Here is a 53,182-nt window from a genome sequence, read left to right as displayed (position 1 = left end):
TCGCTGAAGGAGAGTCTGTGCCGACAGCGGTTCGACTTCGCCCATGAATGCGGCCACCTCATCATGCACCGAGGCCTCCAGACGGGTGATCGCGCCACCGAGGATCAGGCGCACCGGTTCGCCAGCGCCTTTCTGTTTCCGCGCGGGGCGGTCCTGCGCGAGTTTCCCAGGGGCCGATCCCTGAACTGGCGCGCCCTGTTCGACCTCAAGCTCAGATGGAAGATGTCGGTCCGCGCGATCGTGCGGCGCGGCTACGACCTCGGGCTGCTCAACGCGGCCCAGTACCGCACGGCCAATATTCATCTGGTCAAGACCGGCCAAGCCAAGGTCGAGACCTATGACGCAGACGGAAGCCTTCCGGTCGAGCAACCGGAATTGCTCCCCTCCGCGCTCGCGGCTCTGGACGATGCGATCACCGGCGGCGCGGCGCGCGTCGGCCGCGAGATCGGTCTAACGGCCTCGATGCTGGAGTTGATCACCGGGTCGAGCTTCCCTGAACCGGATCCGTCCCTCGACGATCCGAAGGTGGTTCGTCTCCGACCAGTCTAAGGCGGCAGGGTGAGGAACCGGCCGACCTGTGAGCAATGCCGCTGGGTCTTGCTGGCGCCAATGCCTAACGCTTCTGCGAGGTACGCTAGGCTTCCTTCTGGCGCGGCGTCGCCGGCTTCAACCTGAGGAAAACGCAGCTGCCCGGCCCGGCTTCGCCCCAGCTGACGAGCTCTGGCGAGATCGAATAGGACGCGGTCCCGGGCCGGACCTGAGATGACCGCCTTCGCCAACGAACGCGGTCAGAGGGTCCGCACCGTCTCCGCCAGCTTCGAGAACGGGATGATATCCGCTGCATCGTCCAGCACCGGGAAACGACTGACGACGTAGTGTCGGATTTCCTTGAGCCCGAGGCGGGTCTTGAGAAGCTGCTCCCGGCCGATCTCTTTGCGGATCGCCCGGCGATAGCTTCGGATCATCGTCTTGTTGATCCGGGCGTAGCGCGCCGGATCGCTTTCGATCAGCCGGGTGTCGATGAAGGTGTTCTTGCACTGGAAATTGTGGATAACGCCCGCTTTGGTCGTCACCACGTCGAACTCGCTTCGATCGACGCGGGTAATGCAGGTGACCGTGAACCCGGCCGCTTTTAAGACTTCGCAGACCTTCTTTTCGAAGATGAAGCCCGAACGTATCTGGAAACGCTTCTGCGGGCTCAGCGCGACGGTTTTGTAATCATTGAGGAAGCGGGTAAGCAGATTGACGTTGGAGACCAGCTGATCATCGATCTGCACGAAGGGCTGATAACTGTTGATCGCCTCGGAATAAGTCTCGCCCTCGTGGATCAAGAGCGCGCGCCGCCGCTCAGGGGACAGTTCGCCCGGGGCTTCCAGGGCGCGTAGAAAAGCTTCCGCAGGGACCGAGACCACATACTCCTCCGGCCCGGTCAGCAGGGGTGAGACCAGGCGCTGGATTTCCCCGAAGCTCGTGTCGGCCAGGCCGAACTCGGCGAAGGCGGACTCGAGATACTCGATCTGCATCCGCACTTCCGCCTTGCAGAGAAGGCGACGGGGCGCGGGCACATTCGCGCTCGACACGACGGTCTTGGCGCCGAATTCGATCATGTCCAGGAGAGACACCCGTTCGCTGTCGAACCCCCCTTCGTCGAGCAGATCGACCTCGCGGTTCGCGAGGACGCCGACTCCGTCGCTGGTCACCGAATAGTCGTCGAACAGCCGGCTCATCATCGCCATCTGGGCGAGGTTGGTCATCGGCCCCCCGGCGAACTCCATCAGGGTCACCAGCGGAAAGAGATCGTGGAGGGTGCGAGCCACGGTCTGGCCCCGACAGGCCTTCGGCATGATGTAGAAAAACGCGACCATGCGCCGCCGTCTGGTCTGGAAGTAGCCTGCCGCTTCGGCCACCGTGCCCAGGACCAGCGGATAGCCGTGGGCGAGGCAGGCCGAGGACAGGGAAGCCGCCAGGTCCAGGACCTCGAGGACGCGATCCTCGACGCCGCCGTCGTAAAGGGCGCTGATCTCCCGGCGTATCCAGTCGCGTCCGCCGGTGACGGCGAGCGCGAGCGGCATGCCGACCAGTCGATCGTGAAGGGTTTCGTCGTCGAAAGGCTCGGTCGCGAGGTTGAACAGTTCTTCGGCGCCCTGAAGCACGCGATGCCAGGCGATCGGCGTTTGGACCGGATCGAAAGGCGCCAGTCCGTCGGCCAGTCCCTGATTGGTTCTGGTGATCTCGACGTCGAGCGCGTCGATCAAGTCCTGGCCCGTGAGCGTTCCGGTGAACATGCCTTCTCCAGGTCAGCGCCATGGCGGACCGGACACCGGGGACAGGAAGTTCCCGGTGTCTGCTCGACGCTTGTCGGCGCAAAAGCGGCGAGCCGAAAGAGCGACATGCCCCGAGTCACGCCAGCGTCCAGAAGATGATCGAATAGCGCAGCGCCGTCATAGGCGCGATCGAATGCCCCTGTGACACCGGGTCGTTTCGCGGCGCGAAGGTGATCGGTCTAGGGTGTCCGTCTTCGCCGCAGCCTCAGGACCGCCGCCCATGACCCGTCCTTCCCGCCGCGCCCTGCTGGTCGGCCTGTCCGTCACCGCCGCAGCCGGCCCGGCCCTTGCCGCGCCTCAGAAACGGATGACCGCCTACAAGACTCCCTGGTGCGGCTGTTGCGGCGGCTGGATCGCGCACATGCGCCAGGAGGGCTGGACCGTCGAGGTCGTCGAGCGCGAGGACCTCGCCCCGATCCGGGCCCAGCATGGCGTTCCGGATCGGCTGGCCTCCTGCCACACCGCGGTGGTCGGCGCCTACGCCATCGAGGGCCATGTCCCGGCCGGCGACGTCGATCGATTGCTGGCGGAACGCCCGGCCGCCCGGGCGCTGAGCGCGCCCGGCATGCCGGCGGGTTCGCCGGGCATGGAGGCCGCCGGACGGGAGCCCTATACGACCGTCCTGATCCTCAACGACGGTTCAACCCGCGTGTTCGGCCGACACAACGGCGCCTGACGCGGACGCAGGACCCGCCGCCGCCTCTCCCGCGGCCCGGCGCACGCCCGGGGGATTGAGCCAGGTCTGGACCGGGCGGTCGAAACCGTATCGGAACACGGCCGCCGCTACGAAGGCGCCGGCGAAGCCGATCGACCACAGCGCCCAGCGAAGGCTGGCCGACAAGGCGTCCTGACCCAAAGCGTCGAGGAACCCGAACCAGACGATGCGGCTCACCTCATTGGTCAGAAACATCGAGAACGACATCAGGGCCAGGTGTTCGACCAAGCGTGACGGCCGGAGCACCGGCATGGCGCCGGCGCCCCAGATGATCACGGTCATCAGGCCCAGCGACAGCAGGCTGAAGGCGCCGAAGGCCTGAAGGACGACCAGGGCGACGCCGGCTCCAACGCCGATCGCCCCGGCCCGGCGGGGCGAGACATAGACCCGCGAGCCGTAGAAGGCCGCCGCGACCCCGAGCAGGAACAGCGGCAGGGCGCGCAGGATGCCGTAGCGCATCGGCAGCCGATAGATCGGATCGCCGAGCCAGACCGAGGCCGCGACATCGGCGACGACGACGAGGACGGCCGCGCCGATCAGCACGACGACCGGCGGCCAGCGCCAAAGGGCGCGGCAGATCCATGGCAGGAGGAGGTAGCAGCCGATCAGGGCCGAGAGCGTCCAGGTCGGGGCGTTCCAGCCCTGACCGCCCGGTACGCCCCAGGCCTGGACCAGCAGGACCTGGGCCGGCAGCTGCGACCAGTCGAACCAGCGCGGATTGCTGGGCGTGACGCCGGCCAGGGCGGCGCCGCCGACGATGACGACGAGGATGAGGCTGACGACGAGGTGGGCCGGAATGACGCGCAACAGACGCTGGCGCGCATAGGCCCGCAGCGAGGCCTGTCCGGACGCGAGGCGGTCGCCGTAGATGCGGGCGAGGACATAGCCGGAGTCGATGATGAAGAAGTCGGTGAGCAGATAGCCGCGGTCGAACACCGGATGCAGCTGCGGCAGCGGGACCGGGGAGGCCTCGCGGAAATGGTAGAGGATGATCAGCGCCCCGACGATGAAGCGGAGCGCATCCAGCCAGCCGCCGCGGGCTATGCGCGGCGGGATCGGGTTCCTCAGCTCGTCATCGGCGCGGACCATGCCGGACCCTAGCCCCGGAACGGGCAAGGAATGGTTATCGCCCGAGCCACGGCGGCCCGCCCGGGGAGAGCATCACCACCCCGGCTACGAGGGCGATCGCCAGGCCGACGGCGGTGACACGGCGAGGCCAGCCGCGCCGGGCGCTGACGAGACAGGCGGCGCCGAGCAGGATCAGGGTCGCGCCGTAGCCGAGAGGAAGCGGCAGCTTGAACGCGCCGAGCATCTCCAGGCCGAAGAAGAGCGCCCCGCCGACGGCCAGGACCAGACTGGTCAGGGCCGCGACGAGGTCGAGCACCGGCCGGGGCGGCTCCGGCCGCCTGGGCCGCCCGGCGCGGCGTTTGCTGTAGGGCCGTTCGGACCAGCCGGGGCTGCGTCCACGAACCGTCAGTCTCTTTCCACCCATGGCCCGCCCTCCTCAGCCGGACGCCGATCCCGTCAACGGTGACCGTCCTCGACGTCTCCGCAGGGTTCGGTCTCGATCTGGACGGTGCTGTGATGGATCGCGAACCGCGCCTCCAGGAGGGCGGCGACGGCCTGCCGCACCGGTTCGCCCTTTGCGCCCGCAACGAGAACCACATGGACGGTGCAACTCGGCTGGTCCGCGCCCGAGACCCAGACGTGAAGGTCGTGAAGGCTGTCGACGCCGTCGATCGCCTCGATCGCCCCGCGTACCTCCGCCAGAACCACGCCGCGCGGCGCGCCTTCCAGCAGAATGTGTGTGGTGTCGCGCAGCAGAATCCAGGTGCGCGGCAGGACCCACAGGCCGATGCCGATGGCCACGATCGGATCGACCCAGCGCCAGTCGGTCAGGGTGATGACGATCGCCGCGACGATCACGCCCAGCGAGCCGAGCATGTCGGCCCAGACCTCCAGATAGGCGCCCTTGATATTGAGGCTCTTGTCCTTCCCCGCCGCCAGCACGCGCATGGCGATCAGGTTCACCACCAGGCCGATCGAGGCCACGGCCAGCATGCCGATGGAGCCCACCGGCTCCGGATCGAAGATCCGCTTGATCCCCTCATAGAGGACGTAGCCGGCGACCAGGAACAGCAGCACGGCGTTGAAGGCCGCCGCCAGGATCTCGAAGCGGCGGTAGCCGAAGGTCCGCTTGTCGTCCGCCGCCCTCTGCCCGATCTTGATGGCCAGCAGGGCGATGGCCAGGGCGGCCGCGTCGGTGAACATGTGCGCGGCGTCGGACAACAGCGCCAGGCTGTTGAAATAGAGCCCGCCGGCGATCTCGGCGACGAGGAAGGTCCCGGTCAAGCCCAGGGCGATCGTCAGCTGACGCGAGTTGGCGCCCGCCGTGTGATCGTGTTTGTCGCCGTCCTTATGGGGGTGTGCCGCCATGGCCTTGCGTCCTCGTCTGTTGAGAAATGTTGAAACGCGATCCGGTCCTAACGCGCGTCGCCGGGGGTCGGCTGAGGCCAGCGTAGGACCTCGACCCCTTCCAGGGTGACCGGACCCAGGTGTTCGAGATCGGCGAGGGTCTCCAGGAACGCCCGAAGTCTGGAGTCGTGGTCGAGCAGTTCGACGATGAGGGACTGGTCGTCGTCGAGGACGTGACGGCGATGCAGGTGGGGGGAGTGGCCGAAGCCGACGAGGGCCCGCAGCACGGTCGCGCCGGCCAAGCCGGCGGACCGGGCCCGTTCGGCCACGATTTCGAAGACCTTGCGGTCGCCGAAATAGGCGCCCTCGTCGGTGTAGATGCGCATCAATTTGATGGGGTCGGACATGATCGCCTCCTAAAGGGAGGTCCCCGCCGCCGGTCAGCGGCGGGGACCGGGACTATTCCGCCGGAACCGGCTCGCCGGCTGGCGGCTCGGTGGGCTTGGGACGCCGTCCCTCGGTCAGGCCGAGGACCAGCCGGCTCATGGCCGGCAGGACGAGCAGCGTCAGCAGGGTCGCCGTGACCAGGCCGCCGATGACGACCATGGCCAGGGGCTTTTGCACTTCGGCGCCGGTGCCATGGGCCAGGGCCATGGGCACGAAGCCGATGGCCGGGACCAGGCCGGTCATGATGACCGGCCGCACCCGCTCCATGCAGCCCTCGATGATGGAGCGGGAAAGCTCCATCCCGTCATCGAGCCGTTGCCGGATCGACGACATGACGACGAGGCCGTTCAGGACCGCGACCCCGGCGAGGCAGATGAAGCCCACCGCCGCCGACACCGAGAACGAAATCCCGGTCAGGGCCAGGGCGAAGACCCCGCCGGCGAGGCCCAACGGCACGGTCAGGAAGACCGCCACCGCCCGCCCGAATGTCCCCACGGCGAGGAGGAGCACCGCGAAGATGGCCAGGAAGCAGATCGGGACCACCAGAGACAGACGGTCGGAGGCCGCCTTGAGGTTCTGGAACTGGCCACCCCATTCGATCCACGAGCCCGCCGGCAGGGCGACCGTCTCCACCTTGGGCATAGCCTCCCGGACGAACGACCCTACGTCGCGGCCGCGGACGTTGGCCTGGACCACGACACGACGCTTGCCGTTCTCGCGGCTGATCTGGTTCAGCCCCTCGGCGAAGCGGAACGACGCCACCTGCCGCAACGGGACGGAAGCCCGGGTGCGCCCCTCCGCTTCCGGCAACATCACAGGGATGGCGCCGAGGGCGTCGAGGTCGTGTCGGCTGGCGTTGGGCACGCGGACCACCACGTCGAAGCGGCGGTCGCCTTCGAACAGCTGTCCGGCTTCCCGCCCGCCCATGGCGGCGGCCACGGTGTCCGCAACCTCCTCCACGGTCAGGCCGAACCGCGCGATGGCGGCTCGGTCGAAGGTGACGTCCAGCGACGGCGCGCCGTCGGTCTGTTCGACCTTGACGTCGGCCGCCCCCGGGGTGGCGTTCAGCTGGGCCGCGATCCGGTTGGCCGTGGCCATCAGCTTGTCGAGATCGTCGCCATAGATCTTGATGGCCACGTCGCCGCGGACGCCGGCGATCAGTTCGTTGAACCGCAGCTCGATCGGCTGGCTGAGCTCATAGCCCTGACCGACCTGGGTCGCGGCCGCAGCCTCGACGCGTTCGATCACGTCTTCCTTGGTGTTCACCCCGTCCGGCCACTGGTCCTGAGGCTTGAGGATGATGAAGCCGTCGGAGATGTTGGGCGGCATGGGGTCGGTAGCCACCTCTGCGGTGCCGGTCTTGGAGAACATGACCTCCACCTCCGGCAGGGCCGCGATGGCGGTCTCGACGCCGCGCTGCATGCGGATGGACTGCTCCACCGCCGTGGACGGCACCCGCTGGGAGGCCATGGCGAGGTTGCGCTCGTCCAGGGTCGGGATGAACTCCTGGCCGAGCAGGGTGAAGACGACGCCGGCCACGGCGAACAGGGCCAGGCCGCCGCCCACGAAGGGCCAGGGCCGGGCCACGGCCTGACGCAGCACCGGTTCGTATTTCGCCTTGATCCAGCGAATGACGAAGACGTCCTTCTCTGAGACCTTGTTGCGCATCACCAGGGCGACCATGGCCGGGATGAAGGTGATGGACAGGATGAAGGCCGCGATCAGGGCCAGCATCAGGGTGATGGCCATGGGCGAGAAGGTCTTGCCCTCGACCCCCTGGAAGGTCAGCAACGGCGCGAAGACCAGCAGGATGATGGCCTGGCCGTAGACGGTCGGCTTGATCATCTCCTGGGTGGCGATGGTGGTTTCCTCGAGCCGCTCGCGAAGGGTGAGCAGACGGCCTTCGTGATGCTGGCGTTCGGACAGGCGTCTCAGGCAGTTCTCGATGATGATCACCGAGCCGTCGACGATCAGCCCGAAGTCGAGCGCCCCCAGGCTCATCAGATTGCCCGACACCCCCATGAAGTTCATGCCGATGGCGGTCATGAAGAAGGAGATCGGGATGATCGCCACCGCGATCAGGGCGGCGCGGACGTTGCCGAGCAGCAGGAACAGGGCGATGGCCACCAGGATGGCGCCCTCGATCAGGTTGCGCTGGACGGTCGAGATGGTGGCGTTGACGAGCTTGGACCGGTCGAGGACGGGCGTGACCTTGATCCCCGGCGGGAGAGACCGGACGGTCGTCTCCAGCTGTTCGCCGACCGAACGGGCGACCGTGCGGCTGTTCTCGCCGATCAGCATCAGGGTGGTGCCGATGACGACCTCGTGGCCGTTCATGGTGGCCCCGCCGGTGCGCAGGTCCCCGCCGAGACGAACGGCGGCGACGTCGCGAACGGCGACGGGCACGCCGCCGCGCGTGGCGACGATGGCTTCCTCGATCTGGCTGAGGCTGCGGATGCGGGCGTCGGCCCGCACCAGATAGGCTTCCCCGCCCCGCTCGACGAAATTGGCGCCGACGGAGAGGTTGGCGGCCTCCAGGCCGGCGGCCAGTTCGCTGAACGAGACCCCGTACTGGGCCAGACGCGTGGCGTCAGGCTCGACGACATACTGTTTCTCGAAGCCGCCGATGGTGTCGACGCCGGCGACGCCGTTCACCGACCGCAGCTGCGGCGCGATGATCCAGTCCTGCACCGTCCGGAGATAGGCGGCGCGTGAGATGTCGTCGGTCAGGCGATCGCCTTCAGGGGTGAGGAAGGACCCGTCGGACTGCCAGCCGGGCTGGCCGTTGCGCACTGTCGCGCCACGTCCGCCGGGATTGGTGTAGTCGATGGCGTACATGAAGACTTCGCCAAGGCCCGTGGTCACGGGCCCGATCTGGGGCTGCACGCCCTCGGGCAGGCTTTCCTGGGCCTGGACGAGGCGTTCGCTGACCTGCTGGCGCGCGAAATAGAGGTCGACGTTCTCCTCGAAGATCACCGTGACCTGCGAGAAGCCGTTGCGCGACAGGGATCGGGTCGACTGCAGGCCGGGGATGCCGGCCATGGCGGTCTCGACCGGGAAGGTGACGCGCTTTTCGATCTCGACGGGCGAGAGCGAGGCGTCGGAGGTGTTGATCTGCACCTGGTTGTTGGTGATGTCGGGCACGGCGTCGATCGGCAGCTGTGTCAGTTGCCAGGCGCCGTAGGTGGAGACGAGCAGCACGAGCGCGATGATCATCCATCGCGCCCGCACCGACAGGGCCATGAGGTTGGCGATCATGGGCTAGTGCTCCACTTCGCCGGCGCCAAGCGCGGCCTTCAGCAGGAAGGCGTTGCGGGTGGCGACGGTCTGCCCCGCCGTCAGGCCGAAGGTGATCTGGGCCCGGCCGGCGCTACGCTGGCCGACGATGACCGGCACGGGGTTGAAGCCCGTCGCCGTCCTGACGAAGACCACTTCACGGCCTTCGACGGTCTGGATGGCTTCCTCGGGCACCGAGACACCGGCGGAGGTCTGAGCGTCGCGGGTGTAGATCCGCACGGCGATGGCCTGGCCGGGACGCAAGCCCCCCACGCCGGACACGGTGAGCAGGACGGTGGCGGCGCGGCTTTCCGCATCCACTCCCGGGGTGATCGACCGCACCGTGGCCTGGACCTCGCCTTCCGGCAGGGTGATGCTGGCCCGGTCGCCCGGAGCAATCCGGCCCGCGTCGGCGGCGGAGACCGAGGCCTGGACCTCGATCTGGCTGGCGTTGGCGACCCGGAACAGTTCGGTTCCGGCGGTGACGAAGGCACCGAGCGTCGCATCCGCGGCCGTAACCCGCCCGCTGATGGGGCTGACCACCCCCGTGCTGCGACCGTCGCCGGAGACCCGGGCGGCGGCGGCGGCGGATGAGGTGCGGCGGGATTCCGCCTCGGCCTCGGCCAGGACGGTCTGGGCGGCTTCGAGATCCTGACGCGCCGTGATCCGGGCGTCGAACAGACGTTGCTCGCGGGCGAGCGCCTGGCGGGCGGCGGTCAGCCGGGCCTGGGCGGTCGATCGCTCGGCGGCGATCGAAGAGGCCTCGCGGCTTTCGATCAGGGCGACGGTCTGGCCGGCGCGAACGCTGTCGCCGAGGCGCAGAGAAACCCGGCTGATCACGCCGTCGGCGCGGGCTGCGAGCACGGCCTCGCCCTGGGGCGTGCCCACGACGGTGCCCTGGGCCACGATCTCGGCGCTGAGCGAGCCGCTGCCCACGGGCGCGAGGATGATGCCGGCCGCCTGGATGCGGGCCGCGTCCATCTCCAGGGCCTCGCTGGCGCCGTGTCCTTCTTCAGCTTCTGCAGCGGCTTCCGCCGGGGCGTCCGGACCACGGGTCATGCTCCACACGGCGAACCCGCCGCCGAAGACGATCACGGCCGCCGCCGCGCCGCCGAGGAGGCGTTGCTGGTTGGTCAATCTCTTCATTGGGCGGATCCTTCGGTTTCGGTGGCGCGGGTCAGGGCGGCGACGGCCTGCGCCCGCTCCAGCTCGGCGGTGATCATGTCGGCCTGGACGGTGTTGAGCGCCTCTTCGGCGTCGAGCACGTCCAGCAGGGTGAAGCGGCCGGCCGAGAAGCCTTCACGCGCGATGCGCACCGCCTCGATGGCTTCGGGTTCGGCCTGGGTTTCGAGGAAGGCGAGCTGCGCTTCGGCGGTGCGGAGGGCGGCCTGGGCGTCGCGCGTCCGCCGGATCGCGCCGGCGAGGGCGGCGTTGCGGCGGGCCTCGGCCCCGGTCCGTTCCGCGTTGGCGGCGGCGATATTGCCCTGGTTGCGGTCGAACAGACCGATCGGCATGGAGGCGCCGAAGACCAGGGCGGTGTCGTCCGTGCCCCGGAACTGACGGGCGCCGACGCTGACCGTCACATCGGGGCGGGACAGGGTCCGTTCCCGCTCGACGACGGCGATGGAGGTCGCCACCTCCGCCTCGGCGAGGCGCACGTCGAGCGCGCTGGCCGGGTCGATGACGGCGCCGGGCGCCGCCGGGGTTTCGGGGGCGGTGGGTTCGGGCAGGTCTTCACCTCCGCCCCAAAGGGCGGCGAGCGCCCGCTGGGCTTCAGCGTATTCGGCCTCGGCCGCGCGAACCCGCCCGACGGCTTCCAGGGCGGCGGTGCGCGCCCGCAGAGCCCGCAAAGGCGGTTCGCGGCCGGCGTCCACCAGTTCAGTGGCGATGGTCTGAAGGTTGTCGGCGCGCAGGAACTGATCGCGGGCGAGTTCGACGCGGCGGCTGTCCGCCCAGGCCTCGGCGTAGGCGTCGCGCACCTGTTGTTCCAGGTCCGCCCGCGCGACCGCGAGGCGCAGCCGGGCGGCGTCCACCTCGGCCTGGGCGGCGCGCTCGCGTGCGGGCCGCTTGCCGCCGAGTTCGAACCGCTGGCCGACGCTCAAGGTGCTTTCGGCGTCATCGACGCCGGAGAAGCCGCCGGTGCCGGCGAAATTCTCGACCTCCAGGCCGAGTTCGGGATTGGGCCGGAACCCGGCCTGTTGCGCCCGACCGACGGCGGCGGCGACATCGGCTTCGGCGGCGGCCAGGGTTGGGGAGGAGGCCGCGGCGCGAGACAGCGCCTCAGCCAGGGTGACGGGTTCGGCGAAGGCTGACCCTGGGGCCAGCATGGCCAGGATCGCCGAAAGGGCGACCGCGGCTCCGCCGGCCGCGATGCGCGGCAGACGGCGATTAGGGGATGGCATAGGTCCTGTTTCCCGGATGGTTGACGTGGAGGGCGCGCGTTCGCGCGCGATCCGTCAGCCTCTGGGAGGGCGGTCTGGTCCGGCGGGCATGCGGGACGGCAAGCCGTCCGCCAGCGGAAGGGCGTCGAGGTTGGCTCCGGCGTGGGTCACGGCCGGCGCATCCGGCGTCTGCGGCACGGCGACGCCGCCGTGGTGGCAATGGCCGTGAGAGCAGATCGCATGCTGATCCGGCTGATCAGTGTCACCGGAGTCGGCGGGGGCTTCGGCGATGATCTGCGAAGCAGGGGCGGTCGCGGCCTCGGGCGCGCAGGTTGCGGCGTCGACGGCGGAGACCAGGACAAACAGGGCGAGGAACGACGCAAGCAGCGCCGCCATCCAACCGTGCCTGACCGAGGAGAATCCCATGGCGTCCCATAACATGGTCCGCCGCGACTGCAATCGCGCCATCGTCGCAGGGCGTCCGCGCCCGGCGCTCATTCGGCGCAGACCGGGGCGTCTGCGGCCGCGCTCAGTTCCTGCTGCGACTGGCGGATGATCGACCATGCCGACTGCAGGAAGATCAAGGCGAGAAGGGCTCCGGCGATCAGGTCGGGCCAGCGCGAGGCGGTCAACCAGACCAGCCCGCCGGCCGCCGCGACGACGAGGCTTTCGATCAGGTCGTTGCGCGTGCAGAGCCAGACGGAGCGGACGTTGGCGTCGCCGTCGCGGTGCCGCACGAGCAGGAGGGCGGCGACGGCGTTGGCGAGGAAGCCGAACAGGCCCAGGCCGGTTATCACCGTCCCTTCGGGCGGCGCGCCCGACACAGCCCGCCAGATGGCGAAGCCGAGGATGAACACGGCGAGGAGTCCGAGACTTGCGCCCTTGAGCAGGGCGGCGCCGGAACGGACCTGCACGGACCTGCCGATCGCCCACAGGCTGATGGCGTAGGTCGCGCTGTCGGCGAGGAAGTCCAGCGCATTGGCGCCCAGCGACGCCGAGCCCTGCACGAGGGCGCCGCCCGCCACGGCCGCGAAGGCGACGGCGTTGATGGCGATCACGGCCAGCAGGATGCGGCGGTAGGCGGGCGAGGCGCCGTCGAATTTGACGGTCGCGCCGCAACAGGCGGCGGCGGGTCTGTCCTGAATCAGGGGCTCGGTCATCGGAGGCTCCGGCTGGGCGTCGAACGACCTATGCATCCTCTAGCGGCTAGAGGATCAAGCGCTTATTCTCACATCATGGTCTCTTCCGTCCCCTCGCCTCTTCGATCCATCGGCAAGCTGGCCACGGCCACGGGCGTGAAGGTCCCGACCATACGCTTCTATGAGCAGATCGGCCTTCTGGCGCCGCCGCCTCGCACGGCCAGCGACCGCCGCCTCTATGACGACGCCGCTCTGCGCCGGCTGTCCTTTATCCGTCATGCGCGTCAGCTGGGGTTCGACCTCGACGCCATCCGCTCCCTGCTTGATCTGTCGGACCATCCCGACCGGCCCTGCGGCGAGGCCAATGCGATCGCTGAACGTCATCTCTCCGACGTCACGGCGAAGATCGCGCAGCTCCAGGCGCTGCGGACCGAACTGTCGCGGATGTCGGCGGAATGCGCTGGCGGCCGCGTCTCGGCCTGCAAGGTGATCGAGGTGCTGCACGATCATGACCTGTGCGCGGCCGGCGAGCACCGGGCGTCTACGGTCGCAGACTTCCGGGCTTGAGCCTGAGCTCTGCCTGAGACACCTTGGATTAAATAAATCGCCATTTTTGGCGACTTATCGGCTCGGAGGCGGGATATCTCGCTACAAATGGCGAGTTACACGTCCTCTAGAAGATATATCTAAGTCGCCATTATTGACGACTTAGCCCACAAAGGCCTATATAACTCGTCGAAAGTGACGAATTATGAAGATCACCAACCTTACCACCGATGACGCCGCCCTCGCCGAGTTCGGCCGCAGGATCGCCGATGCGCGGCTCGCGCGACAGATGACCCAGGCCCAGTTCGCCCAGGCTGCGGGCGTCTCCAAGCGCACCATCGAACGGCTCGAGGACGGGGCCTCGACCCAGTCCGGCAATCTGGTCCGCTGTCTTCGCGCCCTGGACACGCTCGACGGCCTCGACCGGCTGCTGCCCGAGACCCCGCCCAATCCCATCGCCCTGCTCGAGCGGCAGGGCAAGATGCGTCAACGCGCCCGTCCGACCGACGCCCAGGAACCGGCCGCGCCCTGGACCTGGGGCGACGAACAGTGACGAGCGTCGCCGAGGTTCGTCTGTGGGGCCGGCGCATCGGCGCCGTGTCCCTGGAGGACGGCGCCGACGTCGCCGCCTTCGCCTACGACCCCGCCTTCATCACCAGCGGCATTCAGCCGGCGCCGCTGATGATGCCCCTGGGACCGCAGGTGTTCACCTTCCCGAGCCTCAATCGCGAGAGCTTCCACGGCCTCCCGGGCCTGCTGGCGGACGCCCTGCCCGACCGCTACGGCAACACCCTGATCGACGCCTGGCTGGCCACCCAGGGCCGCACCCCCGAGAGCTTCAACGCGGTCGAACGCCTCTGCTACACGGGCGCCCGCGGCATGGGCGCCCTTGAGTTCACGCCCGCCCTCGGCCCGCGTCCGCGCAAGGCCGCCCGGATCCAGATCGACGCCCTCGTCGAACTGGCGTCCGAGGTGCTCAGCCATCGCAACGACCTGCAGGCCTCCTTCGCCGACGCCAGGAAGGCCGACGCCCTGCGCGAGATCCTGCGGGTCGGCACCTCGGCGGGCGGCGCGCGGGCCAAGGCCGTCATCGCCTGGAACGCCGCCACCAACGAGGTCCGTTCGGGCCAGGTCGAGGCCGGCGACGGCTTCGACTACTGGCTGCTCAAGTTCGACGGGGTGAAGAACAATAAGGACCGCGAACTGGCCGATCCCGAAGGCTATGGCGCGGTCGAATACGCCTATGCGTGCATGGCCGCCGCCGCCGGGGTCCAGGTGGCCGAATGCCGTCTGCTCGAAGAAGGCGGACGGCGCCATTTCATGACCAAGCGGTTCGACCGCCTGCCCGGCGGCGGCAAGCTGCACATGCAGTCGCTGGCGGCGTTGGCCCATTATGACTTCTGCGACCCGAACGCCTACGCCTATGAACAGGCCTTCCTGGTCATCCGCCAGCTCGGTCTGCCGATGGCGGCGATCGAGGAGCAGTTCCGGCGCATGGCCTTCAACATCATCGCCCGCAATCAGGACGACCACGTCAAGAACATCGCCTTCCTGATGGATCGGACCGGGGCCTGGTCGCTGTCGCCGGCCTACGACATCACCTGGAGCTACAATCCGACCGGGCTGTGGACGGCGCGCCACCAGATGTCGATGAACGGCAAACGCGACGGCTTCACCCTGGACGATTTCGACGCCAGCGCCCGCGTCGCGTCGATCAACGCCCGCCGCGCCCGCGCGATCGTCCAGGAGGTCCGTGAGGCGGTGGCCCGCTGGCCCGAGTTCGCCGACGCCGCCCAGGTCGGCGAGGACTGGCGAAAATCCATCGACCCCTCCCTCAGGACGGTGCTCTAGGCCGTCGGTCTCACGGCGACGGTGGCGATGGACCGCACGCCTGGGTCGATCTGACGGACGTCGGGCCGCCCAGCCGGGACAGGAGCCGGACGTAAGCGAGTTCGCTGAGCAGTTCGATCAGCGTCTGGGTGACGATGACCGCGGGCACCAGTGGAATGGCGCCCGGCACGACAAGGGCCAGCGGCAGAACGACCAAAGAGTTGCGGGTGCCGGCGCTAAAGGCGATGGCGCGACCCGCATCGGGCGCAAGGCCCGCCAAGCGCGACCCCACCCAGCCGATCATCGGAGCCAGCACGGCGAACGCCGCATAGATCGGAATGACGCTCAACGTCCGATCCAGGGTCTCGCCAAGCTGCGGCAAGACCGCAGCGACGACAATGAACAGCACCAGGGCCGTCGCGGGCGCCGGCGCCAAACCCAGCCAAGACGAGACCCGTTCGCCGGTCGCGCTACGCGCGGCCCAGGCCTGGACCAGGGCCGCCAGAACGAACGGGACGGCGATCAGCCAGACGAAGGCGTGGATGAACGGGCCCGGCTGAACATAGGCCGCCGCCTCGGAGCCGAGGAACAGGCGGAGATAGATCGGCAACAGCGCCATCTGCGCGATCAGCAGGACCGGCGTCGAAGCGAGCAGCAACCGGGCGTCCGCCTTTCCCAGGTGGGCGAAGGTCACGACATAGTCGATGCAAGGGCAGAGCAGCACCATGAGCACGCCGAGCCGGATCAGGGGATCCGCCGGGAGGAATTGGACCAGGCCCAGGACCAGCAGGGGCACGGCGATGAAGTTCACCGCCAGCAAGGCGCCCATGAACCGCAGTTCCCCAAGCGCGCGACCGAGCGCCGCGACCGGCACTTGCAGGAAGGTGACGAACAGCATCAGGGCCAGCGCCGGATTGATCGCCCCTTCCAGCACCGCCGTGCCCGGGATCAAGAGGCCGACGACGGCCGCGACGAGCACGGCGGCGAAGTAGATCCAGACCTGCCTCGCCTCCAGCGCGTTGCGAAGATCAGACGTGTTCATTCAAGATCCCGGCCCTGCGGCGTTGCGACTGGGGTCGCCGACAGCCGAACGTCTCAGGCCTTTCCCTTGCAGCCGCAAGCGCCGTCCACGCTGCAGGACGCCGCCGGGCGCTTCGGCCGCATCAACGCCAGGGCGGCGCCCAGAACGATCAGCATGAGCGCCCCGCAGGCGATCGCGTCCCAGTTCTGGCTCAGCGCCACGCCCGCAGCGGCCAGGGTGGCCCCGCCCATCACCAGCGCCGCGATCGGCACGGCGCAGCAGACCGCGCACGCGCCCGCCAGGCCGAGAACGACCCAGAGCGGTCTCATCTTCTTCCTGGGCGTCGGGTCGAGGGTCATCGCAGCATCGCCATCAGAGCGGGTTCGATCCGGGACCAGACGAGGGCCAGGGCGAGCATGAGAGTTGAAAGCGTCATCATGATCACGGTCGAGCCCGCCAAGGGATGACCGCGGCGGAAAGTCCGCCACGCCAACCAGCCCCAAGCAGCCAGAACGATCATGAAGGCGACACCCGTGATCCACATATGAGCGCCCGCGAACCAGGCCAGGACGGCGCCGGACGCGCCCAGGGCCAGCACCGGGAAGGCCAGCGGCACGACGCAGCAGGCGGCGCAGCCGAGCACCGCCCCCGAGGTCGCGACGATGGAGCCGACGCCGACCGCCTTCTGGTTCGGGTCGCCCTTGGCGGGCTCGGCGTTCAACGGCGCGCCGGGGTTCAGGAAGGTCATGGTCAGCAGCATCCACAGGTTTGGGCCGGGGTCGACGGACCCGAGGCGATAAAATCTTCGAACAGGGTGTCGGCGGCGAGACGTGCGTCTTCCGGCGCGGTGACGACGAGACGGACCGACCCGGGCCGATGCTCGATTTCGAAGGTCAGAAAGGCGCAGCAGGCGGTTTCCTGGCGGACGAGGTCTTCGACATCGGCGATCGCGCCGGCCTCATAGTCGATGGACAGCGTCAGATCGTCCCGGCGATGGCTCTGAAGGCTGCGCCGGTTGAGATCGGCGATCCACCGCATCCGGGCCTGATAGTCGCCGGCGCCGAGGGTGCAGGCGATCGGAACGTCCTTCGTCAGCATTCTCAGTCTCCTGCGCGGGCCGCGAGGTCGTTCCCGTTGGACGCCTTGTAGGACTTCAAGTAACTTTAGCTTCAAGCCCTATTTTCGGATGACGACATGGACCGTGCTCTCTCGATCGGAGCTCTCGCCAGGCGCAGCGGGACCAACCCGCCGACGATTCGCTATTACGAAGAGATCGGTCTGGTCCGCCGGGCCGAGCGTCGCGACGGCGGCCACCGCACCTATGGCGACGCTGACCTCAAGCGGTTGACTTTCATCCGTCGCTGCCGCGAGTTGGGCTTTCCCATCGATCAGGTGCGCAGCCTTGTCGATCTGCTGGAGAACGGCGACCGCTCCTGCCTCGACGCCCGCGATCTGGCGCGACGGAACCTGGAGGACGTCCAGACCAAGCTCTCCGAACTGAAGGCGCTGGAAGCCGATCTGGCCAAGCTCGTGAACGATTGCGACGCCGCCTGTGTCGGCGGCCCCGGCCCGGACTGCGTTATCCTGGAAGACCTCACCCAGACCCGCGCACGCTCGTGTTGTGGGCCGAAGGCGGCCTGAACGCACAAGAGGGTCGGTCCCGACCGTAGACGACCGGGCGTAGGCCTGCGGCTTCACCTGTCGCCTGCTTTCGGGTTCGATTCTCCCCGGGGCAGACACGGGAGTTCGACATGGCCCAGGCCGACCCGCCGCTAAGGCGCACGATCAAGAAACCCCAGTTGCGCCAGATGGTGCCGCTGGCCGACAGCACCATCTGGGAGATGGAGCAGCGCGGCCAGTTTCCTCGGCGGTTCCTGCTGACACCGCGGTGCGTCGTCTGGGACCTGGCCGAGGTCGAGGCCTGGCTGACGCTCCGCCGGGCCAAGCCGATCCGTCGGGCGCCGCCGCCCGATGTCCGAAAGCGGATCACCCGACCGGTCAGAGCCGGGGATCGAAGCGCGGACCGGCCGTCTCCGGGATAGCCAGAACCGGCGTGAACGCCCGCCCCGCCTCCCAGGCGTCCACGGCGTTCGACCACTCCTGGGCCATGTGGCGGCGCTGGGCCTCGAACTCGGCCTTGTTGTAGACGCCACGCGACGACCGCTCCTCGTGGGCGAGGCATTTCTCGATCCAGTCCGAGTTGAAGCCCATCTCGTGCAGGAGCGTCGAAGCGGTTCGCCGCAGGTCGTGAACCGTGAACGGCTCCAGCGGCAGGTCCCGCTCCCGGGCCCGTTCGGCGATCGCCGTGGTCACCCGGTTGAACGTCGCCCGCGACATCGGCGCGTCGGCGTCATAGCGGGATGGCAGGATGTAGCGGGAGTTCCCGGCGCAGGTCTTCAGCGCGATCAGGATGTCGAGCATCTGGGTCGAGAGGTAGACGTTGTGCGGCCGGGACCGCTTCATCCGCTCCTTCGGGATCGACCAGACCGCGTTGGCGAAATCGACCTCATCCCAGACGCCGTCCTGGAGTTCGCTCTTGCGGACCATGCTCAGGAGGATGAACTTCAGGCCGAGGCGGATCGTCGGCAGGGTCGCCACCTCCCCCAGCAGGTTCAGCGCGATCCGGATCTCGGTCGGCGACAGCGACCGGTCCCGGGGCCGGAAGGTGGAGATGGAGGCCGGCCCCACCCCGTCGGCGGGATTGTCGATCTTCTCACCGTGCAGGATGGCGTAGGCGTAGATCTGTTTGATGATATCGCGGACATGGACGGCGGTCGCCGGCGCGCCGCGGTCGACGATCGTCTTGCAGTGGGCGCGAAGGTCGTTGGGCGTGACCTCGTTCAGCAGCCGGTTGCGCCATTGCGGCAGGATTTCCCGGTTGAAGATGGACCGCCGCATGTTGCGGGTGCTGTCCGCCATGGGCGCATGGTCCATCCAGCGTTGGGCGACATGCTCAAAGCTCCGGGCCTGCTGAAGGCGTCGTTTGGCCCGCTGCTTCTCCAGGGCGGGCGAGACGCCGTCAGCGATCATCCGCTTGGCGTCGAGGACCTTCTCGCGGGCCTTGGCCAGCGACAATCCCGCCGGACCGTAGGAGCCCAAGGTCACGGACTCCCGCCGCCCGTTGAACCGATAATCGTACTTGAACGCGATGCCGCCCTTGGGCGAGATCAGCAGGTACAGACCGTCCCTGTCGGTCATTTTGTAAGATTTTGATTTTGGGCGAATATTTCGCAATGCGGCGTCGGTAAGCATGCCGTTTTGACTCCAAAAGACCGTCAGGCGCTTTCGAGGTCTTTCGAGAACATTTTCTTCAGACAAGTCAGAAGCTTGCTTCGAAAAAAGACCGTCGGGACGCTCTCGGCCCTCTGACGGTATGGAGCGGAGTCAGGGTGGGCAATGGCTGCGGGACCGTCAGAGAGACCGACGCAGACGAAAGCAGCTTCTCGAATGGTGCCGAGAGGCTGCGAAATCATTTTTCTTATAAGTCAGTGTTTTAGAGCGATTTTCGGAAGCGCGCTCGAAAGATTCGGAAGGCTCTGAATCATTCCCACTCGATCGTGCCGGGCGGCTTGGACGTCACATCATAGACGACGCGGTTGACGCCGCGCACCTCGTTGACGATGCGGGTCGCGCACTTGCCCAGGACGTCCCACGGAAACTCGAAGAAGTCCGCCGTCATGCCGTCGGTCGAGGTCACGGCACGCAGGGCCAGCACCTTTTCATAGGTCCGCGCATCGCCCATCACCCCGACCGTCCGGACCGGCAGCAGGACGGCGAAGGCCTGCCAGATCCTGTCGTACAGGCCGGCCTTGCGGATCTCGTCCAGATAGATGGCGTCGGCCTGCTGCAGGGTCTCGACGGCCTCGGGCGTGATCTCGCCGGGGATGCGGATGGCCAGGCCCGGTCCGGGGAACGGGTGACGGCCCACGAAGGCGTCGGTCAGGCCCAGTTCGCGGCCCAGCGCCCGGACCTCGTCCTTGAACAGCTCGCGCAGGGGCTCGACCAGTTTCAGCTTCATATAGTCGGGCAGGCCACCGACATTGTGGTGGCTCTTGATGACGTGCGCCTTGCCGCTGGAGGAGGACACGCTCTCGATCACATCGGGATACAGGGTGCCTTGCGCCAGAAATTCGGCCCCCTCGATCTTGCCGGCCTCGCGGTCGAACACCTCGATGAAGACGCGGCCGATGATCTTGCGCTTGGTCTCGGGATCCGACTGACCCGCCAGCGCATCGAGGAAATCAGCTGACGTATCAACGTGGATCAGCGGGATGTTGTAGTGCTCCCTGAACAGGGTCGTGACCTGGGTCGCCTCGTCCTTGCGCAGCAGGCCGGTGTCCACGAACACGCAGGTCAGCTGGTCGCCGATGGCCTCATGGATCAGCACGGCGGCCACGGACGAGTCGACGCCGCCGGACAGGCCGCAGATGACCCTGGCCGAGCCGACCTGTTCGCGGATCTGGGCGATCTTCTCGTCCCGATAGGCGGCCATGGTCCAGTCGCCCTTCAGCCCGGCGATGCCGTGGGTGAAGTTCTTCAGCATGGTGGCACCGCGCGGCGTGTGCATGACCTCCGGATGGAACTGCACGCCGTAGAAGCGGCGGGTCTCGTCGGCGATGACGGCATAGGGCGACCCGGCCGAGGTGGCGACGACGTCGAAGCCCTCCGGGATCGCCACGATCTTGTCGCCGTGGCTCATCCAGACGGTCTCGTCCTCGCCGACCGGGGCCAGGCCGACCAGCAGGGGCGAGGCCTTCTGGACCGTGATCTCCGCGCGGCCGAACTCGCGGGTGTGGCCGCCCTCGACCTTGCCGCCCAGCTGTTCGCACAGGGTCATCTCGCCATAACAGATGCCCAGCACCGGCACGCCGGCCTCGAACACGGCCTGGGGCGCGCGGGGGCTGCCTTCCTCGTGCACGCTCTCGGGCCCGCCCGACAGGATGATCGCCGCCGGCTTCAGCGCGGCCAGCGCCGCCTCCGCCTTCGCATAGGAATGGATCTCGCAATAGACGCTGGCCTCGCGCAGGCGGCGCGCGATCAGCTGCGTCACCTGGCTGCCGAAATCGACGATGAGAACCTTCTGGTGATCAGTCATGCGGTCTCCTCAGGCAATGGCGCGGTCAGACGTTCGAATTCGGCTTTCAGCAGGTCCAGCGCCCCGGCCAGACCCTCGTCGATCACATGCAGGGTGTCGGTCCAGTCGGACAGGCCGGTCAGGTCTGCCTTGCCGTCGCTGATGCCGCGCAGACCCAGCACCGGCACGTCGAACCGGGCGGCGGCGCGGACGACGGCATAGGTTTCCATGTCCACCATGTCGGCGTCGATGGCGTCATAGGCCTCGCCCGAGACCACCGATGCTCCGGTCGCCAGACGCGCATAGGGCTGGCCCGCCGGGCCGCTGGCCAGGGTCAGGACAGCCGGCTGGTCGAGGAACGGCGTCACGCCGGGCGGGAACCCCAGCACCGAGGCGTCCATGTCGCGATAGCCGACCTCGTCCACCCAATAGATGCGGCCGTGCTCCAAGGTCTGGGACCCGGCAGAGCCCAGGCAGATGATGACGTCGGGCAGCCGGCCCTGATGCGCCAATTCGGCCAGGGCGGCCGTGGTCTGGACGGCCGCCTCGACCGGGCCGACGCCGGTAATCAGGGGCCTGATCCGCGCCCGCAGCGCCGGTCCGTACTCCGCCTCCGCCGCCATCACGCACAGCGCCGTCAGCGGGCCGAAGGGCGTCAGGTCGTAAGCCGCGCTCACGCCCGCCGCTCGTACAGGGCGACGAAGAAGCCGTCCGTGTCCGTCGTCGCCGGCGACATCCGCAGGCGATGACCCTGGGCCAGTCCGGCCAGCTTGTCCCAGCCGGCGTCGGTTATTCCTCCCCCAACGGGGGAGGTGGCGCGACGCGGCTTCGCGTCGTGACGGAGGGGGCCAGCTTCGGACCCGGTGTCTGGGGCCGACCCCCTCCCCCGCTCCGCGGCCCCCCTCCCCCGAGGGGGGAGGATTGGCATCGGCGCAAACCCGGGGTGGTCCTCCTCGAAATGGTCCACCGTGGCCTCGTTCTCGACCCGCAGCATCGAACAGGTGACATAGACCAGCCGCCCGCCCGGCTTCACCAGTTTCGCGGCCCGCGCCAGGATCGCCATCTGCAGGGAATGCATCCGGTCGACGTCTTCCGGCTTCAGCCGCCAGGCGTCCTCCGGCCGCCGCCGCCAGGTGCCGGACCCGGTACAGGGTGCATCGACGAAGACGACATCGGCGATGCCGACGATGTCCTCGACCCCGCCGCCGTTCGGCCCCAGGTGGATCAGCTCGGCCTCGACGCCCGCGCGGGCCAGCCGGGGGCGGATGTTGTCCAGCCGCTTCTGCACCACGTCGCAGGCGATCAGCCGACCTTCGGCCTGAGTGACCGTTGCCGCTTTCGGCTTCGATTTCGGTGCATCGACCCAGCCGGTCGGGGTCCAGATGCGCTCCGGCTCAGGCGGCGCGGCCTCGACGCGCGAGGCGCCGTCCGCCAGCCCCTGCATCGCCAGCCCCAGGGTCTTGCCCCCGCCCCCGGCGCAATAGTCCACCACGGTCATGCCCGGCTCGACCCCGGCCAGCCAGCAGACGATCTGGCTGCCCTCGTCCTGGATCTCGATCCGCCCGGCCTTGAAAGCCTCCAGTGCCTGGACGTTCGGCGGCGGCTCGGCCGACAGACGCAGGCCCCAGGCCGACCAGGGCGTCCGCTCCGGCGAAAGGCCCGCCGCGCGCAGCTCGGCCATGACCTCGTCGACCGTCGCCCTGGCCCCGTTGACCCGCAGGTCGATCGGGGCGCGCGGCACCATCAGACCGGCGGCCTCCTCGGCCCAGCGGTCGCCAAAGGTGTTCCTGAAATCCTCGACCACGAACTCGGGCAGGCCCGCCGCGACCCAGCCCGGCACCTCGTCGGCCGTCATGCTGATCCGCGACCGTTCCTGCTTCGACAGCGGCCTGGGGCCATAGCCGTCGCCCGAGTGCAGCGCCTCGATCGCCTCGACCGACAGGCCGTCGATCAGGCTCAGCGCCCCGATGACCAGCGCACGCCCGTCCTCGCGCCCGCCCATGGCCCAGACCAGACGGCCACGCGCGCGCAGCACCTTGTAGACCTGATCGGCGATGGCCCGGCGGTCCCTGGACCCGGCGTAGCGGTTCTCGGTCCCCCAGGTCTTCAGGACGGCCTCGGCCGGGGCCTTGCCCGCACTGATGCGGTCGATGATGGCGGCGGCGGAGGCGAGACGGGCGGCGGGGGTCAAATCAGGGCGTTCAGTTCAGGCTGTTCAGGTGAAAAGGGCGACGAAGATGGCCACCAGGCCGCCCATCGCGATCAGCCAGACGAGGGACCGCACGAACGGCACCCCGAAGGCGTAGATCGGAATATAGACCAGTCGCGCCCAGAAGAAGGCCTGGGTCCCCCAGAAGGTCAGCGGGCCGTCCTCGCCCGTCACATGGGCGATCAGAACCGCGCCGATGAACAGCGGCAGGGTCTCCCACATATTGGCCTGCGCCCGCTCCAGCCGCCGGGTGATGAGGCCCGGCCGGGTCGGCACACCGTCGCGCGGACCGGCGTTCCAGAGGAGGCCAATGGCCATGGTCCGCCCGGCGGCGGGCAGGAAGATCAATACGAAGGCCAGCACCAGCGTCGCCGCCAGCATGGTCAGCTCCGGTGTCGTCACCAGCACCCAGGCGTCGCCCATCGTCCTCACCCCTGCCTGTAGTTCGGTGCCTCGCGCGTGATCATCACGTCGTGGACATGGCTTTCACGCAGGCCCGCTCCGGTGATCCGCACGAACCGCGCGCGGTCCTGAAACTCGGCGATGGTGGGGGCGCCGACATAGCCCATGGCGGCGCGCAGACCCCCGACCATCTGGTGCAGCACCGGGGCGATCGGTCCCTTGTAGGGGGTCTGGCCCTCGATGCCCTCGGGCACCAGCTTCTGGGTGTCCTCGACCTCCTTCTGGAAATAGCGGTCGGCCGAACCGGCCCCCATGGCCCCCACCGAGCCCATGCCCCGATAGCTCTTGTAGGACCGGCCCTGGTACAGGAACACCTCGCCGGGGCTCTCGTCGGTCCCGGCGAACATCGAGCCCATCATGGCGACGGAGGCCCCCGCCGCGATGGCCTTGGCCAGGTCGCCCGAATACTTGATCCCGCCGTCGGCGATGACCGGTGCGCCCGAATCCCGCGCCGCCCGCACCGCGTCCATGATGGCCGTCAGCTGGGGCACGCCCACCCCGGCCACGATCCGGGTGGTGCAGATGCTGCCCGGTCCGATCCCGACCTTCACCGCATCCGCGCCGGCGTCGATCAGCGCCCGCGCCGCGTCATAGGTGGCGATGTTGCCGGCGATGATCTGCAGCCGGTTGTTCTCGCGCTTGATCCGTTCGACGACCCGGGAGACCTGGGCCGAGTGACCGTGGGCGGTGTCGATCACGACCACGTCACAGCCCGCGTCCGCCAGCGCCATGGCGCGCTCGAAGCCCGCGTCCCCGACGGTCGAGGCCGCCCCGACCAGCAACCGGCCCTGTTCGTCCTTGGCCGCATGGGGATGGGCCTGGGCCTTCTCGATGTCCTTCATCGTGATCAGGCCGGTGGCGCGATAGTCCTCGTCCACCACGATGACCCGTTCGATCTTCCGTGTACGGAGCAGCTCGCGGGCTTCCTCGCGTCCGGCCCCTTCGCGCACAGTGACCAGGTCGCCCGTGGTCATCAGCTCGGCGGCCCGGCGGTTCGGATCGGTGTCGAACCGCATGTCGCGGTTGGTCAGGATGCCGACCAGCCTGCCGCCCGCGTCCACCACGGGAAAGCCGGAGATCTTGCGGTTGGCGACGATCTGGCGAACCTCGCCCAGGGTGGTCTCCGGGCGGATCGTCACCGGATTGATGACCATGCCGCTTTCGAACCGCTTCACGGTGCGGACCTGATCGGCCTGTTCCTGCACGGACATATTGCGGTGAAGGATGCCCAGCCCCCCGGCCTGGGCCATGGCGATGGCCAGCCGGCTTTCGGTCACCGTGTCCATGGCGGACGAGGTCAGCGGGATGTTCAGTCGGATGTCGCGCGTCAGCCGGGTCGAGACGTCCGCCTCTGCAGGCATCACCTCGGACGGGCCGGGTTCGAGCAAAACATCGTCGAAGGTGAGCCCTTCGCGAATCTCCATGGGAGTCTCCGTTTTGCGGGCCGCCTATCCTCTTTCGCAGGCGCGAAGTCAACCACGACGCGTCCGGACCCCGCGATGCGAGCCAGTCTTTTCAGCAGGACTTGAATCTTTCAGCCTGTGCTAACATTCTAGGTCCATGGTCGCCGCACTCGCCAGATCCGTTCGCAGCCTTGCGCTGAAGATCGCCAGCTACGGCCTGATGCATCTGCTCGTGGCCATGCTGGTGGCGTTTGCCATTACCCGCGACTGGCGCATGGCCTTGGCCATCGGCCTGGTCGAACCCTTCTTCCAGACCATCGCCTATTCCGTCCACGACCGGATCTGGCACCGGATCGAACACCGTCGTCGCCGCAGCGGCATGGAAGAGACGGCCGAGGCCTTCACCGCCCGTCTGGACCTGATGAACGCCGATGAGCAGGCGCGCGCCCACGGGCACCACGGCCACAGCCATGCCCTGCCTTCGCTGAAGAAGATCGCGGTCAAGACCGTGACCTACGGCATCATGCATTTCGTGGTGGCGGTATCGGTGGCCTTCGCGATCACGCAGGACATCCGCGTCGCCCTGACCGTCGGGGTCATCGAGCCCCTGGTGCAGATGGTGTTCTTCGCCATCCACGACCGCATCTGGACCGGCCACGAAGCCCGGCGAGCGACGGCCCAGACGGCCTGACGCCCGCTACTTCCTGTTCAGCGCCACCAGATAGACCTCGGACGAGCCCTTCCGGCTGGCGGCGGGCTTGACGTATTTCACCTCCTGGAAGGCGGCGCGCAGCTCGGCCAGCACCCGGCCGGCATCGCCGCCCTGGAAGTTCTTGGTCACGAACGACCCGCCGGGCCGCAGTGTGCGGATGGCGAAATCCGAGGCGATCTCGATCAGGGCGATGATCTTCAGGTGATCGGTCTGGCGATGGCCGACGGTGTTGTGGGCCATGTCCGACAGCACCAGGTCGGGGGGGCCGCCCAGCGCCTCGATCAGCTGCTGGTCCACGCCGGGATCGGTGAAATCGGCCTGGATCAGGGTCGAGCCCGGGATCGGCTCGATCGGCAGCAGATCGACCCCGACCACCGCCGAGGCTCCGCGATTGACGCACACCTGGACCCAGCCGCCGGGCGCGGCCCCAAGGTCGATGACGCGCGAGCCCTTCCTGACCAGATGGAACCGGTCGTCGATCTCGCTGAACTTGAAGGCCGCCCGACTGCGCCAGCCCTCGGCGCGGGCCTTTTCCGACCAGGGGTCGGCCAGCTGGCGCTTGATCCACTGGATCGAGGACATCGACTTCTTGTCGGCCGTCTTGATCTGGGTGCCCATGCCGCGCCCCTGGGCCGTGCCGCCGGTCGGCGGCTTGACCATGCGGCGGCGCGCTTCGGGAGGCGGCGCGGGCTTCTCGTCATCGTTCATGAAAAATCTTCTCCGCTCATCCCGGCGAAAGCCGGGACCCAGTTCCTTGGGCGACCGGTCAGAACGAACTCGCACATCCGGCAATCCCGCGCACCTGTTGCTTGCGAAAGGGCTGGATCCCGGCTTTCGCCGGGATGAGCGGGATAGTATGGACGCGGCTCATTCGAATATGGAGCGCCCGATGGCCGACCAGACCCTGACCCTGACTCTCGAAACCGGCGACGTCGTCATCAAGCTGCGCCCCGACCTCGCCCCCGGCCACGTGACCCGCATCACCGAGCTGGCGAGCGAAGGCTTCTATGACGGCGTGGTCTTCCACCGCGTGATCCCCGGCTTCATGGCCCAGGGCGGCGATCCGACCGGCACGGGCACTTCGGGCTCCAGCAAGCCGAACCTGAAGGCCGAATTCTCCAGCGAACCGCACGTGCGCGGCATCTGCTCCATGGCCCGCACGAACCAGCCGGATAGCGCCAACAGCCAGTTCTTCATCGTCTTCGACAACGCCACCTTCCTGGACGGCCAGTACACAGTCTGGGGCGAGGTGATCGAGGGCATGGACCACGTCGACGCCCTGCCCAAGGGCGAACCGCCCCGCGATCCGGGCAAGATCGTCAAGGCGACGGTCAACTAGGGTCTGTACCCAATTGAGTTGATCTGGCTGTTGTGATTCAAGCTTCTGAGGAGGCTTGAATCATGGCGGATCATTTCTGGTTGTCGGACGCGCAGTGGGCTGTGATCGAGCCGCACATCCCCAAGGTCTATACGGGCAAGCGGCGGGTGGATGATCGCCGGGTGATCTCGGGTATCGTTCATCGGCTGCGCGAGGGGTGTCGCTGGCGCGCTCTTCCGGACGTCTATGGGCCCTATACGACGGTGTTCAACCGTTACAATCGCTGGAGCAAGCGAGGTCTGTGGCAGCGGATCCTGGCGTCGCTCGGCGAGGCGGCCGACCCGCCGGTGACGGCCATGATCGACTCGACCTCGGTCAAGGCGCACCGCTCGGCGGCGGGCGCAAAAGGGGGGGCTCAGCTCACGCCATAGGCCGGTCGCGCGGCGGTCGGACGACCAAGGTCCACATGCTGGTGGACGAGACGGGCAGGCCTCGCGTCGTTCAACTCTCGCCCGGCCAGGCCTCCGACATCGTGGCCGCCCACGACCTGATCGTCGCCAGCCGACCCAGCCTGCACCTGCTCGCAGACAGGGCCTACGACGGCGACGCCCTGCGTCGAATGCTGATCGAACGCGGCACGACACCCGTGATCCCGAACAAGATCAATCGCGTGAACCGACACCCGTTCGACGCCACAGCCTACAGGCTCAGAAACGCCGTCGAACGCGCCTTCTGCCGCCTCAAGGACTTCCGCGCCATCGCCACCCGATACGACAAGACCGCCAGGAACTACCTCGCAGGCCTCTGCATCGTCGCCGCCATCACACTCTGGGCCAAATGAGTCCGGACCCTAGATCCAGCCGGAAAGGCGGTCCCCCCCGGGGCCGCCTTTTTCGTCAGTCCCCGCCGGACCAGGCGAACTTCATCCCGGTGTAGCTGCGGTCACCGATGGTGACGGTGGCGGTCATGGCAGAGGCCTCGCCCTCCCCCAGGTTCCGGCGTGCGGTGGACAGGGCCCCCTGATCCAGCCGGGCATCGAAGGTGACTCGCCCATGCCCGGGACTGGTCCCCGTCATGCGGATCCGGTCGTCGCTGACGGAATAGCTGTCGGGCAGGACGCGCTCGGTCGTCTCGCCCGGCACCGAGAACTCCAGCATGACCGGTGCGAAGGTCGTGCTTCTCTGGCCCGCCTCCCAGGTCTTGAACTCCGGTTCCTGGCCCACGAAGACCGTCATCAGCTGAAAGTCGTCAGGCCCGACCTGCGCCCCCGGATTGTAATAGCCGGACAGGTCGCCGGTCTGGCTGTGGGCGAAGGCACCGGCGCGGGGCGTGGCTACCTCCACCGCCCCGTCGCCATCCTTCACCTTCGATGGCGCTGTCAGATCGCAGCCCGCAAGCCCGAGCCCTGCGATGGTGAATGCCAAGATGAACGACGTGCGCATGGTGTCTCCAGGACCGGCGTCGACAGGACCACGCGGCGCGGCGGCCGTCCAGCCTGTGTCAGGGCAGATGGATCAGGATCGGCAGCCAGCCCTGCGCCTGGGCCCAGTCGACGCCCTTGAAGATCGGCACGGCCAGAAGAAAGGCCAGCCCGTCGCGGATCGTGGTCAGGAAGAACCGGGGCCGGATCGTCAGCTCGACGTTGTCGTGCCACTTGCCGAAATCGGGCCCGAGGCGCGGCGTGCGCGCCATATAGGCGCGATAGGGATCGCCGAACTCGGCCGTCAACCAGGCCTCTTCCTGGCGGATGGTGAAGTGGAACACCGCCACGGCGATCACCACGAACAGGACGGCCATCGTGACACTGCCCGTCTGGGCACCGACGCCGACCGCGCCGAAGTAGCTGAAGACATAAAGCGGATTGCGGCTGATCGAATAGGGACCGGTGGAAACGATCTCGGCCTTCTTGCGCCCGCCGATATAGAGCGAGCACCAGGCCCGGCCGACGATGCTGATGACGATGGCCCCCAGACCGACCGATTCGATGCCCTCGGAAAGCGGCTGCCCGACCCACGGCGACGACGAGACAAAGGCCAGGGCGACGGCGGCCAGCAAGGCCAGCCCCAGCACCCATTTGCGGATCAGCTGGATACGCTGAAGGTCGAAGGCGTTGGTGGTTGTCACAGTCATGTCACGTCCCGGTCACTTTGGCGACGAAAACGCCAAACCGGGACGACGCGCAAGCCCTATCTTTGCGTCCGAAAGTCGCCTGCGGATCAACGATCCAGCGACCGGTCCAGTGCCCGGAAGGCAGACACCGACAGTTCGGTCGAACTGATGAAGACCGCCGGCGTGATTCGCTCGAAATCGTCCGACGGCCGATGGTAGTCGGGGTGGTAGTTGACGCCGAGATACAGGAAGGGCACGCCCGCCGTGAAGAACGGGCCCTGGTCCGAGGCTTGGACCCAGTTGTCCCTGCCCGTGTCCTGGGGCGTGTCCTTCCCGAACGCCAGCGACACCGTGCCATTGGCCGGGATGCCTTCGAGGATCGGGCGGAAGGTCGGATTCTGATAGGTGCCGGTGACCCACAGATGGCCATCGGTCTCGGCGCGCGCGGTCATGTCGAAATTCAGGTTCATGGCGATGGACGACAGCGGCACCGGCGGGGCCTCGACGAAATGTTTGGCCCCGAGCAGGCCATGCTCCTCGCCGTCGAAGGCCACGAAGATCACGCTGTGCTCAGGGGGCGCATCCTTCAGCCGCGCGGCGATCTCCAGCAGGGTCGCAACACCCGAGGCATTGTCGTCGGCCCCGTTGTAGATCAGGCCCTCGTTGACGCCGACGTGGTCGTAGTGGGCGGTCACGACGATATAGCGGTCCGGCACCCGCGTCCCCTCGACCAGACCCAGCACATTGATGCCATTGTAGGACCTGGGCCCCGCACGGGTCCGGCCCTGGGCTGTCCAGGGCTGCAGGCGACCGACCGGCGGCGCGGCGATCCCCAGGGCCTCGAGCCGCGACACGATATAGGCCCGTGCCCGCTCGCCGCCCGCGCTGCCGGTGTCACGTCCCTCCATATCGTCCGCCGACAGGATGCGGACGTCTGCCAGCAGCTGGTCGTAGGACGTGGCCACCGACGGTGTCGGGTTCGGGGCCGCGGGCGTCTCCACGTCGGTCATGGCCGCGCACGACGACAGGAGGACGACGGCGGTCGTCAGGGCCAGGGTACGGAACGAAAGGGACATGGGGTTTCCTGAAAGAGCCAGCCCGCAATAGACGGCGCAGGCCGCCGCGTCAGATTAACTTCCTGTCATCCCGCCGGGCTGGCGAGGTCGGCGCGCGATGCTAAACCGGGGCATGGCCCTGACCCCCATCGACTCCCTGACCGAAGCCGAGGCCGAAGCCGAGCTGGCCCGGCTCGCCGCAGAGATGGCGGCCCACGACGCCGCCTATGCCGAAGCGGCCCCGACGATCTCCGATGCCGACTACGACGCGCTGAAAGCCCGCAACCTGGCCATCGAGACACGGTTCCCGGCCCTGGTCCGCCCGGATTCGCCGTCGCTCAGGGTGGGGGCCCCCGTCTCGACGCGGTTCGCCGAGGTTCGCCACGGCGTGCCCATGCTGTCGCTGGACAACGCCTTCGACGACGCCGACGTAGGCGACTTCGTCGCCCGCATCCGGCGCTTCCTGAACCTTCCGGGCGACGACGACGTCGCTTTCACCGCCGAGCCCAAGATTGACGGCCTTTCAGCCAACCTGCGCTATGAAGACGGCGTTCTGGTCCAGGGCGCGACGCGGGGCGACGGCCGGGCGGGCGAGGACATCACCGCCAACCTCAAGACCCTCGCCGACGTTCCGCATCGTCTGAAGGGCAGCGGCTGGCCCGCTCGCATCGAGGTGCGCGGCGAGGTCTATGCCCCCAACGACGCCTTCGCCGCCTTCAACGCGGAGGCCGAGGTCGCCGGTCGCCGCACCTATGCCAACCCCCGCAACTTCGCCGCCGGGTCACTGCGCCAGATCGATCCGACGGTCACCGCCGCCCGGCCCCTGCGCTTCTTCGCCTATGCCTGGGGCGAGACGTCCGAACCGTTTGCGCAGACGCAGGAAGAGGCGCTGACGGCGTTCGAACGCTGGGGCTTTCCGGTCAATCCGCGCTCGGTCCGGGTCGAAGGCGCAATCGGCCTGATCGGAGTCTATCGCGGGCTGGAGGCCGACCGCGCGGGCCTCGGCTATGACATCGACGGCGTGGTCTACAAGGTCGATCGGCTGGACTGGCAGTCCCGCCTTGGCTTCGTCTCGCGCAGCCCCCGCTGGGCCATCGCCCACAAATTCCCGGCCCAGCAGGCGACGACCGTGCTGGAGGGCATCGACATCCAGGTCGGTCGAACCGGCTCCCTGACCCCCGTCGCCCGCCTCGCCCCCGTGACCGTCGGCGGCGTCGTCGTCAGGAACGCCACCCTGCACAACGAGGACGAGATCGCGCGCAAGGACGTGCGGATCGGCGACACCGTCGTCCTGCAACGCGCCGGGGACGTCATCCCCCAGATCGTCTCGGTCGTGCTCGACAGACGCCCCGACGACGCCCTCCCCTATGTCTTCCCCTCCCACTGCCCGGTGTGTGGCTCGGAGGCGGTGCGCGAGGGCGACGACGTGCGCCGCCGCTGCACCGGCGGCCTGATCTGCAGCGCCCAGCTGATCGAACGCCTGAAGCATTTCGTCTCCCGCCGCGCCTTCGACATCGAGGGTCTGGGGGAAAAGCAGCTGATCGCCTTTCACGAGCGCGGCTGGATCAGGGAGCCCGCCGACATCTTCCGCCTCGCCCGCGACGCGGAAAAGCTGGAGCGTCTGCGCGCCGAGGACGGGTATGGCGAGACCAGCGTCAGGAATCTGATCGCGGGCATTGACGCCCGTCGCGTCATCGCCCTGGAGCGGCTGATCTTCGCCCTGGGCATCCGCGACATCGGCGACCAGACCTCCCTGCTGCTGGCGCGCCACTTCGGGGACTGGGCGGGCTTCCATGCCGCGGCGATGGAGGCGGCATCGGGCATCCCCTCGCCCGGGTGGAGCCAGCTGGCCGAGGGACATGGCATCTCCGCCCGCACCCTGTCGGTCATGGCGAACGCCGCGCTGTCGCCCGTCGATCCCTGGCCCGAGGCCCCGATCGAGCAGAAGCTGGCCCTGGCCTTCCCCGGCATCGCCGCGCCCGCCCGCCGCGCCCTCGTCCCGCTGGCCGGCGACTGGTCCGATATCGTCGCCCTGGCCCGCGTCGCGCGCGAGGAGGGGCCGTCGGTGACGCTGGGCGAGATCGCCGGCATCGCAGGCGTCGGCCCCGTCGCCGCCCGCGCGGTCGCCGACTTCTTCCACGAGCCACACAACCAGGCGGTCGTCGCGGCCCTGCTGGCCGAGCTGTCCTCCGTCCAGGACGCCGAACGCCCCAAATCCGACACCGCCGTCACCGGCAAGATCGTCGTCTTCACCGGCGCGCTCGAACGCTTCACCCGTGACGAGGCCAAGGCGCGGGCCGAGAGCCTCGGGGCCAAGGTCTCAGGCTCCGTGTCGAAAAAGACCGACTACCTCGTCGCCGGGCCCGGTGCGGGCTCGAAGCTGGCCGAGGCGCAGAAGCACGGCGTGACCGTCCTGACCGAGGACGAATGGCTGGCCTTGATCGGCTAGCGATTCAGCGCCGCCCGTCCCGCCGGCGCATAACGGTCGCCAATGGCCGCATCCCGGGGGAAGACCGCCTCGATGCGGGCCAGATCCCCGGGTGTCAGCACGACGTTGGCGGAGGCGATATTGTCCTCGAGCGTCTTCACGCGTCGCGTGCCCGGGATCGGCACCAGATGCTCGCCCTGCGCCAGCACCCAGGCCAGGGCCAGCTGCGCGGCCGTCACACCCTTGTCGGTGGCGATCTGCGTCACCGCATTCACCAGGTCGATGTTCTTCTGGAAATTCTCGCCCATGAAGCGCGGGTTGGTCCGGCGGAAGTCGCCCTCCTCCAGATCGTCGATCGACTTGATGTCGCCCGACAGGAAGCCGCGCCCCAGCGGACTGTAGGGCACGAAGCCGATCCCCAGTTCCTCGCAGGTCTTCAGGATCGCGTCCTCGGGCTCGCGCGACCACAGGGAATATTCGGTCTGCAGGGCCGTGATCGGATGGGTCGCGTGCGCCTTCCTCAGCGTCTCGGGCGCGGCCTCCGACAGGCCCAGGAACCGCACCTTGCCCTCGGTGACCAGCTCGGCCATCGCCCCGACCGTGTCCTCGATCGGCGTGTCGGGATCGACGCGGTGCAGATAGTAGAGATCGACGTGGTCAGTGTTCAGCCGCTTCAGGCTGCCCTCGATGGCGCGGCGCACATTGGCCGGGCTGCCATCCACCTTCAGGGCGGTCCGTTCGGCATTGTAGCCGATGCCGAATTTGGTCGCGAGGAACACCTTGTCCCGCTTGCCGGCGAAGGCCCGACCCAGCAGTTCCTCGTTGGTATAGGGGCCATACATCTCGGCCGTGTCGAACAGGGTGACGCCCAGCTCCAGCGCCCGGGCCAGCACTCCCTGCGCCGTCGCCTCGTCGGAGGGCGCACCATAGAAGGCGCTCATCCCCATACAGCCGAGGCCCACGGCAGAGACTTCGGGACCATTCGGTCCGAGACGACGGGTCTTCATGGGGCGGTCTCCATTTTCTGAAAGCCTGAGATCGGGGTCGGCCGCGCCGGATGCAAGGTCAAAGCGCGGAGACGATATCGGTCCGGGAGAAGTCATCTCCCTTGAACAGCAGGGGTTCGCCGAAGATGACCGCGACCGGCGCCGAACTGTCGACGATCAACCGGGGAGCCCCGTTTCCGGGTCAAAGAGAAACGCCGTCGGGTCTTCGCCGGGCTCCAGAGGGGTCAGATGCGGTTGGATCGACTGCACCAGCGCCATGATATCGTCCGCCGTGGTCAGGTTTTCGCCGCGCCGCGTCGCCCGCTCCCCGGCCAGACTGTGTGTCCCGGGGTTCTTGATGTTCAGCATGGTGGACCCTCTTCTACCATGCGTCCGACAGCCCTCAAAGCGGCGCGCACTGGCGCTCCAGCCACCCCCGGACCTCGCCGTCCAGCAGCGGACCGACCCTGGCCAGGGTCTCGGCATGATAGGCGTCGACATAGGCCCGTTCCCCGGCCGTCAGCAGATCGACGTCGATCAGCCGCCGGTCCAGCGGCGCGAAGGTCAGTTGTTCGAACCCGTGCATCGGCCGCTCGCCCCCGGGGATCGGCTCGGGCGGTGTGACCACCTGAAGCGTCTCGATGCGGATGCCCCAGTGCCCTTCGCGGTAGTAGCCCGGTTCGTTCGACAGGATCATGCCGGTCAGCAGCGGCTGGCTGTTCACCGCCTTGGCGATCCGCTGCGGCCCCTCGTGGACCCCCAGATAGCTGCCGACGCCGTGACCGGTGCCGTGGTCGTAATCCAGCCCCGCCATCCACATCGGCGCGCGGGCCAGGGCGTCGAGCTGATGGCCGCTGGTGCCCGCCGGGAAGCGGATCACGGCCATGGCGATATGCGCCCTGAGCACCAGGGTGAACATGCGCCGCTGATCGGCCGAGGGCTCGCCGATGGCCACGGTCCGGGTCACGTCGGTCGTCCCGTCCAGATACTGTCCGCCGCCGTCGACCAGCAGCAGCGACCCCGGCTCCATCTTGCGGATCGTCCGCGTCACGGGCTTGTAGTGGGGCAAGGCGGCGTTCGGGCCGACGCCTGCGATGGTGTCGAAGCTCAGGTCCTTCAGCGCCCCGGTCTCCTCGCGGAACCGCTCCAGCGCCTCGACCACGCCGCGCTCGTCCGGCAGTTCGACCTGGGCGACCGTATCGACCCAGTGCAGAAACCGGGCGAGAGCCGCGCCGTCGCGGATATGGGCCTGGCGGCTGCCTTCGATCTCGACCGGGTTCTTGGCCGCGCGCGGCAGGGCGCAGGGGTCCATGCCCTTGACCACCGTCGCCCCGACCAGGGCCAGCCGGTCGAAATACCAGGCCGACGACTGGGCCGGATCGATCAGGACCCGCACGCCCTTCATGCCTTCGAGCGCCTGCGCCAGTTCGCCGGGGTTCATCAGGGTCACGTCGTCGCCCAGCCAGCCGGGCAGTTCATTCGTCACCTTGGCGGGATCGAGGAACAGCATCGCCGTCCCATTGGCCGCGACGATGGCCTGGGCCAGAGGCAGGGGTGACCGGATCACATCCCCGCCGCGCACATTGAACAGCCAGGCGATCGACGCCGGCGCCGTCAGGACGCAGGCCTCGGCACCTGCGGCCGCGATCGCCGCGCCGATGCGGGCGCGCTTCGAGGCACTGCCTTCCCCCGAATACCGGTCCTCGTGGGGGACCACGGGTGCCGCGGGCTGGGCCGGCCGGGCTTCGGCCCAGGCCTCGTCCACGGGGTTCTGATCCACCGGCTTCAGCGTCGCCCCCGCCCTGGCCGTGGCGCGCCTGAGACGGGCGAGAGCATCGGGGCTATGCAGACGGGGATCATAGCCGATCACCGCCCCGCCGGGCGCGCGCTCCAGATAGGCCGGGACGCCCCCCTCGACGAGGTCGAGAATCTCGAACTGCCCGGCATCGACCTGGGCCCGGACCTGCACCGTATACCGACCATCGGCGAACACCGCCGCCCGGTCCTTCATCACCACGCCCGCGCCCGCCGATCCCGTGAACCCGGTCAGCCAGGCCAGCCGGTCGTTGGCGGCCGGCAGGTATTCGTTCTGATGCTCGTCCTCGTGCGGGACCAGAAAGCCGTCCAGCCCCTGCCGGGCCATCGCGGCCCGCACGAGCGGAAGGTGTTTCGCCCCGAAGGACGGATCGGTGGTTTCGTCGAAGGTCTGGCGCATGACCTGTCGATACGCCGTCAGCCCATCCGCCTCAACACCAGGGCGCTCCAGGCGTCGCGGTGGATGCGGCGCTCCAGCCGGAAACCGCGCGACAGATAGGCCGCCGACACGCGCCGCTCCTGCGTCCGCAACAGGCCTGACAGGATCGTCACGCCGCCGATGCGCAGGCTCATCCTGATGTCCTGCGACAGGGCGACCAGCGGCGGGGCCAGGATGTTGGCGAACACCAGGTCATAGGGTGCGCCCGCCCGAACCCTGATGTCGTTCAGACCGGAGGCATGGACGAACCGGGCGTGCGCCTGGTTCAGCTTCGCATTCTCGTTGGCGATCCGCACCGAGGGCGCGTCGATGTCGGTGCCGACCGCCAGGGCCGCCCCCGTGCGTGCCGCCGCGATCGCCAGCACGCCCGTGCCGCACCCGACGTCCAGCACCTTCTCGAACCGCTCGCGCTTCAGCAGTGCGTCATAGGCGACCAGACACCCGACGGTCGTCCCGTGGTGCCCGGTGCCGAAGGCCGCGCCCGCGTCGATCTTCAGGTTCACGGCATTGGGCGGCACCCGGCCCTGATCGTGTGCGCCATAGACGAAGAACCGCCCCGCCCGCACCGGCGGCAGGCCCGACAGGGACATGGCCAGCCAGTCCGCATCGGCCAGGGGCTCCACCTTGACCGTCACGCCCGGATGCCCGGCCAGGCGCGCGGTCAGGGCCTCGACTTCCTCATCGGACGTCGGGAAGGCGTCGATGCGCCAGACGTCCCGGTCCTCGTCCTCCTCCAGGATGGAATAGGTCGCGCCTTCCAGCAGGACGTCGGAATCGATGTCCGCGGCCGCGGCCTCGGCGGCGGCGCGAGCGCCACGAGCGATAATCTGCACGGGGTTATGGGACATTTATTCAAACACCGGTATCATTGCGAATCGATACTATTGAGTTCGCGGCCGTGCTCTCCCGCACCGGTCGCGTTCGTTCCAACCGAGGGGTCGGGGAATACATGGCCAAGTCACCGTCTACTGCGTCGCCCAAGGCGTCCGCCGCTTCCAAGCCTAAACCGGCACCGAAGTCGAGCGCCGCGAAAACCGCTACCGCCGCCAAGGCAACCGCGCCGGTCAAGACGACTGCCGCGAAGCCGGCCAAGGCCCCTGCGGTGAAGACCGCCGCCGCCAAGGCCCCGGCGCCCAAGGCACCGGCAAAGACACCCGCTGCCAAGGCTCCCGCCACCAAGCCGGCCGCCAAGGCTGCGGCGCCCAAGGCCGCGAAGACCTCGGCCCCGGCTCCCAAGGCTCCGGCCCCGAAGGCCGCCGCCAAGGCCGCACCGAAGTCGGCCGCAAAGACCCCCGCCGCCAAGGCCGCGCCGAAGACCTCGGCTCCAAAGGCCGCTGCGCCGACGCCCGCCGCCAAGCCGGCCGCAACGACCGCAGCCAAGCCCGCCGTGGCACCGGCATCGGCCCCCGCAAACAAGCCTGCCGTGACGCCGGCCCCGACCGCCGCCGCGCCGGTGACGCCGCCCGCGCCCAAGGCCCCGGAGCCGAAGAAGGGCTTCTTCGACACGCTGGCCGACGTGATCTTCGGCAAGCGCTGATCCATACCGAAATGCGAAACGCCGGGTGGTGCAGACCGCCCGGCGTTTCCATGTCTGGCGAATGGCGGACCGATCAGGCGGCCGGCAGGTCCTCGGCCAGGATCGCCATCTCGAACATGAAGCTGCCGTCCTCGTCCTCGTCCTCGAAGACGACGCCGATGAACTCGTCCCCGACATAGACCTCGGCCGAGTCGTTCACCTTGGCGCGAGCCTTCACGATGATCCCGCCCGTATTGAAGGTGCGCTTCAGGTGGGTCTCGATACGCTTCATGTCAGCGTCGTTCATGGCGGGCCTCGGGGGTCTGGAACTGAGCGTCGGACCCTAGAGAAGCGGCTCCCGTAAGGAAACCCCGGCCTTCAGATCACGAAGTCATAAACGACGTCGGCCAGGGTATGATCCATGGTTCGCGCCGGGGCGGCATCGGTCGGGCAGTTGACCAGCCTTGCAGGCACCCCGGCCACCGTGCAGCCCGCCGGAACAGGCTTCAGGACCACCGATCCGGACGCGATCTTGGCGTAGTCGCCGACCACGATATTACCCAGCACCTTGGCCCCCGCGCCCAGCAGGACGCCCTTGCCGATCTTGGGGTGGCGGTCGCCGCGCTCGGCCCCGGTCCCGCCCAGGGTGACGCCGTGCAGCATGGAGACCTCGTCGCCGACCACTGCCGTCTCGCCGATGACGACGCCCGTGCCGTGATCGAGAAAGATGCCCGATCCGATCCTGGCCGCCGGATGGATGTCGACCTGGAACAGCTCCGAGATGCGGCTCTGGAAATGGAAGGCCAGGGTCTCGCGCCCCTGCCCCCACAGCCAGTGCGCCACCCGCCAGGCCTGCAGCGCCTGGAATCCCTTGAAGTACAGGAAGGGCTGCAGCAGCGACTTGATCGCCGGGTCCCGCTCCGCCACCGCCTGCAGATCCGCCTCGGCCGCCGCCACGATCGTCGGATCGGACCAGAAGGCAAAGGCACAGACCTCGCGCACGCTCATCGGCACCAGTTCGGTGTCACCGATCTTGCGCGCGATCTGGAAACTCAGCGCATTGGCCAGGTCGGTGTGGGACAGGATGGTCGCATTCATCAGCGACCCCAGATGGGGTTCGCGCCGCGCCGCTTCGTCGGCAGAAGCGCGCAACTGGCTCCAGAGGCCGTCCTGCGACGCGACCACTTCCAGCTTGTGCATCACCGGCTCCATGACCTCATCATACGCGTGTCAGCATGGCGTGCGCCAGCCAGCCCGGCAGGAGGCCCTCGCGTGCCATATGGTAGGCGCGGTAGGCCGTCGCCACCGTGAAGGAATCCAGCACCGCCCCGCGCTCGATCTCCTTCAGCAGTTGGGTGAACGGCACCCGCACGATGGTGATGACCTCGGTCGGATCGGGAGCGACCGGCACGGGGCTCAGATCCCAGGCGATCCAGGTCTGGCCGATCTCGTCGGTGATGGAGTTCGACACCTCGATCGCCAGCGCCCGCTTCCACGATCCGGCCTTCAGCCCCGCCTCCTCCGCCAGCTCGCGCATCGCGCCCGCCAGTGGATCCTCGTCGAACGGCGCGCCGCCCTCCGGCATCTCCCAGGAATAGTTGGCCCGCGCGAACCGCGACTGACCGACCAGGGTGACCGTGCCGTCGGCATGGACCGGCAGCACCCCCGTCGCCACAGTCCGGAAGCGCAGCACGCCATAGGCCACCTGCCGCCCGGTCGGGGCCACGGCGTCATGCTGGGTCACCGTCATCCAGGGCGTCTCGTGCACGACCCGGTGACCCAGGTCCTGCCAGGGCACGGGCGCGGGCAAGCCCTCGGCCCAGGCCGGAACGGGGCGGTCCTCGCCGAGGGGATCGTGATCGCTCATGGGCCAAGCTATGGCGCGAAACCCCGGCGTCGCCTAGCTAGGGACCATGTCCCTGCCCAGACCCGTCGCCCTCGGTGCCCCCCTGCCCCCGCCCGTCCGCTCGGCCGCGATGCTGGAAAGGCTGGCGACCCGCCGGTCCGCCCCGGCCCAGGCCCTGACCGACCCCGGCCCGTCGTCCGCCGACATCGACACCCTGCTGACCCTCGCGGCCCGCACACCCGACCATGGCAAGCTGTTTCCGTGGCGCTTCGTCGTCCTCGGCCGCCAGACCCGCGCCGCGATCGCCGAGCGGCTGGCGGTGATGGCCGTGGAGAAGGGCCTGCCCGGCAAGGCCGTCGCCGTCCTCGCCAAACTGACCGCCGCCCCGACCACCGTCCTCGTCGTCTCCACCGCCGCCCCGGCCTCCAAACCCGTGTGGGAACAGGAGCTGTCCGCCGGCGCCGTCTGCATGAACCTGGAGCACGCCGCGGCTGCGCTCGGCTTCTCCTCCAGCTGGATCACCGACTGGTACAGCTATGACCCCGATGCCCTGCCCCTGTTCGGCGTGCGCGAGGGCGAGAAGGTCGCCGGCTTCATCCACATCGGCACCGCGGCCGAACCCCCGCTGGAGCGCGAGCGGCCGGACCTGAGCGCGATCACCCAACATCTTCCCTGAACGGTGTTATGCTGAGGCGTCCGGAACAGGAGCCCCATCCATGAGCCTGCCCTCATCCGCCACCGCCATCACCTTCGTCCTGACGCGCGACCGTGCCGCGTCCGACGCCTTCTACCGTGACACCCTCGGCCTGCGGTTCTTGACCGACGACGGGTTCGCCGCCGTGTTCGACCTGAACGGCGCGAGCCTGCGGATCACCCATGTCCCCGATCATGCCGCCGCTCCGCATCCGGTCCTCGGCTGGCAGGTCGCCGACATCGCCACCACTGTAGCCGACCTGACGGGCAAGGGCGTTTCCATGATCCTCTACCCCGGCATGGGGCAGGACGAGGCGGGCATCTGGACCGCCCCCGACGGCATTGCGAAGGTCGCCTTCTTCGCCGACCCCGACGGCAATGTGCTCAGCCTGACCCAGAGCTGACGGGCGGCTTTGCCCACTCCATCAGCATGAACCAGGGCGCGCGATCGTAGTGGGCCGCGCGAACCGGGTCGCCCCCTGCGTCCGCGCGCGGCTCGGCGAAATGGGTCAGGGTCAGCCCCTGCTCCAGCAACAGGGTCATGTAGGTGCTCAGCGGCCGGTGCCAGTTCCGGATGCGGATGCCCTTCCAGGCGATCCAGCCCGCCTTTTCCTCCAGATAACGATCCATCGCATGGGCCCGCCGCCCGTCCGGCAGGGTCACCCACCCCAGATCGTTCGCATCGGCCGCCGAATTGTACCCCGCCAGATTGGCGATCAGCAGCCGTCCGCCGGGGGCCAGCACCCGCGCCATCTCCGCGATGGCGGCGCGCACGTCCGGGATATCGATCAACGACAGATAACTGACCACAAGATCGAACCGCCCGTCCTCGAACCCCAGGGCCCCGGCCGCCTCGACGCGGTAGTCGCCCTCCGGATCCAGCCGCCGCGCATGGTCGATCAGGGCCACGGTCGGGTCGATTCCCACCGCCGCCACCCCTTCCGCCTTCAGCATCCGGCAGAACCGCCCCTCGCCGCACCCGACGTCCAGCGCGCTGGCGTAAGGCCGCATCCGCACCCGCTCCAGCATCGGTGCATCCATGACCCAGCGCCGCCCGAAGTCACCCTCTTCGCCCTGGGACGCCACCCAGGCGTCGGCCGAATCCTGCCACCCGTCGCTCATCGTGGTTCCTCTTCCGGCCGGTGGACCAGCGACACCATCACCACCGATATGATCATCAACAGGAACCAGGCCCCCAGCTTGGACACCGACACCATCTCCCACCCCGCCTCCTGCCCCGGATAGGCCCAGGCCCGCCCGAAGGTCCCCAGATTCTCCGCGAACCAGATAAACAGGGCGACCAGGAAATAGCCGAGCAACAGCGGCATCCTCAGCCGCGTCCGGTTGGCCGTGAACCAGAACCATCCTCGCCCGAACAGCAGGGCCGTGGCCACGAACAGGGCGATCCGGATGTCCGGCAGCCAGTGGTGGGCGAAGAAGTTGACATAGATCGCCAGCGCCAGCGCCCAGGTCGTCCATATCGGCGGATAGCCCCGCACCCGGATGTGAAAGATCCGCTGCACCCGCGCGATATAGGACCCCACCGCCGCATACATGAACCCCGAGAACAGCGGCACCGCCCCGATCCGCAGCACAGAATCCTCCGGATAGATCCACGACCCGTGCGCCGTCTTGAACAGCTCCATGATCGTGCCCGCGATATGGAACAGCAGGATCACCCGCGCCTCGGCCCAGCTCTCCAGCCTCAGGACCAGCATCGCGATCTGGATGATGACCGCCCCGACGACCAGGAAATCATAGCGCGAGACCGGACTGTCATCCGGCCACAGCAGGAAGGTCAGCAGGATCAGGGCCAGCATCAGGCCGCCGAACAGGCACGCATACGCCTGCTTGATCCCGAACATCAGAAAGGCAAAGGCGAAGCGTGACCATGCGGCTCGGTCAGCGCGGGACTGCAGACCGTCGAGCCAGCGACGGCCCCGGGTTTCGAGCGGCAGGCGGGAGATCATGACCGGGGTTCCGCCGCGTCAGGAGCGCAAGACCCGGCCAGATGACCATTCCGAAGGCCTTGCGTCGAGAGGTAGCGGTGCCGGGCCGTCACACTGGCGAGCTCACGCCGGGACGAGTGCAGACCATCCCTCTTCTACAAAACGACCGGGAGCAGTGCGTTCAGGACCAGCATACCGCCGGCCGCAAAAATCGCCAGAAACGTAAGAGCCATGCCGGCGAACATGATCGCAGGCGTTTCGGGTTTGCTCAGTCCAGCCGCTTGAACCACACGGCCAGCCAAAAACGCTGCGCCCAGGCCGTGAATCGCCATCACGGGCAGTTCAAGATGGTAGACAAGGATCAGGGCGCCGACGCTGACTGGAATGTATTCCGTCGCGTTGGACAGCACCTGGGAGGCCAGATCGAACTGCGAACCCGTGCCGGTTTCAGCCTCGGCACTGGTCTTGAGCCGTAGCCATGTCACGCGGAAAGCAAGCAGACCGAGCAATATTATCAGGAGGCCGCTCCAAAGCCCTGCCGCCTCGGCTTTCGACATTTCAGCCAGAATACCCATGCTCGGGAGCACCTTCAGCAGCAGATGAAACGTCAATCAGTACGCAATTACGACACCATCACGCCTGTTCGGTGCCTCGCATGAAGTCGGATTGATGTTGGAATCCAGTCTATGGAAGCCCGTCAGATAACGGGGCCAATCCGCTTCATTCAAGACGATTAACCAATCAGCGAACCGGCCTTATCGAAGAGATCTGATCATTGAGACCCAGACCCCGGAGATTTCGAATGTCATTTCGGAACGTCCTGCAGCGACCGCGGAAGTAGGCATCGCTGCAAACCATCCAGACCCCCCTAAACTGAATCGAACTGATCTCGTCATTGAAGCCTGAACTGCGGAGATTCTGGACTTCATCCTCAAATCGAACGGAGGCACCGCGGAAGTCTGCATCTCGATACGCAATCAAAGAGTGATCCGTATGATATCCAGGATTGTAACCGCTGCCGTTGACGGAACCGGGGTTGTAGCCTCCGCCCGGGTTGTATCCGCTTCCACCGCTGTTGTTGCCGGGGTTGTATCCGCTTCCACCGCTGTTGTTGCCGGGATTGTATCCGCTTCCACCGCTGTTGTTGCCCGGATTATAGCCGCCGCCGCTGTTTCCGCTTCCACCCGGATTGTAGCCGCTTCCACCGCTGGCATTGCCGGGGTTGGCACCCCCGCTGGCCCCACTGCTGACCGGTGGGCGGGACTGGGCTTTCGCACTGTTGGCGAGGCCGCCAAACAGGCCGCTTGTTCCAAGCGCAAATGCCAGCGCGAACGTGATGGAAACGGATGCGCGATCGGTGGATACTTTATTCATCATGAACCTTCACCTGTTTCTGATCCCGTCTTTATGCAGAGAACGGTGGAAATTTTTGCGAAAGCGACAACAACGCAGTCCACCTCGAACCAATGTTTAGAGGACAAACACAGCGAGCGCTATCCAGCAGCTCACGGAGAACAGGACCGCGGCCACGTGCCGCACGATTGACGTCATGACGGTCTGGTCTGAATCAGGTCCACGGTCGTGTCATTGGTGATGTGGCAGGTACTGCAAGCCTGGATGTGGGCTGGTGCGCTCTCGCTGGTTTCGTTGGCTCGGAGATAAACAGACAGACCTCCTGAGCGTGCATCGGGCGATGGCCTTACTGTTTTCGAATCCATTGTATGATAGTTTTAATTTCAAATTTCTCTGATTTTTTGCCAATACTATTAGACTGACTATGTTCAAAATCCTCGTTTTGACAGCGTTGACGGCTGTATGCCAGCTTCCACAGCCGATTTCGCTACTGACTCAGCAGAGCTTCGGCCCGGGAGAAATTATCAATGTGCAATGCCTGCGACGAAGGTTTCATGCATGTCATGCGAAGCTTGCAGGGTCGCCGTGACGTCCTGCGCGGGATCGGCGGTGGCTTCTTCGCAGCCGCGGTTGCCGGACCCGGTACGGCTGGCGCGCGGGAGGCGGGTCAGAGCTTTGCCGATACGATTTTCCTCGCCGGGCGCATCCACACAATGGACGCGCGGAACACTGTCGTTGAGGCTGTCGCCGTGCGGGACGGCCGCATCATGGCCTCGGGTCGTCGTCAGGCCGTCCTCGGTCTGAAAGGCTCTCGTACCCGCGTGGTCGATTTTGGCGACTACACAGTACTTCCCGGTTTCGTCGATCCGCACATGCATTCCAACTTCGCCGGTCTGCGACCCTGGCTGGACATTGGACCCTTCACGACACCGACCATGGACGATGCACGGCAGAAGATCCGCGACGCAGCCGCACGGGCAGGGCCCGGGGCGTGGATCCAGGGCAAGATGCTGGACCCTTCGATCATGCCGGGACGCGAACTGACCCGGGCAGACCTCGACCAACTGTCTCCAGAAACGCCGGTCTTCATTCTCGAATCCAACGGCCACAATGCCTATGCCAACAGCCGCGCCATCGACCTGGCCGGATTGAGCAGGGAAACCCAGGATCCGCCCCAGGGCCGGTTCGTCCGCAGCCCGGACGGCGAACTGACGGGCCGCCTGGAGGAACCACCGGCCTTCCAGCCTTTCATCCGCGTGATGCCATCGCCCGGCGAGGCCGAACTGGTCGGGTTTCTGCGGGCCGATCTTGATGATGCTGCGGCCAAGGGATGCACGGCCCTGCACGACTGCGGCATCGGCGGCCTGTTCGCCGAGGCTGACATCGGCCTGATCGAGGCAGCGCTCCGGGGTGATGCCCCCGTCCGCTACGCCGGGCTACTGGTCTCGACCCACTATGAAAAATGGAAGGAGATGGGGCTGCGGCCCGGGCTTCACTCACCCAATTTCTCCTTCAGCGGGATCAAGGCCTGGTCTGACGGTTCCAATCAGGGCCTGACGGGCTACCAGCGCGAACCTTATCTGGACTCGACGAACCGCGGAGCGCTCAACTATTCGCCCGAAGAGATCGAGAGCCTGGTCCGCACGCTGCACGACGACGGCTGGCCCATCGGTATCCACGCCAATGGCGATGCCGCCATCGATGTGGTGCTCGACGCCTATGAGCGGGGCACCGGCGGAGAGGGTGGTCACGCCCTCCGGCACCGGATCGAGCACTGCAGCATTCTGCACGACGACCAGATTGCGCGGATGAAGGCGCTCGGCATCTCGCCGTCCTTCCTGATCGGCCATGTCCACTACTGGGGGCGGGCCTTCCGCGATCGTCTGCTCGGGCCGGAACGGGCTGACAGGCTAGACCCCTGCCGCTCCGCCCTTGCCGGCGGCCTGCGCATCTCGCTGCATTCCGACTATAATGTGACCCCGATCGATCCGCTGCGCTGCGTCGAGAACGCCGTGCTTCGCGACATGAACGAGGGTGGCGGCATCCTGAACGCGGATGAGTGTATCTCCCCGCTACAGGCCCTGCGGGCAGTCACGATCGATGCCGCCTGGCAGTGCCATCTCGACGATACCTGCGGCAGCCTTGAGGTCGGCAAGGCCGCCGACCTGGTGGTGCTGGAGCGCGACCCCCTGACCGTCCCACCGGACAGCCTGAGGTCCATACGCGTGCATTCTACCTGGCTCGCTGGCGAAGCGCGTTTCCAGTAGGAGGAGGCGGAGGCAGGGGGCCTGTCCCTTTTCAGTATTCCGGAGCGTTGCCTGGGCCGTCCCGCAGGCCGGGCCCCCTACCCCCGCCCCCGATACGTGGGCACGCCCTGATCCGGCAGCCACAGCCCCTCGGGCGGGGTCCCCGTCTGCCAGAAGACGTCGATCGGGATGCCGCCGCGCGGGTACCAGTAGCCGCCGATGCGCAGCCATTTCGGATTGAGCAGGTCGGCGATCCGCTTGCCGATGGCGACGGTGCAGTCCTCGTGGAAGGCGCCGTGGTTGCGGAAGGCGGTCAGGTACAGCTTCAGCGACTTGGACTCGACCAGCCAGTCGCCCGGCGCATAGTCGATCACCAGATGGGCGAAGTCGGGCTGGGCCGTCACGGGGCACAGGCTGGTGAACTCCGGCGCGGTGAACCGGGCCAGGTACAGGGTGTCGGGATGGGGATTGGGCACGCGCTCCAGCACCGCCGTCCCGGGCGTCGTGGGCTGGACGGTGTGCTGGCCGAGCTGGGAGAGGCCGGAGGTGTCTGTGGTCATGGGCTGCACATACACAATCCTCCCCCGTCGGGGGAGGTGGCGCGTCGCGAAGCGAAGAGACGGAGGGGGCCAGCCGCGAACGCCCGGGTTTGAGCCAAGCCCCCTCCACCCCAGCGCAAGGGCGCTGCGGTCCCCCTCCCCCGATGGGGGAGGATCGCATTTGCCTTCCCCCACGACACCCGGTTAAGCGTAGCCAAACAAAACGGAGCGAACGCCATGGCCATCCCCGCCTCCCTGCAGAAGGGTCTGAAACTGCCGGTCATCGAGGCACCGATGTTCCTGGTCTCCGGCCCGGACCTGGTCGTCGAGTGCTGCAATGCCGGGGTGATCGGCACCTTCCCCTCGCTGAACGCCCGCACGACCGAGGGCTATGCCGAGTGGCTGGTCGAGATCAAATCGCGCCTGAATCCCGATGCGGCGGCGTTTGGCGTCAACCACATCGTCCACCCCACCAATCCGCGTCTGATGGCGGACATGATGGTCTCGGTCGAGCACAAGGTGCCGCTGATCATCACCTCGCTGGGGGCCGTGCGCGACGTGGTCGATGCGGTCCACGGCTATGGCGGCGTGGTCTTCCACGACATCGCCAATGTCCGCCATGCCAGGAAGGCGGCCGAGAGCGGCGTCGACGGTCTGATCCTGGTCGCCAATGGCGCGGGTGGACACGCCGGCATCATCAACCCCTTCGCCCTGGTCAATGAGGTGCGCGCGTTCTTCAAGGGCACGATCATCCTGTCGGGCTGCCTGTCGACCGGCCAGGACGTGGCCGCCGCCCTGATGCTGGGGGCCGACTTCGCCTATATGGGCACCCGCTTCATCAACACGACCGAGGCCATGGCCCCCGAGGCCTACAAGGACATGATCATCGAGTCGGGCGCGACCGACATCGTCCACACCCCGGCCGTCTCCGGCATCCCGGCCAACTTCATGATCAAGTCGCTGGAGGCCAACGGCATCGATCCGAAACACCTGCCCGAGCACAAGCTGGACATGGGCGACGAGGCCAAGGCCTGGAAGACCGTCTGGTCCGCCGGCCAGGGCGCGGGCGCGGTGCATGACGTGGTCCCGGCGGCGGAACTGGTCGCGCGCCTGCGGTCGGAATATGCCGATGCCACGGCCCAGTTCGCCAGCAAGGTCGGCGTCGCCTGAAGGCGATTGACCTCACCGGTCACTTCGGACCACAGATCGTCCCATGACACGGCCGGTTCCCGAGTACGAAGGCGTCGATCGCGCGCTGTTCGAAAGCGTCATCGTTCCGTCGGGACGGCCGGCCGTCCTGCGCCAGGGGGTCGCCGACTGGCCGATGGTCCAGCTGGGCCGGACGTCGACCGCTGCCCTGTCGGACCACCTGCGCGCGGCCGCCACGGATGCACCCACGCCGATCTGGAGCGGCGCGCCCGAGATCGAGGGCCGGTTCTCCTATGCCGACGACCTGAAGAGCTTCAATCACGTCCAGGAAAACGCACCCCTGGCGACCCTGCTGGACCGGCTGGCGGCTCACCACGATGACGCACACCCGCCCGGCTTCTATGCCGGTGGCGTCCCGTTCCGCCCCTGCCTGCCGGGGCTGCTGGCCGAGACGCCGATGCCCCTGCTCGATCCGGCGACGCAACGGCGAACCTCGCTCTGGATCGGCAACCGGGTGCGCACGGCCTGCCACTGGGACCTGCCCCAGAACCTGGCCTGCGTCGTCGCGGGCCGCCGGCGCTTCACCCTGTTTCCGACCGACCAGATCGCCAATCTGTATATCGGCCCCGTCGACTTCACCCTGTCGGGCCAGCCGACCAGTCTCGTCGATTTCCACAAGCCCGACTTCGACAGATTCCCCCGCTTCGCCGAGGCGCTCCAGCATGCCGAGATCGCCGACCTGGCACCCGGCGACGTGCTCTATATGCCGAGCCTGTGGTTTCACCACGTCGAGTCGCTGGACCCGTTCGGGGCCATGGTGAATTTCTGGTGGCGGGATGCCCCGCCCCATATGACGGCCCCCATCTTCACCCTCCTGCATGGCCTGATGACCCTGCGCGACCTGAACCATCGCGAACGCCAGGCCTGGCGGGTGATCTTCGACCACTATCTGTTCCGGCCGGATGACGAAGAGCCGATGGCGCACATTCCGCCCGATGCACGCGGCCTGTTCGCCGCCATGACGCCCGACATCGAACAGCGGCTCAAGGCGACGCTGATGGGTCCGCTTTCGCGCTGACGGTCGCAGGCGCGGTGATCGGGCTTGACCCTGCGCCCCGGCCAACGCCCCGCGCAGAGCCATCCCGCAACGTCGTCACGCGGTGCTGTTGACAGCCTGTCGAGGAGGAATAGGCTTCCGCTCGGAGGAATTCGCAATGCTGAAGTCCGCGATCTTTGTCGCCGCCCTCGTCGCGACCATCGGGTCGGCTGCATCCGTTCAGGCCCAGGCCAATCCCAACGCCGGCGACATGGGCACGGCGCGAGAGCGGCTCCTTGAACCGATGCGCCCCGGGGCGGCGCGGATGCAGCAGTTCGAATCCGTGCGTCGGCTGAATGCCTATTCGGCCGCCGGGCGCCAGCGTGCCATACGCCAGGCCCAATCCCTGCTGGCCGCATCTCATACCAGCTGCGACGTCGTGAACGCCGCCCAGGTGGGCCGTACGGAGCGTCGGCGCGACATCATCGAGGTCGCCTGCTCCAATGGGTATGGCTATATCCTCGTCGATGGAACGACGCCGGCGGCGTTCGACTGCTTGCAGATCGCCCAGGCCGCCGCAGCCCTCCGCCGGGAAAATCCCCGGGCCGACGTCGGGTCCCAGTGCTCACTCAACGAAAACGGCGGCTGATCTATCCCAGCGCCTGATCCAGGTCGGCGATCAGGTCGTCGAGATCCTCGACCCCGACCGACAGCCGGATCAGGTTGTCGGTCACCCCGCCCGCCTCGCGGACCTCTTTCGGCACGCTGGCGTGGGTCATGATGGCCGGGTGGTTGACCAGGCTCTCCACCCCGCCCAGCGACTCCGCCAGGGTAAAGACCTGAACCCGCTCCAGCACCAGTTTCGTCCGTGACAGGTCGCCGTCCAGGATCACCGTGACCATGCCGCCATAGCGACCGTTCATCTGGTGCGTCGCCAGCGCGTGCTGCGGATGGCTGATCAGGCCGGGATAGATCACCCTGGCGATACCCTTGCGCTCTTCCAGCCAGCGCGCGATCGCCAGGGCATTCTCGTTGTGCGCCTTCATGCGCAGGCCCAGGGTCTTCAGCCCCCGGTTGGCCAGGAAGGCATCGAACGGCCCCATGACCCCGCCGACCGAGTTCTGCAGGAACTTGATTTCCTTGGCGATCTCCACGTTTCCGGCCACCAGCACCCCGCCGATGATGTCGGAGTGGCCGTTCAGATATTTGGTCGCCGAATGCATGACGATATCGGCGCCCAGGCTCAGCGGCCGCTGGCTCCACGGCGTGGCGAAGGTGTTGTCAACCACCAGCAGCAGGCCGTGCGCCCTGGCGACCTTTGACAGGGCCGCGATGTCGGCCAGCTTCATCAGCGGATTGGTCGGGGTCTCGACCCACAGCATCTTCGTCTTCGGCGTGATCGCCGCCTCGACCGCCGCCAGATCGCTCAGGTCGACATAGGCGAAATCCAGCCCCATCGAGCGCCGCCGCACCCGCTCGAACAGCCGCCAGGATCCGCCATACAGGTCGTCGCCCGTCACGATGTGCGACCCGGCGTCCAGCAGCTCCAGCGCCGTCGAGGTCGCGGCCATGCCGCTGGCGAAACCGAACCCCTGAACCCCGCCTTCCAGGTCGGCGATACAGGCCTCGAACGCCTCGCGCGTGGGGTTCTTGCCCCGGGCATACTCATAGCCCTTGTTCACGCCCGGGCTTTCCTGGGCATAGGTCGAGGTCGCATAGATCGGCGTCATCACCGCGCCCGTCGTCGGGTCGGGCCGCTGACCGGCATGGATGGCGCGGGTCGAAAACCCCTGGCTGTTCTTGATCGAGGTCATGCGGCCTTCAAAGCATCCCAGCCCTTGCAGGCCAGCAGGATGGAACGCGGCACCGGCCGCCCCCCGGAATAATAGGCGATCGTGCGCCTGGACAGCCCCAAGGCCTCGGCTGCGCCGTTCAACGACAGACCGTTCCGCAGACGCCATTCCAGAAACGCACGCGTGTCGTCCCGCCCCCATGCCGTAAGACTGTCCAGCCATAGGGAGTCCGCCCCCATCTCGATCTCGCCCGGCCAGACCACGCTGTGCCCCCAGTCTCCCAGCTCGACCTGCCGGAACGCATTCAGGTCCGCGAGGGCCTTGAACGGTTGGCTCCTGATCGTGGTCGCCAGATCGATCTTCACCTCCTCCCCCTGCTCCCAAACGAGGAGCAGCGTGTAATCCTCGGCGGCACGGACGGAGCGAATGATGTGGGACTGTTCGTCGCTCACGGGTTCAGCTCTCGCCAGGTTCGCATCAGTTCGGCCTGTCGCTGGGAAGCCCAGCCCGACGCGGCCGCCAAAACATCCTTCGGCGGATTGCCGATGATCGGTTCAAGAGTCGCGATCGACACGGAACACCTCCAGCCCTTCCCTTCGATATGAAAATGCGGGATCCGATGGTCTCGACCATAGATCGCGATCTTCCACGATGGCGCTCTGTGAAGCGTCACCATCCCGGAACATAGTGCATCTGGTGCACCGCTCCAATCACCGGTTCAGGCTGAGGTGGTTGATCAGATCGACCCGCGCGATCAAGCCGACGAACGTCTCGCCATCCAGCACGATCGCCACCCGGTCGCGGTCGAACAGGGGGATCAGGGCGTCCAGCGGCTCCGTCACCTGGACCGTGTCCAGGTCGCGCGTCATGGCCGAGGAGACCGGCTTGGCGAAGCGCTCGCGTCGCGTGATCTCGTCGGTGTTCATGATGTGGACGATGTCGCTTTCGTCCAGGATGCCGATCAGCCGGCCGTCCTGGATGATCGGCAACTGCGAGACGTCGGCCCCGCGCATCCGCTTGAAGGCGGTGTCCAGGGTGTCGTCTGGCCCGGCCGTGACGACATCGCCCTTCTCGTATTTGCGGCTGATCAGGTCCGACAGATCGCCCTGGATCACCCGCTCGCCCAGGCCCTGATCGGCCAGCCAGGCATCGTTATAGACCTTGGACAGATATTTGGCGCCCGTGTCGCAGACGAAGGTCACGCACCGCTTCGGCTCGGTCTGCTCGCGGCACCAGCGCAGGGCTGCAGCAATCAATGTGCCCGACGACGATCCGGCCAGGATGCCCTCCTTCAGCAGCAGCTCGCGCACCGTCGCCACGGCCTCGGCATCCGGAATCGAATAGGCCTTGTCGATCAGGCTCATGTCCGCCGTATCCGGCACGAAATTCTGCCCGATGCCCTCGACCGTATAGCTGCCCTCCGGTCCGGGTATGCCCTCGTTGACGATGCCCGCCAGAACCGATCCCACCGGGTCGGCCAGGACGATCGCGGCCTTCGATCCCTGGCTCTTCAGGTATTGGGCCACGCCCGTGATCGTCCCGCCCGAGCCGATCCCGGCCACATAGGCGTCGATGTCGTGACCCATCTGCTCCCAGATCTCGGGGCCGGTGGTCTTCACATGGGCCAGGGAGTTCGCATGGTTGTTGAACTGGTTGACGAAGAACCCGCCCGGAATCTGCTGCGCCAGCCGCTCGGCCATGTCGGTGTAGTATTCCGGATGCCCGTGCGCGACGTCCGACCGCGTCAGCCGCACATCGGCCCCCATCGCCCGCAGATGCTGGATTTTTTCCTTCGACATCTTGTCCGGGATGACCAGCAACACCTTGTAGCCCCTGGCCTGACCCACCAGCGTCAGCGCCAGACCCGTGTTTCCGGCCGTGGCCTCGACGATCGTGCCGCCGGGTTTCAGATACCCCTCCGCCTCGGCCGCGGCGATCATCGACAGGGCGATGCGGTCCTTGATCGACCCGCCCGGGTTCTGCGCCTCCAGCTTCAGGAACAGTCTGCACGGCCCGGTGTCGATCCGCGTCACCTCCACCATCGGCGTCTTGCCGATCAGGTCCAGCAGCGACCCGGTCGGCGCGCTCAGGGTCGGGTGTTCGGCAAGGGACATGATCGGGCTCCGGATTCGAGGCCGGAAGCTAGGCGTGCCGCCGGGCCCGGACAACCCGTTGCCGATGCCGACATTTATGGCTATATTTATGGCCATAATCTTGGAGAACGACCATGGCCACCTACGGCGTCGCCGAAGCCAAGAACAACTTCACTCACCTGCTTGAGAGGGTCGAGGCGGGTGAACGGATCACCATCACCCGGCACGGCAAGCCTGTTGCAGAGCTGGCGCGTCCAACGGTCCCCGCCAAACTCGCGGGTGACGAGCGACTGGCCTTCATGAAGGAGTTCGCCCGTCGTCGCGACGCGCGACCGCCGCTTGGAATGTCGGCCGCCGAGCTTGTCCGCGACATGCGCGACGAAGGTTACTGAGTGAGGCTCTTGCTGGATGCCAGCATCCTCGTCTCTGTCGTGACGCGCGAGTTGACGAGCTCGATGATCGACGCTGTCCTCGATCAACAACCGCCGCCACTCGTGAGCGACTTCTGCGTCGCGGAATCTTCGGCGGCCATCGCCCGGCTTGTTAGGGTGGGAGCCAGGATGCCCGTCGAAGCGGAATCTCTCTTCGACCATCTCGACGTCTGGGTGGCATCCGCGTCGGACCGCGTCTCCCTGGATCAGGGGGACATCGCGATGGCCACCGATCTGGTCCGACGCCATAACCTCGTGCTCCGCGCCCCTGACGCTATCCACATCGCCGCCGCGACGCGGCTAGAGGCGACCATACTTACGCTCGATCGCGGCATGGCACGCGCCGCCGCTGCACTGGGCGTTCCCTGCCTGAACCCCGCCGAGGCCGAAGCGCCCGGCGAACCGAAAGACTGAATGACCAAACCACCCGGAAA

The 53,182-nt window shown here is 67.5% G+C and carries 62 protein-coding genes (2 of these 62 only partly in view); 21 read left to right on the top strand and 41 right to left on the bottom strand.

Going from position 1 to position 53,182, the window contains the following annotated elements; translation table 11 throughout:
* A protein-coding gene (locus HZ989_RS07275) for an ImmA/IrrE family metallo-endopeptidase (protein ID WP_209322933.1) crosses the window boundary here: on the top strand, window positions 1-549 show its 3' portion. 567 nt of this gene lie to the left of the window's left edge; the window shows 549 of its 1,116 coding nt (coding positions 568-1,116); the start codon falls outside the window, past its left edge; it ends in the stop codon at window positions 547-549.
* A gap of 239 nt (window positions 550-788) precedes the next feature.
* Here the strand turns inward: HZ989_RS07275 and HZ989_RS07270 are convergent, their stop codons facing one another.
* Entirely contained in the window at window positions 789-2,255 is a 1,467-nt protein-coding gene (locus HZ989_RS07270; RefSeq protein ID WP_209322932.1) for a hypothetical protein, read from the bottom strand.
* A 289-nt stretch (window positions 2,256-2,544) separates the two neighbouring features.
* Here HZ989_RS07270 and HZ989_RS07265 point away from each other — a divergent pair, with 289 nt between their 5' ends.
* Window positions 2,545-3,000, top strand: coding sequence for a DUF411 domain-containing protein (locus tag HZ989_RS07265; protein ID WP_209322931.1), 456 nt, complete (start codon window positions 2,545-2,547; stop codon window positions 2,998-3,000).
* On the opposite strand, the gene HZ989_RS07260 is transcribed toward HZ989_RS07265, so the two are convergent.
* The 9 genes from HZ989_RS07260 to HZ989_RS07220 form a co-directional block, all read right to left on the bottom strand.
* The gene (locus tag HZ989_RS07260; protein ID WP_209322930.1) at window positions 2,965-4,128 is read right to left on the bottom strand and encodes an acyltransferase; all 1,164 of its coding nucleotides are present in this window, start codon (window positions 4,126-4,128) and stop codon (window positions 2,965-2,967) included. The genes HZ989_RS07265 and HZ989_RS07260 overlap by 36 nt on opposite strands.
* A 34-nt stretch (window positions 4,129-4,162) precedes the next feature.
* The gene (locus HZ989_RS07255; protein ID WP_209322929.1) at window positions 4,163-4,531 is read right to left on the bottom strand and encodes a hypothetical protein; all 369 of its coding nucleotides are present in this window, start codon (window positions 4,529-4,531) and stop codon (window positions 4,163-4,165) included.
* Between the two features lie 32 nt (window positions 4,532-4,563).
* Window positions 4,564-5,475, bottom strand: a complete 912-nt coding sequence (locus HZ989_RS07250; protein ID WP_209322928.1) for a cation diffusion facilitator family transporter — start codon at window positions 5,473-5,475, stop codon at window positions 4,564-4,566.
* A 47-nt stretch (window positions 5,476-5,522) separates the two neighbouring features.
* Window positions 5,523-5,861, bottom strand: a complete 339-nt coding sequence (locus HZ989_RS07245; protein WP_209322927.1) for a DUF190 domain-containing protein — start codon at window positions 5,859-5,861, stop codon at window positions 5,523-5,525.
* A 52-nt stretch (window positions 5,862-5,913) separates the two neighbouring features.
* Window positions 5,914-9,159, bottom strand: a complete 3,246-nt coding sequence (locus tag HZ989_RS07240) for an efflux RND transporter permease subunit (RefSeq protein ID WP_209322926.1) — start codon at window positions 9,157-9,159, stop codon at window positions 5,914-5,916.
* Window positions 9,160-9,162: 3 nt separating this feature from the next.
* Complete coding sequence (locus tag HZ989_RS07235) at window positions 9,163-10,323, bottom strand: efflux RND transporter periplasmic adaptor subunit (protein ID WP_209322925.1); 1,161 nt, start codon at window positions 10,321-10,323, stop codon at window positions 9,163-9,165.
* On the bottom strand, window positions 10,320-11,579 hold the full coding sequence (locus HZ989_RS07230) for a TolC family protein (protein ID WP_209322924.1): 1,260 nt from the start codon (window positions 11,577-11,579) through the stop codon (window positions 10,320-10,322). The genes HZ989_RS07235 and HZ989_RS07230 overlap by 4 nt, the downstream gene beginning before the upstream one ends.
* A 54-nt stretch (window positions 11,580-11,633) precedes the next feature.
* Window positions 11,634-11,954, bottom strand: coding sequence for a hypothetical protein (locus HZ989_RS07225; protein ID WP_209322923.1), 321 nt, complete (start codon window positions 11,952-11,954; stop codon window positions 11,634-11,636).
* Window positions 11,955-12,052: 98 nt separating this feature from the next.
* Window positions 12,053-12,718, bottom strand: a complete 666-nt coding sequence (locus HZ989_RS07220; RefSeq protein ID WP_209322922.1) for a cation transporter — start codon at window positions 12,716-12,718, stop codon at window positions 12,053-12,055.
* A gap of 75 nt (window positions 12,719-12,793) precedes the next feature.
* Here HZ989_RS07220 and HZ989_RS07215 point away from each other — a divergent pair, with 75 nt between their 5' ends.
* The 3 genes from HZ989_RS07215 to HZ989_RS07205 all read left to right on the top strand — a co-directional run bounded on the left by HZ989_RS07215 (window position 12,794) and on the right by HZ989_RS07205 (window position 15,094).
* Window positions 12,794-13,264 carry a helix-turn-helix domain-containing protein gene (locus tag HZ989_RS07215; protein WP_209322921.1) on the top strand — a complete coding sequence of 157 codons (471 nt, stop codon included), beginning with the start codon at window positions 12,794-12,796 and terminating at the stop codon, window positions 13,262-13,264.
* Window positions 13,265-13,448: 184 nt separating this feature from the next.
* Complete coding sequence (locus HZ989_RS07210; protein WP_209322920.1) at window positions 13,449-13,796, top strand: helix-turn-helix domain-containing protein; 348 nt, start codon at window positions 13,449-13,451, stop codon at window positions 13,794-13,796.
* Window positions 13,793-15,094, top strand: a complete 1,302-nt coding sequence (locus HZ989_RS07205) for a type II toxin-antitoxin system HipA family toxin (RefSeq protein ID WP_209322919.1) — start codon at window positions 13,793-13,795, stop codon at window positions 15,092-15,094. The genes HZ989_RS07210 and HZ989_RS07205 overlap by 4 nt, the downstream gene beginning before the upstream one ends.
* Before the next feature lie 10 nt (window positions 15,095-15,104).
* On the opposite strand, the gene HZ989_RS07200 is transcribed toward HZ989_RS07205, so the two are convergent.
* From HZ989_RS07200 to HZ989_RS07185, 4 genes are read right to left on the bottom strand one after another with little or no spacing between them, the layout of a single operon-like run.
* Complete coding sequence (locus HZ989_RS07200) at window positions 15,105-16,115, bottom strand: arsenic resistance protein (protein ID WP_209322918.1); 1,011 nt, start codon at window positions 16,113-16,115, stop codon at window positions 15,105-15,107.
* A 53-nt stretch (window positions 16,116-16,168) separates the two neighbouring features.
* A complete protein-coding gene (locus HZ989_RS07195; RefSeq protein ID WP_209322917.1) occupies window positions 16,169-16,453 on the bottom strand; it encodes a hypothetical protein in 285 nt (94 codons plus the stop codon).
* Window positions 16,450-16,854 carry a hypothetical protein gene (locus HZ989_RS07190; RefSeq protein WP_209322916.1) on the bottom strand — a complete coding sequence of 135 codons (405 nt, stop codon included), beginning with the start codon at window positions 16,852-16,854 and terminating at the stop codon, window positions 16,450-16,452. The genes HZ989_RS07195 and HZ989_RS07190 overlap by 4 nt, the downstream gene beginning before the upstream one ends.
* The gene (locus HZ989_RS07185; protein ID WP_209322915.1) at window positions 16,845-17,192 is read right to left on the bottom strand and encodes a hypothetical protein; all 348 of its coding nucleotides are present in this window, start codon (window positions 17,190-17,192) and stop codon (window positions 16,845-16,847) included. The genes HZ989_RS07190 and HZ989_RS07185 overlap by 10 nt, the downstream gene beginning before the upstream one ends.
* A gap of 96 nt (window positions 17,193-17,288) precedes the next feature.
* Here HZ989_RS07185 and HZ989_RS07180 point away from each other — a divergent pair, with 96 nt between their 5' ends.
* On the top strand, window positions 17,289-17,735 hold the full coding sequence (locus tag HZ989_RS07180; RefSeq protein WP_209322914.1) for a helix-turn-helix domain-containing protein: 447 nt from the start codon (window positions 17,289-17,291) through the stop codon (window positions 17,733-17,735).
* 110 nt (window positions 17,736-17,845) lie between these two features.
* A complete protein-coding gene (locus tag HZ989_RS07175; protein WP_209322913.1) occupies window positions 17,846-18,136 on the top strand; it encodes an AlpA family transcriptional regulator in 291 nt (96 codons plus the stop codon).
* Here HZ989_RS07175 and HZ989_RS07170 read toward each other — a convergent pair.
* The 6 genes from HZ989_RS07170 to guaB all read right to left on the bottom strand — a co-directional run bounded on the left by HZ989_RS07170 (window position 18,093) and on the right by guaB (window position 25,263).
* The gene (locus HZ989_RS07170) at window positions 18,093-19,346 is read right to left on the bottom strand and encodes a tyrosine-type recombinase/integrase (protein ID WP_209322912.1); all 1,254 of its coding nucleotides are present in this window, start codon (window positions 19,344-19,346) and stop codon (window positions 18,093-18,095) included. The genes HZ989_RS07175 and HZ989_RS07170 overlap by 44 nt on opposite strands.
* Window positions 19,347-19,635: 289 nt before the next feature.
* On the bottom strand, window positions 19,636-21,189 hold the full coding sequence (gene guaA, locus HZ989_RS07165; RefSeq protein WP_209322911.1) for a glutamine-hydrolyzing GMP synthase: 1,554 nt from the start codon (window positions 21,187-21,189) through the stop codon (window positions 19,636-19,638).
* A complete protein-coding gene (locus HZ989_RS07160; protein ID WP_209322910.1) occupies window positions 21,186-21,845 on the bottom strand; it encodes a 5'-methylthioadenosine/S-adenosylhomocysteine nucleosidase in 660 nt (219 codons plus the stop codon). Before HZ989_RS07160 ends, guaA begins: the two co-directional genes overlap by 4 nt.
* A complete protein-coding gene (locus HZ989_RS07155; RefSeq protein ID WP_209322909.1) occupies window positions 21,842-23,359 on the bottom strand; it encodes an RsmB/NOP family class I SAM-dependent RNA methyltransferase in 1,518 nt (505 codons plus the stop codon). The genes HZ989_RS07160 and HZ989_RS07155 overlap by 4 nt, the downstream gene beginning before the upstream one ends.
* A gap of 24 nt (window positions 23,360-23,383) precedes the next feature.
* Window positions 23,384-23,800, bottom strand: coding sequence for an MAPEG family protein (locus HZ989_RS07150; RefSeq protein WP_209322908.1), 417 nt, complete (start codon window positions 23,798-23,800; stop codon window positions 23,384-23,386).
* A 5-nt stretch (window positions 23,801-23,805) separates the two neighbouring features.
* Window positions 23,806-25,263, bottom strand: a complete 1,458-nt coding sequence (gene guaB, locus HZ989_RS07145; protein ID WP_209322907.1) for an IMP dehydrogenase — start codon at window positions 25,261-25,263, stop codon at window positions 23,806-23,808.
* A gap of 136 nt (window positions 25,264-25,399) precedes the next feature.
* On the opposite strand from guaB, the gene HZ989_RS07140 reads away from it, so the two are divergent.
* The gene (locus HZ989_RS07140; protein ID WP_209322906.1) at window positions 25,400-25,933 is read left to right on the top strand and encodes a DUF2061 domain-containing protein; all 534 of its coding nucleotides are present in this window, start codon (window positions 25,400-25,402) and stop codon (window positions 25,931-25,933) included.
* A 6-nt stretch (window positions 25,934-25,939) separates the two neighbouring features.
* On the opposite strand, the gene HZ989_RS07135 is transcribed toward HZ989_RS07140, so the two are convergent.
* The gene (locus tag HZ989_RS07135) at window positions 25,940-26,662 is read right to left on the bottom strand and encodes an RlmE family RNA methyltransferase (protein WP_209322905.1); all 723 of its coding nucleotides are present in this window, start codon (window positions 26,660-26,662) and stop codon (window positions 25,940-25,942) included.
* 181 nt (window positions 26,663-26,843) lie between these two features.
* Between HZ989_RS07135 and HZ989_RS07130 the strand changes: the two genes are divergently transcribed.
* Together HZ989_RS07130 and HZ989_RS07125 are read left to right on the top strand one after the other, a co-directional pair.
* On the top strand, window positions 26,844-27,293 hold the full coding sequence (locus HZ989_RS07130) for a peptidylprolyl isomerase (protein WP_371812987.1): 450 nt from the start codon (window positions 26,844-26,846) through the stop codon (window positions 27,291-27,293).
* Between the two features lie 62 nt (window positions 27,294-27,355).
* Window positions 27,356-28,113, top strand: a protein-coding gene (locus HZ989_RS07125; RefSeq protein WP_209322645.1) for an IS5 family transposase whose coding sequence is annotated in 2 segments (ribosomal slippage) — window positions 27,356-27,692 and window positions 27,692-28,113 — 759 coding nt in all. Because the reading frame shifts where the segments join, the coding sequence is not laid out codon by codon here.
* Window positions 28,114-28,168: 55 nt separating this feature from the next.
* On the opposite strand, the gene HZ989_RS07120 is transcribed toward HZ989_RS07125, so the two are convergent.
* From HZ989_RS07120 to HZ989_RS07110, 3 genes are all read right to left on the bottom strand, one after another.
* Window positions 28,169-28,714, bottom strand: a complete 546-nt coding sequence (locus HZ989_RS07120) for a hypothetical protein (protein ID WP_209322904.1) — start codon at window positions 28,712-28,714, stop codon at window positions 28,169-28,171.
* A gap of 58 nt (window positions 28,715-28,772) precedes the next feature.
* A complete protein-coding gene (locus HZ989_RS07115) occupies window positions 28,773-29,402 on the bottom strand; it encodes an isoprenylcysteine carboxylmethyltransferase family protein (protein WP_209322903.1) in 630 nt (209 codons plus the stop codon).
* Window positions 29,403-29,488: 86 nt separating this feature from the next.
* Complete coding sequence (locus HZ989_RS07110; protein WP_209322902.1) at window positions 29,489-30,457, bottom strand: M20/M25/M40 family metallo-hydrolase; 969 nt, start codon at window positions 30,455-30,457, stop codon at window positions 29,489-29,491.
* 112 nt (window positions 30,458-30,569) lie between these two features.
* Between HZ989_RS07110 and ligA the strand changes: the two genes are divergently transcribed.
* Window positions 30,570-32,885, top strand: a complete 2,316-nt coding sequence (gene ligA / locus HZ989_RS07105) for an NAD-dependent DNA ligase LigA (RefSeq protein ID WP_209322901.1) — start codon at window positions 30,570-30,572, stop codon at window positions 32,883-32,885.
* Here the strand turns inward: ligA and HZ989_RS07100 are convergent.
* From HZ989_RS07100 to HZ989_RS07085, 4 genes are all read right to left on the bottom strand, one after another.
* Entirely contained in the window at window positions 32,882-33,871 is a 990-nt protein-coding gene (locus tag HZ989_RS07100) for an aldo/keto reductase (RefSeq protein WP_209322900.1), read from the bottom strand. The genes ligA and HZ989_RS07100 overlap by 4 nt on opposite strands.
* Before the next feature lie 156 nt (window positions 33,872-34,027).
* Window positions 34,028-34,219, bottom strand: coding sequence for a hypothetical protein (locus HZ989_RS07095; RefSeq protein ID WP_209322899.1), 192 nt, complete (start codon window positions 34,217-34,219; stop codon window positions 34,028-34,030).
* A 34-nt stretch (window positions 34,220-34,253) separates the two neighbouring features.
* Entirely contained in the window at window positions 34,254-36,065 is a 1,812-nt protein-coding gene (locus HZ989_RS07090; RefSeq protein ID WP_209322898.1) for an aminopeptidase P family protein, read from the bottom strand.
* A 17-nt stretch (window positions 36,066-36,082) separates the two neighbouring features.
* On the bottom strand, window positions 36,083-36,952 hold the full coding sequence (locus HZ989_RS07085) for a 50S ribosomal protein L11 methyltransferase (RefSeq protein ID WP_209322897.1): 870 nt from the start codon (window positions 36,950-36,952) through the stop codon (window positions 36,083-36,085).
* 254 nt (window positions 36,953-37,206) lie between these two features.
* Between HZ989_RS07085 and HZ989_RS07080 the strand changes: the two genes are divergently transcribed.
* On the top strand, window positions 37,207-37,641 hold the full coding sequence (locus tag HZ989_RS07080; RefSeq protein ID WP_209322896.1) for a hypothetical protein: 435 nt from the start codon (window positions 37,207-37,209) through the stop codon (window positions 37,639-37,641).
* Window positions 37,642-37,714: 73 nt separating this feature from the next.
* On the opposite strand, the gene HZ989_RS07075 is transcribed toward HZ989_RS07080, so the two are convergent.
* The 3 genes from HZ989_RS07075 to HZ989_RS07065 form a co-directional block, all read right to left on the bottom strand.
* A complete protein-coding gene (locus tag HZ989_RS07075) occupies window positions 37,715-37,927 on the bottom strand; it encodes a DUF3126 family protein (protein WP_209322895.1) in 213 nt (70 codons plus the stop codon).
* Window positions 37,928-37,998: 71 nt separating this feature from the next.
* Window positions 37,999-38,820: a serine O-acetyltransferase gene (gene cysE, locus HZ989_RS07070; protein WP_209322894.1), complete on the bottom strand. Its 822-nt coding sequence runs from the start codon at window positions 38,818-38,820 to the stop codon at window positions 37,999-38,001.
* 19 nt (window positions 38,821-38,839) lie between these two features.
* The gene (locus HZ989_RS07065) at window positions 38,840-39,487 is read right to left on the bottom strand and encodes an NUDIX hydrolase (RefSeq protein ID WP_209322893.1); all 648 of its coding nucleotides are present in this window, start codon (window positions 39,485-39,487) and stop codon (window positions 38,840-38,842) included.
* Between the two features lie 46 nt (window positions 39,488-39,533).
* Between HZ989_RS07065 and HZ989_RS07060 the strand changes: the two genes are divergently transcribed.
* Window positions 39,534-40,142, top strand: a complete 609-nt coding sequence (locus HZ989_RS07060; protein WP_209322892.1) for a nitroreductase — start codon at window positions 39,534-39,536, stop codon at window positions 40,140-40,142.
* A gap of 40 nt (window positions 40,143-40,182) precedes the next feature.
* Entirely contained in the window at window positions 40,183-40,563 is a 381-nt protein-coding gene (locus tag HZ989_RS07055; protein ID WP_209322891.1) for a VOC family protein, read from the top strand.
* On the opposite strand, the gene HZ989_RS07050 is transcribed toward HZ989_RS07055, so the two are convergent.
* The 5 genes from HZ989_RS07050 to HZ989_RS15165 form a co-directional block, all read right to left on the bottom strand.
* Window positions 40,544-41,281 (bottom strand): class I SAM-dependent methyltransferase, encoded by a 738-nt coding sequence (locus HZ989_RS07050; protein ID WP_209322890.1) that lies wholly within the window; start codon window positions 41,279-41,281, stop codon window positions 40,544-40,546. The two genes, HZ989_RS07055 and HZ989_RS07050, sit on opposite strands and share 20 nt — an antisense overlap.
* Entirely contained in the window at window positions 41,278-42,129 is an 852-nt protein-coding gene (locus HZ989_RS07045; protein ID WP_209322889.1) for a DUF817 domain-containing protein, read from the bottom strand. The genes HZ989_RS07050 and HZ989_RS07045 overlap by 4 nt, the downstream gene beginning before the upstream one ends.
* A gap of 134 nt (window positions 42,130-42,263) precedes the next feature.
* Entirely contained in the window at window positions 42,264-42,719 is a 456-nt protein-coding gene (locus HZ989_RS07040) for an MAPEG family protein (protein ID WP_209322888.1), read from the bottom strand.
* A gap of 130 nt (window positions 42,720-42,849) precedes the next feature.
* A complete protein-coding gene (locus tag HZ989_RS07035) occupies window positions 42,850-43,485 on the bottom strand; it encodes a beta/gamma crystallin-related protein (RefSeq protein WP_209322887.1) in 636 nt (211 codons plus the stop codon).
* A gap of 500 nt (window positions 43,486-43,985) precedes the next feature.
* Window positions 43,986-44,339, bottom strand: a complete 354-nt coding sequence (locus HZ989_RS15165) for a hypothetical protein (protein WP_245162489.1) — start codon at window positions 44,337-44,339, stop codon at window positions 43,986-43,988.
* Here HZ989_RS15165 and HZ989_RS07030 point away from each other — a divergent pair.
* Window positions 44,334-45,728 (top strand): amidohydrolase, encoded by a 1,395-nt coding sequence (locus HZ989_RS07030; protein WP_245162488.1) that lies wholly within the window; start codon window positions 44,334-44,336, stop codon window positions 45,726-45,728. The two genes, HZ989_RS15165 and HZ989_RS07030, sit on opposite strands and share 6 nt — an antisense overlap.
* Before the next feature lie 77 nt (window positions 45,729-45,805).
* Here HZ989_RS07030 and queF read toward each other — a convergent pair whose 3' ends face one another.
* Window positions 45,806-46,267, bottom strand: a complete 462-nt coding sequence (queF, locus tag HZ989_RS07025; RefSeq protein ID WP_209322885.1) for a preQ(1) synthase — start codon at window positions 46,265-46,267, stop codon at window positions 45,806-45,808.
* Between the two features lie 216 nt (window positions 46,268-46,483).
* Here queF and HZ989_RS07020 point away from each other — a divergent pair, with 216 nt between their 5' ends.
* From HZ989_RS07020 to HZ989_RS07010, 3 genes are all read left to right on the top strand, one after another.
* On the top strand, window positions 46,484-47,416 hold the full coding sequence (locus HZ989_RS07020; RefSeq protein ID WP_209322884.1) for a nitronate monooxygenase family protein: 933 nt from the start codon (window positions 46,484-46,486) through the stop codon (window positions 47,414-47,416).
* A 43-nt stretch (window positions 47,417-47,459) separates the two neighbouring features.
* A complete protein-coding gene (locus tag HZ989_RS07015) occupies window positions 47,460-48,473 on the top strand; it encodes a cupin-like domain-containing protein (protein ID WP_209322883.1) in 1,014 nt (337 codons plus the stop codon).
* 136 nt (window positions 48,474-48,609) lie between these two features.
* Window positions 48,610-49,080 carry a hypothetical protein gene (locus tag HZ989_RS07010; RefSeq protein WP_209322882.1) on the top strand — a complete coding sequence of 157 codons (471 nt, stop codon included), beginning with the start codon at window positions 48,610-48,612 and terminating at the stop codon, window positions 49,078-49,080.
* Window position 49,081: 1 nt separating this feature from the next.
* Here HZ989_RS07010 and HZ989_RS07005 read toward each other — a convergent pair whose 3' ends face one another.
* Genes HZ989_RS07005 through HZ989_RS06990 form a run of 4 tightly spaced genes read right to left on the bottom strand, consistent with a single transcriptional unit; the run spans window position 49,082 to window position 52,338 of the window.
* The gene (locus HZ989_RS07005) at window positions 49,082-50,245 is read right to left on the bottom strand and encodes a PLP-dependent aspartate aminotransferase family protein (protein WP_209322881.1); all 1,164 of its coding nucleotides are present in this window, start codon (window positions 50,243-50,245) and stop codon (window positions 49,082-49,084) included.
* Window positions 50,242-50,676, bottom strand: coding sequence for a DUF2442 domain-containing protein (locus HZ989_RS07000; RefSeq protein ID WP_209322880.1), 435 nt, complete (start codon window positions 50,674-50,676; stop codon window positions 50,242-50,244). Before HZ989_RS07000 ends, HZ989_RS07005 begins: the two co-directional genes overlap by 4 nt.
* Entirely contained in the window at window positions 50,673-50,900 is a 228-nt protein-coding gene (locus HZ989_RS06995; RefSeq protein WP_209322879.1) for a DUF4160 domain-containing protein, read from the bottom strand. Before HZ989_RS06995 ends, HZ989_RS07000 begins: the two co-directional genes overlap by 4 nt.
* 34 nt (window positions 50,901-50,934) lie before the next feature.
* The gene (locus HZ989_RS06990; protein ID WP_209322878.1) at window positions 50,935-52,338 is read right to left on the bottom strand and encodes a cystathionine beta-synthase; all 1,404 of its coding nucleotides are present in this window, start codon (window positions 52,336-52,338) and stop codon (window positions 50,935-50,937) included.
* Between the two features lie 113 nt (window positions 52,339-52,451).
* On the opposite strand from HZ989_RS06990, the gene HZ989_RS06985 reads away from it, so the two are divergent.
* The 3 genes in view from HZ989_RS06985 to rnr are tightly spaced (at most 9 nt apart) and all read left to right on the top strand, a layout consistent with a single transcriptional unit that may run on beyond the window.
* Window positions 52,452-52,709, top strand: coding sequence for a type II toxin-antitoxin system Phd/YefM family antitoxin (locus tag HZ989_RS06985; protein WP_209322877.1), 258 nt, complete (start codon window positions 52,452-52,454; stop codon window positions 52,707-52,709).
* Window positions 52,710-52,718: 9 nt separating this feature from the next.
* Window positions 52,719-53,162: a type II toxin-antitoxin system VapC family toxin gene (locus tag HZ989_RS06980; RefSeq protein ID WP_209322876.1), complete on the top strand. Its 444-nt coding sequence runs from the start codon at window positions 52,719-52,721 to the stop codon at window positions 53,160-53,162.
* Window positions 53,163-53,182, top strand: partial view of a ribonuclease R gene (gene rnr / locus HZ989_RS06975; RefSeq protein WP_209322875.1) — the beginning only. It continues 2,323 nt past the right edge of the window; only the first 20 of its 2,343 coding nucleotides appear in the window; it begins with the start codon at window positions 53,163-53,165; its stop codon lies off the right edge, out of view.

It is taken from the genome of Brevundimonas sp. AJA228-03, from assembly GCF_017795885.1.
Lineage (GTDB): Bacteria > Pseudomonadota > Alphaproteobacteria > Caulobacterales > Caulobacteraceae > Brevundimonas.
Note: the sequence above shows the minus strand (reverse complement) of the source record. Positions and strands in the feature narration are given on the sequence as shown.

What these genes read in the sequence shown, in the direction of transcription:
- HZ989_RS07265 (WP_209322931.1), top strand. Translation starts at nt 2,545, where the DNA reads ATGACCCGTCCTTCCCGCCGCGCCCTGCTGGTCGGCCTGTCCGTCACC.
- HZ989_RS07260 (WP_209322930.1), bottom strand. Translation starts at nt 4,128, where the DNA reads ATGGTCCGCGCCGATGACGAGCTGAGGAACCCGATCCCGCCGCGCATA.
- HZ989_RS07255 (WP_209322929.1), bottom strand. Translation starts at nt 4,531, where the DNA reads ATGGGTGGAAAGAGACTGACGGTTCGTGGACGCAGCCCCGGCTGGTCC.
- HZ989_RS07250 (WP_209322928.1), bottom strand. Translation starts at nt 5,475, where the DNA reads ATGGCGGCACACCCCCATAAGGACGGCGACAAACACGATCACACGGCG.
- HZ989_RS07245 (WP_209322927.1), bottom strand. Translation starts at nt 5,861, where the DNA reads ATGTCCGACCCCATCAAATTGATGCGCATCTACACCGACGAGGGCGCC.
- HZ989_RS07240 (WP_209322926.1), bottom strand. Translation starts at nt 9,159, where the DNA reads ATGATCGCCAACCTCATGGCCCTGTCGGTGCGGGCGCGATGGATGATC.
- HZ989_RS07235 (WP_209322925.1), bottom strand. Translation starts at nt 10,323, where the DNA reads ATGAAGAGATTGACCAACCAGCAACGCCTCCTCGGCGGCGCGGCGGCG.
- HZ989_RS07230 (WP_209322924.1), bottom strand. Translation starts at nt 11,579, where the DNA reads ATGCCATCCCCTAATCGCCGTCTGCCGCGCATCGCGGCCGGCGGAGCC.
- HZ989_RS07225 (WP_209322923.1), bottom strand. Translation starts at nt 11,954, where the DNA reads ATGGCGGCGCTGCTTGCGTCGTTCCTCGCCCTGTTTGTCCTGGTCTCC.
- HZ989_RS07220 (WP_209322922.1), bottom strand. Translation starts at nt 12,718, where the DNA reads ATGACCGAGCCCCTGATTCAGGACAGACCCGCCGCCGCCTGTTGCGGC.
- HZ989_RS07215 (WP_209322921.1), top strand. Translation starts at nt 12,794, where the DNA reads ATGGTCTCTTCCGTCCCCTCGCCTCTTCGATCCATCGGCAAGCTGGCC.
- HZ989_RS07210 (WP_209322920.1), top strand. Translation starts at nt 13,449, where the DNA reads ATGAAGATCACCAACCTTACCACCGATGACGCCGCCCTCGCCGAGTTC.
- HZ989_RS07200 (WP_209322918.1), bottom strand. Translation starts at nt 16,115, where the DNA reads ATGAACACGTCTGATCTTCGCAACGCGCTGGAGGCGAGGCAGGTCTGG.
- HZ989_RS07195 (WP_209322917.1), bottom strand. Translation starts at nt 16,453, where the DNA reads ATGACCCTCGACCCGACGCCCAGGAAGAAGATGAGACCGCTCTGGGTC.
- HZ989_RS07190 (WP_209322916.1), bottom strand. Translation starts at nt 16,854, where the DNA reads ATGCTGCTGACCATGACCTTCCTGAACCCCGGCGCGCCGTTGAACGCC.
- HZ989_RS07185 (WP_209322915.1), bottom strand. Translation starts at nt 17,192, where the DNA reads ATGCTGACGAAGGACGTTCCGATCGCCTGCACCCTCGGCGCCGGCGAC.
- HZ989_RS07180 (WP_209322914.1), top strand. Translation starts at nt 17,289, where the DNA reads ATGGACCGTGCTCTCTCGATCGGAGCTCTCGCCAGGCGCAGCGGGACC.
- HZ989_RS07175 (WP_209322913.1), top strand. Translation starts at nt 17,846, where the DNA reads ATGGCCCAGGCCGACCCGCCGCTAAGGCGCACGATCAAGAAACCCCAG.
- HZ989_RS07170 (WP_209322912.1), bottom strand. Translation starts at nt 19,346, where the DNA reads ATGCTTACCGACGCCGCATTGCGAAATATTCGCCCAAAATCAAAATCT.
- guaA (WP_209322911.1), bottom strand. Translation starts at nt 21,189, where the DNA reads ATGACTGATCACCAGAAGGTTCTCATCGTCGATTTCGGCAGCCAGGTG.
- HZ989_RS07150 (WP_209322908.1), bottom strand. Translation starts at nt 23,800, where the DNA reads ATGGGCGACGCCTGGGTGCTGGTGACGACACCGGAGCTGACCATGCTG.
- guaB (WP_209322907.1), bottom strand. Translation starts at nt 25,263, where the DNA reads ATGGAGATTCGCGAAGGGCTCACCTTCGACGATGTTTTGCTCGAACCC.
- HZ989_RS07140 (WP_209322906.1), top strand. Translation starts at nt 25,400, where the DNA reads ATGGTCGCCGCACTCGCCAGATCCGTTCGCAGCCTTGCGCTGAAGATC.
- HZ989_RS07135 (WP_209322905.1), bottom strand. Translation starts at nt 26,662, where the DNA reads ATGAACGATGACGAGAAGCCCGCGCCGCCTCCCGAAGCGCGCCGCCGC.
- HZ989_RS07130 (WP_371812987.1), top strand. Translation starts at nt 26,844, where the DNA reads ATGGCCGACCAGACCCTGACCCTGACTCTCGAAACCGGCGACGTCGTC.
- HZ989_RS07120 (WP_209322904.1), bottom strand. Translation starts at nt 28,714, where the DNA reads ATGCGCACGTCGTTCATCTTGGCATTCACCATCGCAGGGCTCGGGCTT.
- HZ989_RS07115 (WP_209322903.1), bottom strand. Translation starts at nt 29,402, where the DNA reads ATGACTGTGACAACCACCAACGCCTTCGACCTTCAGCGTATCCAGCTG.
- HZ989_RS07110 (WP_209322902.1), bottom strand. Translation starts at nt 30,457, where the DNA reads ATGTCCCTTTCGTTCCGTACCCTGGCCCTGACGACCGCCGTCGTCCTC.
- ligA (WP_209322901.1), top strand. Translation starts at nt 30,570, where the DNA reads ATGGCCCTGACCCCCATCGACTCCCTGACCGAAGCCGAGGCCGAAGCC.
- HZ989_RS07100 (WP_209322900.1), bottom strand. Translation starts at nt 33,871, where the DNA reads ATGAAGACCCGTCGTCTCGGACCGAATGGTCCCGAAGTCTCTGCCGTG.
- HZ989_RS07095 (WP_209322899.1), bottom strand. Translation starts at nt 34,219, where the DNA reads ATGCTGAACATCAAGAACCCCGGGACACACAGTCTGGCCGGGGAGCGG.
- HZ989_RS07090 (WP_209322898.1), bottom strand. Translation starts at nt 36,065, where the DNA reads ATGCGCCAGACCTTCGACGAAACCACCGATCCGTCCTTCGGGGCGAAA.
- HZ989_RS07085 (WP_209322897.1), bottom strand. Translation starts at nt 36,952, where the DNA reads ATGTCCCATAACCCCGTGCAGATTATCGCTCGTGGCGCTCGCGCCGCC.
- HZ989_RS07075 (WP_209322895.1), bottom strand. Translation starts at nt 37,927, where the DNA reads ATGAACGACGCTGACATGAAGCGTATCGAGACCCACCTGAAGCGCACC.
- cysE (WP_209322894.1), bottom strand. Translation starts at nt 38,820, where the DNA reads ATGCACAAGCTGGAAGTGGTCGCGTCGCAGGACGGCCTCTGGAGCCAG.
- HZ989_RS07065 (WP_209322893.1), bottom strand. Translation starts at nt 39,487, where the DNA reads ATGAGCGATCACGATCCCCTCGGCGAGGACCGCCCCGTTCCGGCCTGG.
- HZ989_RS07060 (WP_209322892.1), top strand. Translation starts at nt 39,534, where the DNA reads ATGTCCCTGCCCAGACCCGTCGCCCTCGGTGCCCCCCTGCCCCCGCCC.
- HZ989_RS07055 (WP_209322891.1), top strand. Translation starts at nt 40,183, where the DNA reads ATGAGCCTGCCCTCATCCGCCACCGCCATCACCTTCGTCCTGACGCGC.
- HZ989_RS07050 (WP_209322890.1), bottom strand. Translation starts at nt 41,281, where the DNA reads ATGAGCGACGGGTGGCAGGATTCGGCCGACGCCTGGGTGGCGTCCCAG.
- HZ989_RS07045 (WP_209322889.1), bottom strand. Translation starts at nt 42,129, where the DNA reads ATGATCTCCCGCCTGCCGCTCGAAACCCGGGGCCGTCGCTGGCTCGAC.
- HZ989_RS07035 (WP_209322887.1), bottom strand. Translation starts at nt 43,485, where the DNA reads ATGATGAATAAAGTATCCACCGATCGCGCATCCGTTTCCATCACGTTC.
- HZ989_RS07030 (WP_245162488.1), top strand. Translation starts at nt 44,334, where the DNA reads ATGCATTCCAACTTCGCCGGTCTGCGACCCTGGCTGGACATTGGACCC.
- HZ989_RS15165 (WP_245162489.1), bottom strand. Translation starts at nt 44,339, where the DNA reads ATGCATGTGCGGATCGACGAAACCGGGAAGTACTGTGTAGTCGCCAAA.
- queF (WP_209322885.1), bottom strand. Translation starts at nt 46,267, where the DNA reads ATGACCACAGACACCTCCGGCCTCTCCCAGCTCGGCCAGCACACCGTC.
- HZ989_RS07020 (WP_209322884.1), top strand. Translation starts at nt 46,484, where the DNA reads ATGGCCATCCCCGCCTCCCTGCAGAAGGGTCTGAAACTGCCGGTCATC.
- HZ989_RS07015 (WP_209322883.1), top strand. Translation starts at nt 47,460, where the DNA reads ATGACACGGCCGGTTCCCGAGTACGAAGGCGTCGATCGCGCGCTGTTC.
- HZ989_RS07010 (WP_209322882.1), top strand. Translation starts at nt 48,610, where the DNA reads ATGCTGAAGTCCGCGATCTTTGTCGCCGCCCTCGTCGCGACCATCGGG.
- HZ989_RS07005 (WP_209322881.1), bottom strand. Translation starts at nt 50,245, where the DNA reads ATGACCTCGATCAAGAACAGCCAGGGGTTTTCGACCCGCGCCATCCAT.
- HZ989_RS06995 (WP_209322879.1), bottom strand. Translation starts at nt 50,900, where the DNA reads ATGGTGACGCTTCACAGAGCGCCATCGTGGAAGATCGCGATCTATGGT.
- HZ989_RS06990 (WP_209322878.1), bottom strand. Translation starts at nt 52,338, where the DNA reads ATGTCCCTTGCCGAACACCCGACCCTGAGCGCGCCGACCGGGTCGCTG.
- HZ989_RS06985 (WP_209322877.1), top strand. Translation starts at nt 52,452, where the DNA reads ATGGCCACCTACGGCGTCGCCGAAGCCAAGAACAACTTCACTCACCTG.